At 37.5% G+C, this 48,113-nt stretch carries 52 protein-coding genes and 2 pseudogenes; 29 read left to right on the plus strand and 25 right to left on the minus strand.

The features are described 5' to 3' along the window. The 3 genes from tolA to pal form a co-directional block, all read left to right on the plus strand. Window positions 1–553: cell envelope integrity protein TolA (gene tolA, locus QV04_RS08545; protein WP_065233394.1), on the plus strand; the 553-nt coding region annotated here is incomplete at its 5' end. A 52-nt stretch (window positions 554–605) separates the two neighbouring features. Next, the gene (gene tolB, locus QV04_RS08550; protein ID WP_039174213.1) at window positions 606–1,877 is read left to right on the plus strand and encodes a Tol-Pal system beta propeller repeat protein TolB; all 1,272 of its coding nucleotides are present in this window, start codon (window positions 606–608) and stop codon (window positions 1,875–1,877) included. A 10-nt stretch (window positions 1,878–1,887) separates the two neighbouring features. Continuing rightward, complete coding sequence (gene pal / locus QV04_RS08555) at window positions 1,888–2,340, plus strand: peptidoglycan-associated lipoprotein Pal (RefSeq protein WP_013746819.1); 453 nt, start codon at window positions 1,888–1,890, stop codon at window positions 2,338–2,340. Here the strand turns inward: pal and QV04_RS11670 are convergent. The 6 genes from QV04_RS11670 to serC all read right to left on the minus strand — a co-directional run bounded on the left by QV04_RS11670 (window position 2,337) and on the right by serC (window position 8,230). Continuing rightward, the gene (locus tag QV04_RS11670) at window positions 2,337–2,522 is read right to left on the minus strand and encodes a hypothetical protein (RefSeq protein WP_156539670.1); all 186 of its coding nucleotides are present in this window, start codon (window positions 2,520–2,522) and stop codon (window positions 2,337–2,339) included. The two genes, pal and QV04_RS11670, sit on opposite strands and share 4 nt — an antisense overlap. A gap of 244 nt (window positions 2,523–2,766) precedes the next feature. Beyond that, a complete protein-coding gene (locus QV04_RS08565) occupies window positions 2,767–3,180 on the minus strand; it encodes a VOC family protein (RefSeq protein ID WP_039174207.1) in 414 nt (137 codons plus the stop codon). Beyond that, a complete protein-coding gene (gene hemA, locus QV04_RS08570) occupies window positions 3,180–4,502 on the minus strand; it encodes a glutamyl-tRNA reductase (RefSeq protein WP_039083545.1) in 1,323 nt (440 codons plus the stop codon). The genes QV04_RS08565 and hemA overlap by 1 nt, the downstream gene beginning before the upstream one ends. Window positions 4,503–4,701: 199 nt before the next feature. Next, a complete protein-coding gene (gene aroA / locus QV04_RS08575; protein WP_065230489.1) occupies window positions 4,702–6,000 on the minus strand; it encodes a 3-phosphoshikimate 1-carboxyvinyltransferase in 1,299 nt (432 codons plus the stop codon). 28 nt (window positions 6,001–6,028) lie between these two features. Continuing rightward, the gene (gene hisC, locus QV04_RS08580; protein ID WP_065230488.1) at window positions 6,029–7,126 is read right to left on the minus strand and encodes a histidinol-phosphate transaminase; all 1,098 of its coding nucleotides are present in this window, start codon (window positions 7,124–7,126) and stop codon (window positions 6,029–6,031) included. A gap of 18 nt (window positions 7,127–7,144) precedes the next feature. Continuing rightward, the gene (gene serC, locus QV04_RS08585) at window positions 7,145–8,230 is read right to left on the minus strand and encodes a 3-phosphoserine/phosphohydroxythreonine transaminase (RefSeq protein ID WP_065230487.1); all 1,086 of its coding nucleotides are present in this window, start codon (window positions 8,228–8,230) and stop codon (window positions 7,145–7,147) included. Between the two features lie 212 nt (window positions 8,231–8,442). Here serC and QV04_RS08590 point away from each other — a divergent pair, with 212 nt between their 5' ends. Next, a complete protein-coding gene (locus QV04_RS08590) occupies window positions 8,443–8,793 on the plus strand; it encodes a DUF496 family protein (RefSeq protein ID WP_065230486.1) in 351 nt (116 codons plus the stop codon). 269 nt (window positions 8,794–9,062) lie between these two features. On the opposite strand, the gene rpsI is transcribed toward QV04_RS08590, so the two are convergent. Together rpsI and rplM are read right to left on the minus strand one after the other, a co-directional pair. Then, window positions 9,063–9,452, minus strand: a complete 390-nt coding sequence (rpsI, locus tag QV04_RS08595) for a 30S ribosomal protein S9 (RefSeq protein ID WP_013746828.1) — start codon at window positions 9,450–9,452, stop codon at window positions 9,063–9,065. Window positions 9,453–9,468: 16 nt separating this feature from the next. Further along, the gene (rplM, locus tag QV04_RS08600; RefSeq protein WP_026211022.1) at window positions 9,469–9,897 is read right to left on the minus strand and encodes a 50S ribosomal protein L13; all 429 of its coding nucleotides are present in this window, start codon (window positions 9,895–9,897) and stop codon (window positions 9,469–9,471) included. A gap of 281 nt (window positions 9,898–10,178) precedes the next feature. Between rplM and arsC the strand changes: the two genes are divergently transcribed. From arsC to QV04_RS08625, 5 genes are all read left to right on the plus strand, one after another. Then, a complete protein-coding gene (gene arsC, locus QV04_RS08605; protein ID WP_065230485.1) occupies window positions 10,179–10,541 on the plus strand; it encodes an arsenate reductase (glutaredoxin) in 363 nt (120 codons plus the stop codon). A gap of 75 nt (window positions 10,542–10,616) precedes the next feature. Beyond that, a complete protein-coding gene (locus tag QV04_RS08610) occupies window positions 10,617–10,802 on the plus strand; it encodes an alternative ribosome-rescue factor A (protein WP_230587007.1) in 186 nt (61 codons plus the stop codon). A gap of 172 nt (window positions 10,803–10,974) precedes the next feature. Beyond that, entirely contained in the window at window positions 10,975–12,081 is a 1,107-nt protein-coding gene (locus QV04_RS08615; RefSeq protein ID WP_039096746.1) for a transglutaminase domain-containing protein, read from the plus strand. After that, entirely contained in the window at window positions 12,053–12,415 is a 363-nt protein-coding gene (locus QV04_RS08620; protein ID WP_013746833.1) for a mercuric transporter MerT family protein, read from the plus strand. The genes QV04_RS08615 and QV04_RS08620 overlap by 29 nt, the downstream gene beginning before the upstream one ends. Before the next feature lie 2 nt (window positions 12,416–12,417). Then, window positions 12,418–12,711 (plus strand): heavy-metal-associated domain-containing protein, encoded by a 294-nt coding sequence (locus QV04_RS08625; protein ID WP_065230484.1) that lies wholly within the window; start codon window positions 12,418–12,420, stop codon window positions 12,709–12,711. 36 nt (window positions 12,712–12,747) lie between these two features. Here the strand turns inward: QV04_RS08625 and moeB are convergent, their stop codons facing one another. Together moeB and moeA are read right to left on the minus strand one after the other, a co-directional pair. Next, complete coding sequence (gene moeB, locus QV04_RS08630; protein ID WP_065230483.1) at window positions 12,748–13,476, minus strand: molybdopterin-synthase adenylyltransferase MoeB; 729 nt, start codon at window positions 13,474–13,476, stop codon at window positions 12,748–12,750. A gap of 8 nt (window positions 13,477–13,484) precedes the next feature. Beyond that, on the minus strand, window positions 13,485–14,714 hold the full coding sequence (moeA, locus tag QV04_RS08635) for a molybdopterin molybdotransferase MoeA (protein WP_065230482.1): 1,230 nt from the start codon (window positions 14,712–14,714) through the stop codon (window positions 13,485–13,487). A 187-nt stretch (window positions 14,715–14,901) separates the two neighbouring features. On the opposite strand from moeA, the gene QV04_RS08640 reads away from it, so the two are divergent. After that, window positions 14,902–15,858, plus strand: coding sequence for an SPFH domain-containing protein (locus tag QV04_RS08640; protein WP_018346390.1), 957 nt, complete (start codon window positions 14,902–14,904; stop codon window positions 15,856–15,858). After that, a complete protein-coding gene (locus tag QV04_RS08645) occupies window positions 15,855–16,307 on the plus strand; it encodes an NfeD family protein (protein WP_052119434.1) in 453 nt (150 codons plus the stop codon). The genes QV04_RS08640 and QV04_RS08645 overlap by 4 nt, the downstream gene beginning before the upstream one ends. A 53-nt stretch (window positions 16,308–16,360) precedes the next feature. On the opposite strand, the gene grcA is transcribed toward QV04_RS08645, so the two are convergent. Next, window positions 16,361–16,744, minus strand: coding sequence for an autonomous glycyl radical cofactor GrcA (gene grcA / locus QV04_RS08650; protein WP_039136361.1), 384 nt, complete (start codon window positions 16,742–16,744; stop codon window positions 16,361–16,363). A 298-nt stretch (window positions 16,745–17,042) separates the two neighbouring features. On the opposite strand from grcA, the gene ung reads away from it, so the two are divergent. The 5 genes from ung (at window position 17,043) to pfkA (ending at window position 21,048) form a co-directional block, all read left to right on the plus strand. Next, window positions 17,043–17,711, plus strand: coding sequence for a uracil-DNA glycosylase (ung, locus tag QV04_RS08655; RefSeq protein WP_065230481.1), 669 nt, complete (start codon window positions 17,043–17,045; stop codon window positions 17,709–17,711). A 14-nt stretch (window positions 17,712–17,725) separates the two neighbouring features. Further along, entirely contained in the window at window positions 17,726–18,505 is a 780-nt protein-coding gene (gene yaaA / locus QV04_RS08660; RefSeq protein WP_065230480.1) for a peroxide stress protein YaaA, read from the plus strand. Then, window positions 18,495–19,064, plus strand: coding sequence for a hypothetical protein (locus tag QV04_RS08665; protein ID WP_231924133.1), 570 nt, complete (start codon window positions 18,495–18,497; stop codon window positions 19,062–19,064). The genes yaaA and QV04_RS08665 overlap by 11 nt, the downstream gene beginning before the upstream one ends. Continuing rightward, window positions 19,054–19,953 (plus strand): cation diffusion facilitator family transporter, encoded by a 900-nt coding sequence (locus QV04_RS08670; RefSeq protein ID WP_065230478.1) that lies wholly within the window; start codon window positions 19,054–19,056, stop codon window positions 19,951–19,953. The genes QV04_RS08665 and QV04_RS08670 overlap by 11 nt, the downstream gene beginning before the upstream one ends. A 129-nt stretch (window positions 19,954–20,082) precedes the next feature. After that, entirely contained in the window at window positions 20,083–21,048 is a 966-nt protein-coding gene (gene pfkA / locus QV04_RS08675; RefSeq protein ID WP_039092036.1) for a 6-phosphofructokinase, read from the plus strand. 61 nt (window positions 21,049–21,109) lie between these two features. On the opposite strand, the gene QV04_RS08680 is transcribed toward pfkA, so the two are convergent. The 5 genes from QV04_RS08680 to gpt form a co-directional block, all read right to left on the minus strand. Then, the gene (locus QV04_RS08680; RefSeq protein WP_065230477.1) at window positions 21,110–22,480 is read right to left on the minus strand and encodes a sensor histidine kinase; all 1,371 of its coding nucleotides are present in this window, start codon (window positions 22,478–22,480) and stop codon (window positions 21,110–21,112) included. Then, the gene (locus QV04_RS08685; RefSeq protein WP_039136346.1) at window positions 22,462–23,124 is read right to left on the minus strand and encodes a response regulator transcription factor; all 663 of its coding nucleotides are present in this window, start codon (window positions 23,122–23,124) and stop codon (window positions 22,462–22,464) included. Before QV04_RS08685 ends, QV04_RS08680 begins: the two co-directional genes overlap by 19 nt. Before the next feature lie 83 nt (window positions 23,125–23,207). Further along, window positions 23,208–24,752, minus strand: coding sequence for a phosphoethanolamine transferase (locus tag QV04_RS08690; protein ID WP_065230476.1), 1,545 nt, complete (start codon window positions 24,750–24,752; stop codon window positions 23,208–23,210). Window positions 24,753–24,998: 246 nt separating this feature from the next. Further along, window positions 24,999–25,583 (minus strand): D-sedoheptulose 7-phosphate isomerase, encoded by a 585-nt coding sequence (gene lpcA / locus QV04_RS08695; RefSeq protein WP_013746850.1) that lies wholly within the window; start codon window positions 25,581–25,583, stop codon window positions 24,999–25,001. A gap of 26 nt (window positions 25,584–25,609) precedes the next feature. Continuing rightward, the gene (gpt, locus tag QV04_RS08700) at window positions 25,610–26,068 is read right to left on the minus strand and encodes a xanthine phosphoribosyltransferase (RefSeq protein ID WP_013746851.1); all 459 of its coding nucleotides are present in this window, start codon (window positions 26,066–26,068) and stop codon (window positions 25,610–25,612) included. Window positions 26,069–26,197: 129 nt separating this feature from the next. Between gpt and QV04_RS08705 the strand changes: the two genes are divergently transcribed. The 11 genes from QV04_RS08705 (at window position 26,198) to QV04_RS08755 (ending at window position 36,731) form a co-directional block, all read left to right on the plus strand. Then, window positions 26,198–27,652 carry an aminoacyl-histidine dipeptidase gene (locus QV04_RS08705; protein ID WP_065230475.1) on the plus strand — a complete coding sequence of 485 codons (1,455 nt, stop codon included), beginning with the start codon at window positions 26,198–26,200 and terminating at the stop codon, window positions 27,650–27,652. A 9-nt stretch (window positions 27,653–27,661) separates the two neighbouring features. Then, entirely contained in the window at window positions 27,662–28,435 is a 774-nt protein-coding gene (gene ubiE / locus QV04_RS08710; protein ID WP_013746853.1) for a bifunctional demethylmenaquinone methyltransferase/2-methoxy-6-polyprenyl-1,4-benzoquinol methylase UbiE, read from the plus strand. A 10-nt stretch (window positions 28,436–28,445) separates the two neighbouring features. Next, the gene (locus QV04_RS08715; protein WP_065230474.1) at window positions 28,446–29,075 is read left to right on the plus strand and encodes a ubiquinone biosynthesis accessory factor UbiJ; all 630 of its coding nucleotides are present in this window, start codon (window positions 28,446–28,448) and stop codon (window positions 29,073–29,075) included. Beyond that, the gene (ubiB, locus tag QV04_RS08720; protein ID WP_065230473.1) at window positions 29,072–30,712 is read left to right on the plus strand and encodes a ubiquinone biosynthesis regulatory protein kinase UbiB; all 1,641 of its coding nucleotides are present in this window, start codon (window positions 29,072–29,074) and stop codon (window positions 30,710–30,712) included. The genes QV04_RS08715 and ubiB overlap by 4 nt, the downstream gene beginning before the upstream one ends. 70 nt (window positions 30,713–30,782) lie before the next feature. Next, on the plus strand, window positions 30,783–31,019 hold the full coding sequence (gene tatA, locus QV04_RS08725) for a Sec-independent protein translocase subunit TatA (RefSeq protein WP_021461294.1): 237 nt from the start codon (window positions 30,783–30,785) through the stop codon (window positions 31,017–31,019). Between the two features lie 2 nt (window positions 31,020–31,021). Next, window positions 31,022–31,582, plus strand: coding sequence for a Sec-independent protein translocase protein TatB (tatB, locus tag QV04_RS08730; RefSeq protein ID WP_021461293.1), 561 nt, complete (start codon window positions 31,022–31,024; stop codon window positions 31,580–31,582). A gap of 27 nt (window positions 31,583–31,609) precedes the next feature. Next, on the plus strand, window positions 31,610–32,338 hold the full coding sequence (gene tatC / locus QV04_RS08735; RefSeq protein ID WP_039136331.1) for a twin-arginine translocase subunit TatC: 729 nt from the start codon (window positions 31,610–31,612) through the stop codon (window positions 32,336–32,338). A gap of 295 nt (window positions 32,339–32,633) precedes the next feature. Beyond that, a complete protein-coding gene (locus tag QV04_RS08740) occupies window positions 32,634–33,437 on the plus strand; it encodes a hypothetical protein (RefSeq protein ID WP_065230472.1) in 804 nt (267 codons plus the stop codon). 100 nt (window positions 33,438–33,537) lie between these two features. After that, on the plus strand, window positions 33,538–34,986 hold the full coding sequence (locus QV04_RS08745; RefSeq protein WP_082985593.1) for a porin family protein: 1,449 nt from the start codon (window positions 33,538–33,540) through the stop codon (window positions 34,984–34,986). Window positions 34,987–35,107: 121 nt separating this feature from the next. Next, the gene (hemB, locus tag QV04_RS08750) at window positions 35,108–36,121 is read left to right on the plus strand and encodes a porphobilinogen synthase (protein WP_065230471.1); all 1,014 of its coding nucleotides are present in this window, start codon (window positions 35,108–35,110) and stop codon (window positions 36,119–36,121) included. A 70-nt stretch (window positions 36,122–36,191) separates the two neighbouring features. Continuing rightward, complete coding sequence (locus tag QV04_RS08755; protein WP_013746860.1) at window positions 36,192–36,731, plus strand: uracil-DNA glycosylase; 540 nt, start codon at window positions 36,192–36,194, stop codon at window positions 36,729–36,731. Here the strand turns inward: QV04_RS08755 and aphA are convergent. The 8 genes and pseudogenes from aphA to gloA form a co-directional block, all read right to left on the minus strand. After that, entirely contained in the window at window positions 36,728–37,435 is a 708-nt protein-coding gene (gene aphA / locus QV04_RS08760; RefSeq protein WP_021461291.1) for an acid phosphatase AphA, read from the minus strand. The genes QV04_RS08755 and aphA overlap by 4 nt on opposite strands. Before the next feature lie 13 nt (window positions 37,436–37,448). Next, window positions 37,449–38,507, minus strand: coding sequence for a ferric ABC transporter ATP-binding protein (gene fbpC / locus QV04_RS08765; protein WP_021461290.1), 1,059 nt, complete (start codon window positions 38,505–38,507; stop codon window positions 37,449–37,451). 14 nt (window positions 38,508–38,521) lie between these two features. Further along, the gene (locus tag QV04_RS08770; protein ID WP_065230470.1) at window positions 38,522–40,576 is read right to left on the minus strand and encodes an ABC transporter permease; all 2,055 of its coding nucleotides are present in this window, start codon (window positions 40,574–40,576) and stop codon (window positions 38,522–38,524) included. Window positions 40,577–40,810: 234 nt separating this feature from the next. Next, a pseudogene (locus QV04_RS08775) lies at window positions 40,811–41,844 on the minus strand (ABC transporter substrate-binding protein). A gap of 210 nt (window positions 41,845–42,054) precedes the next feature. Next, a pseudogene (locus QV04_RS11980) lies at window positions 42,055–42,207 on the minus strand (winged helix-turn-helix transcriptional regulator); the annotation flags it as partial. A 310-nt stretch (window positions 42,208–42,517) separates the two neighbouring features. Further along, window positions 42,518–43,876 (minus strand): Na+/H+ antiporter family protein, encoded by a 1,359-nt coding sequence (locus QV04_RS08780; RefSeq protein WP_065230469.1) that lies wholly within the window; start codon window positions 43,874–43,876, stop codon window positions 42,518–42,520. A gap of 79 nt (window positions 43,877–43,955) precedes the next feature. Then, window positions 43,956–44,579: a ribonuclease T gene (gene rnt / locus QV04_RS08785; protein ID WP_419177516.1), complete on the minus strand. Its 624-nt coding sequence runs from the start codon at window positions 44,577–44,579 to the stop codon at window positions 43,956–43,958. A 124-nt stretch (window positions 44,580–44,703) separates the two neighbouring features. Next, window positions 44,704–45,114: a lactoylglutathione lyase gene (gloA, locus tag QV04_RS08790; RefSeq protein WP_065230467.1), complete on the minus strand. Its 411-nt coding sequence runs from the start codon at window positions 45,112–45,114 to the stop codon at window positions 44,704–44,706. 93 nt (window positions 45,115–45,207) lie between these two features. Here gloA and QV04_RS08795 point away from each other — a divergent pair, with 93 nt between their 5' ends. Then, the gene (locus QV04_RS08795) at window positions 45,208–46,011 is read left to right on the plus strand and encodes a hypothetical protein (RefSeq protein ID WP_065230466.1); all 804 of its coding nucleotides are present in this window, start codon (window positions 45,208–45,210) and stop codon (window positions 46,009–46,011) included. Here the strand turns inward: QV04_RS08795 and QV04_RS08800 are convergent. After that, window positions 46,008–46,517, minus strand: a complete 510-nt coding sequence (locus tag QV04_RS08800) for a hypothetical protein (protein ID WP_065233395.1) — start codon at window positions 46,515–46,517, stop codon at window positions 46,008–46,010. The genes QV04_RS08795 and QV04_RS08800 overlap by 4 nt on opposite strands. Before the next feature lie 168 nt (window positions 46,518–46,685). Between QV04_RS08800 and mpl the strand changes: the two genes are divergently transcribed. Further along, window positions 46,686–48,062 carry a UDP-N-acetylmuramate:L-alanyl-gamma-D-glutamyl-meso-diaminopimelate ligase gene (gene mpl, locus QV04_RS08805; RefSeq protein ID WP_065230464.1) on the plus strand — a complete coding sequence of 459 codons (1,377 nt, stop codon included), beginning with the start codon at window positions 46,686–46,688 and terminating at the stop codon, window positions 48,060–48,062. Window positions 48,063–48,113 lie beyond the last annotated feature (51 nt).

Consider the following 48,113-nt stretch of genomic DNA (forward strand, 5'->3'; position numbering starts at 1 on the left):
AAAAGCTGAAAAAGCAGCAGCTGAAGCTAAAGCAAAAGCGGAACAAGCAGCAAAAGCCAAAGCAGCTGCTGAGGCTAAAGCGAAAGCTGTTGCAGAAGCAAAAGCCGCTGCAAAGGCTAAGGCAGATGCGGAAGCAAAAGCACAACGTTTAGCTCAACAGAATGCATTGGATGATTTCCTTAATAATGGTGATATTGGCGGTGGTAGTAGTCGTCAAGGAAGTAACAGTAACCGTAAAGGAGCAGAAGGCTCTAGCGGTGGTAATGGTGCTGGTGAAGGAGATGTTGTTGGAGATCAATATACAGCAATTATTAAGCGTGAAATTCAACGCCGTTGGTTGAAAGATTCAAGTTTTGCCAATAAAGTTTGTACGGTACAAATTGAATTGGCGAGAGATGGAACAATTTTAAATTATCACAAAGTTTCTGGTTCAGATGATATCTGTACATCAGCATTGAGAGCGGTAGCCTTAACGAAGAAAGTGCCGGCGCCACCATCAGATGCCGTGTATAGAAAATATCAAAAGCCGGTAATTGATTTTAAATTGAGATAGGTAATACTTGAGGAAGAGTGGCCTTATGATTAAAAAATTTGTATATAGTTGGATGTTTGCAGTGGTATGCTTGCTAACGCAGTCGACACAGCTATTTGCTGAAGTCAGAATTGTTATTGATGAAGGGGTTGATAGTGCACGCCCAATTGCGGTTGTTCCTTTTAAATGGAATGGTCCCGGTTCAGCACCTGCTGATATTGCAGATATTATCTCTTCAGACTTACGCTTTAGCGGTAAATTCAATCCTATCCCGGTGGACAGAATGCCTCAGCAGCCAACTTCTGCTGGTGAAGTCAATGTTGAAGCTTGGTCAGCATTAGGTATTGATGCTATTGTTGTTGGACAGGTAACACCTGCAGGTGGTGGTTATAATATTTCATACCAGCTTGTTGATACTGTTGGAGCTTCAGGTACACCTGGTGCTGTTCTATCTCAGAATTCTTATACCGTAACCAATCAATGGATTCGTTGGGGAGCACATACTGTCAGTGATCAGGTGTTTGAAAAATTAACCGGTATTAGAGGAGCATTTAGAACGCGCATTGCTTATGTTATCCAAAATAATTCCGGTTCTTACGATTTACAAGTATCTGACTATGACGGTTATAATGCTTTTAATGTATTCCATAGTTCGCAACCTATTATGTCGCCGGCTTGGTCTGCAGATGGTAAAAAATTAGCATATAGCGTATTTGAAAATAAAAAATCTTTATTAGTTTTGCAAGATCTTGCTAGTAAATCCCGTAAAATTATTGCATCATTACCAGGTCATAACGGCGCACCATCATTCTCACCGGATGGCTCTCGTATAGCATTTGCTTCAAATGAGGATGGTGTGTTGAATATTTATGTAATGGGTGTTGGTGGTGGTTCACCTGTAAAATTAACTAGTGGTAGCGGTAATAATACAGAACCAAGCTGGTCTAGTGACGGTTCTTCCATTATCTTTACTTCTGATAGAGGTGGTGCGCCGGCTGTTTATATGATGGGGGCTAATGGTGGTGGTGCATCATTAGTTAGTCCTCCGGGAAATAGCTATAGTGGTGAAATGTCTCCAGATGGTAAAGAAATTGTCATGGTCAATGGTAATAAATTAGTGAAAAAAGATTTAGAAAGTGGAAGTATTATTGCATTAACTTCTACCTTCCTAGATGAAAGCCCAAGCTTTGCACCTAATGGAACTATGGTTATTTATAGTTCTACCCAAGGTGTAAGCAAAGTGCTACAATTAGTGTCCTCAGACGGACGTTTCAAAGCAAGGTTGCCTGGTTCAGGGGGACAAATTAAATTCCCTGCTTGGTCGCCATATTTAACTCAAAATTAAGGAGAATAAAATGAAAAAATTAGCTAAAGTGTTAATGGTTGCAGCACCAGTATTAGCGTTAGCAGCTTGTAGCAGCTCTGATAAAGCAGCTGATCAACAAGGTAAACTTTACGGTAATATGACTGCGCAAGAATTACAACAACGCTACAACACTGTATATTTTGGTTTTGATAAATATGATATCCAACCAGAATATGCTCAATTATTAGATGCTCATGCACAATACTTAACAGATACTTCTTCAAAAGTACAAGTTGAAGGTCATACTGACCCACGTGGTACTCCAGAATATAACATCGCGTTAGGTCAACGTCGTGCTGATGCAGTTAAAAGCTACTTAGAAGGTAAAGGCGTTCAAGGTGGTCAATTATCAACAATCTCTTACGGTGAAGAAAAACCAGCTGTTTTAGGTCATACCGAAGCAGATTATGCTAAAGATCGTCGTGCAGTATTAGCTTACTAATCACGTCTATTAGCAATTCTTTTGGAAAGCCCCTTTTGGGGCTTTCTTTTTGTTTGGAATTTGTAGTGTACCACTACAAGTTTGATGGTAAATGGCGTATTTTGGTAAGGTTTTCCTTCATCATCTAATAGATGAAACTGGATTCGATAGCGTGGTTTTAATTCCCTCGTATTCTCAGGCACTTGCAACTCCTTCTCCTGCATCCCAATATGTACACCATCTAACTAAATCCCTTCTTTATTTATCAAAATAGTGTTTTTGCCAAAATTCAGGAGGATTTTTTCATTGTTCATCGTCAGGTTGGTTTGTTTACCCACTTCACGCTCAATGCGGTCGTGTGCAGCGTTGAAAATCTCTTTAGCTTGGATATCTTTAAGTAAGCTTATGGTTTCAAGATTATTTCACGCCAATACGGTTTTGATGTCATTACCAGTGGTGATTTGAGTGGTTTTCCCACTGATAAAGCTCCAGCGGTAAACCGTCAGGATCTTTAAAAAAAGTGAATTGCTTACCGGTGAGTTCATCAATGCGTACCGGTTCACATTCAACATTGTGTTGATTCAAATATTCAATGGCTTGTTGAAGATCGTCCACTTTAAAAGCAAGATGACGTAACCCACAAGCTTCAGGCGTTGTCGGCCTTGGTGGTGTTATTGGAAAAGAGAATAACTCAATTTGACTGCCATCGCGAAAACGCAAATCCAATTTATAACTCTGTCTTGCTTGGCGATAAGTTTCTGCAATCACTTCAGCACCAAGAATATTGATATAAAAATGTTTGGAAACTTCATAATTGGAAACAATTAAGGCGATATGGTGGAAACCTATTAATGGCGACATTACTCCTCCTGCTGTTCATTGTCACTGAGTCCAAGTGATTTGGAAAACAGCTGTAAACTCTTTGTTTCGCCGGCTTTAACTAATTGCTGCATCACTTGGGTTGGTGTGTGTAATAAACGATTCATTAATTTATAGCTTAATTCTTGCATTACTTTTTCGCTATCAGTGCCTTGTTGTAATGAAGTTAATGCTTTTTCAAGCAGCTCCAAACGAATTTGCTCTGCCTGTTGACGATAATTTTTTATCAGACTTGAAGATTGATGAAGTTTTAGCCAAACAAAGAAATCAGCGCACTCTTCCTGAATAATATTTTCCGCTTCAACGGAAGCTTGTTCCCGTTGTTGCATATTGTGCTGAATAATATTTTGCAGATCGTCAACGCTATAATGATAGACAGATTCAAGCTCACTTACTTTATCTTCAACGTCACGAGGAACAGCAATATCAACAATCAACATTGGATCAAATCGTCGTTGTTTCTGTGCCACTTTGACCATTTCGTGTGTAATGAGGATATTTGGGCTGCCGGTAGAAGTAATCACAATATCAGCAAGATTTAGCCCTTGTTGGAGTTGATCCAGCGATAAAATATCCATTTGCCCGCCAACACGTGCTGCCAATGCTTCTGCGTTAGCAATGGTACGGTTAGCAATCATAATGTGTTTTGCGCCGTGCTGAAACAGATGACGACTGACCAATTCGATAGTTTCACCGGCACCCACTAATAAAATGCGTAAACGTTTAAAAGAATCAAAAATTTGTCGCGCTAAACTACAAGCCGCATAAGCAACAGAAACGGCGCTACCGCCGATTTCGGTTTCAGTTCTCACTCGTTTTGCGGTAGAAAAAGTTTTTTGGAATAGGCGCGAAAGTTCGGTAGAAATGGCAGAATGTTGCTGCTGATAAAAATTCTCGCTGAATTGAAAGGCCTGTTTCACCTGCCCTAAAATTTGCGGCTCGCCAAGGATTAGTGAGTCCAAACCACAGGCAACGCGCATTAAATGTGTGACACATTGTTGGTTTTGTTGGATGTAAATAGAGCGCTGTAATTCTTCTTCAGTGATCCGGTGTAATTGGGCAAACCAGCTTTTGATTTGTCGTAACCATTGTTGATTTTGTTCGTTATCTTCCTGTGGCGAAATATGGCGGTTGTGCAAGTAAATTTCAGTGCGGTTACAGGTGGATACAATAACGGCACTCTCTGCTAATTCGGATTGTAACTGTTGTAATGCAAGTTGACGTTTATCATCATCGAATGAAACTTTTTCACGTAAAGCCACGGTTGCGGTTTTATGGTTAATACCTAATACCAAAATTGCCATAAATCACTCTTTTACTAGCGGAACACCGCTATTCCCACATTTAAAAAAACGAAAAATAAAACAGAAAGATTTTAAATAATCTGCTAACAACTAGCAAATAAAAGCAGGAATTTTTTTGATTTGATAGCAAAAGATACCTAATAGGTATTATCTTGAAAGAGAAGAGATATTGATTAGACGATCAATATCTCCTCTTTTTTTAATGAGCAATTTTTGTGAATTCGTCAAAAAAAGTCGGGAATGTTTTTGCCGTACACTCCGGTTCTAAAATCGTGACCGGTGTGTTAGAAAGTGCGATTAAGGCAAAACACATTGCCATTCGATGATCGTTATAGGTTGCAATTTCTGCGTGTTTAAATTGATCCAAGGCAAGCGGTTGGATACGTAAGAAATCTTCTCCTTCTTCAACTTCAGCACCGACTTTTCTAAGTTCGGTTGCCATTGCGGTTAAACGATCGGTCTCTTTTACACGCCAGTTATAAATGTTACGAATAACGGTTTCACCTTCAGCGAAAAGTGCAGTGGTGGCAATTGTCATCGCTGCATCCGGAATATGATTCATATCCGAATCAATGCCGTGCAATGCATTTTTTTCTATTTCAACATAGTGATCGTGCCAACGTACTTTTGCGCCCATTTTTTCAAGAACATCAATAAATTGAATGTCGCCTTGAATACTCTTTTTACCAATACCATTGACTTTGACCTTGCCTTTTATTGCAGCCGCGGCCAAGAAGTAGGAGGCAGAGGAGGCATCACCTTCAACCATAAAAGAGGATGGTGATTGGTACTGTTGGTTACCCTTCACAAAAAATATCTGGTAGTTATGGTGTTGCACTTGCACCCCGAAAACAGACATCATTTTTAATGTAATATCGATATAAGGTTTGGATACCAGATCGCCTACAATATGAATTTCGCTATCCTGTTTTGCTAGTGGAGCCGCCATTAATAACGCAGTAAGAAATTGAGATGAAATAGCGCCATTGATTTCAACTTTGCCACCGTTTAATCCGTGATTGCGAATAGCAAGCGGCGGATAACCTTCCTGCTCCAAATAGTCTATTTCAGCACCCATTTGTCGCAAAGCATCAACCAAATGTTGAATTGGGCGCTCTTTCATTCTCGGTTCGCCGGTTAAGACAATTTCACTAGGCTTAGCGTTATCAGCGGCTAAACAGAGTGCTGCGGTTAAAGGACGCATTGCTGTGCCGGCATTTCCTAAAAATAAACTCAATCCATTTTGCCATTCAAAAGCACCGGCATTGCCTTGAATTTCACAGACAGTTTTGTCTTCGGATAATTGATATTGAACACCTAATGCTTTTAGTGCATTCAACATATGGCGGACATCATCGCTATCCAAAAGATTAGTGATTGTTGTTGTTCCCTTTGCTAGGGCAGCTAATAATAATGCTCGGTTGGAAAGACTTTTCGAACCGGGTAGTGTAATTTCTCCGTCAATATAAGCGATAGGATTCAATGTAATGGAATTCATAAACAGCAATGTTCCTTTTAATTATCAATTAATTCGCTAAAATCTCAGTTAATGCATCGATAAATGCTTGATTTTCTTCCGGTAAACCAATGCTGATACGCAAGTGATTAGGCATTCCGTAACCGGCAATAGAACGCACAATAATGCCTTTATGTAGCAGCGCATCGTAAATAGGCAAGGCAGGTTGTTTAAAATCAACCGTAATAAAGTTACCTTTGGATGGAATATAATCCAATCCTTGCTTTTCAAAGAAATCCTCGAGCAGTTTCATTCCTTGTCGATTATTTTCAGCCACTTTATTGACGAAATCACCATCATTGATCACGGCAGTAGCTGCGGCTAGAGCAAGACTGTTGCAGTTAAACGGCTGACGAACACGATTAAATAAGCCGGCAATTTCAGGGTTAGAAACAGCATAACCGATACGAAGACCGGCTAAACCGTATGCTTTTGAAAGCGTTCTACACACCACTAAATTGGCATATTTTTTCTGTAATTCGAACGAAGGAACACGTTCGGCAGGATCGGTGAATTCAGTGTAGGCTTCATCGAGTACCACAATAATATGTTCCGGTACTTTTGCTAAAAATTGATCAATTTCCGCCGTTGTAAGGAATGTTCCTGTCGGGTTATTTGGGTTAGCAATATAAATTAATTTAGTTTTGTCAGTAATATGCGCTAAAAATTGAGGCAAATCGTGCCCCCAGTTTTTTGCCGGAATGACGACTGCTTTAGCGTTAAGTGCCTGTGTCACTAAAGGATAAACGATAAAGGCATATTGCGAGAAAATCACCTCGTCCTGTTCACTGACAAAGGTGTGCGCGATTAATTCAATAAGATCGTTTGAACCGTTACCTAATGTAATTTGTGACGGATCAAGACCAAATTTTTTTGCTGCTGCTTGTTTAAAGTAAAAACCGTTGGAATCAGGATAACGTGTAAGTTGGTTGAGCTCATTTAAAATGGCTTGTTTGGCAACATCAGAAAAACCAAAAGGATTTTCGTTGGAAGCCAATTTAATAATATTATGAATGCCTAATTCTCGTTCCAATTCTTCTATTGGTTTTCCTGCTTGATAAGGAGATAACTGTTTAACGCCAGTGTTGGCAACATCTAAGAATTTCATATGATTTCCTGTGATTAATTATTGATTTTCTTTAGCAAATTTTTCCATAAAAGCAATTAAGGCTTCTACGCCGGCAATCGGCATTGCGTTATAAATGGAAGCACGCATACCGCCAAGCACTTTATGACCTTTTAATGCTCTTAAACCGGCAGCATTGGATTCACTGACAAATTTTGCATTTAATTCATCATTATTGGTGGTGAAAGTCACATTCATTAATGAACGATTTTTGGACGCAACTTTATTCTGATAAAAGTTGCTTTGATCAATATAGCGATAGAGCAATTCTGCTTTGGCACGGTTTTTTAACTCAATTTGTTCAATTCCACCATTTGCTAATAAATGTTCAAATACTAATGAACAGAGATACCAAGCAAATGTTGGTGGTGTATTAAACATAGAATCGTGATCGCGCAAAATTTGATAATTCCAAACGGAAGGTGTACTACGACGAGCTTTACCGATAAGATCATCGCGAATAATGATTAATGTGATCCCTGATGGTCCCATATTTTTTTGCGCACCGGCATAGATCATACCGAATTTGCTGATATCAACTTTGCGAGAAAGAATATTTGATGACATATCCGCAATTAATGTGGCATTGCCAACGTTAGGAACATCAAAGATTTCCACTCCACTGATAGTTTCATTCGGGCAGTAATGCACATAATCGTATTGTTCGGCGATATTGCTGAAATCAAGATCAGTCACAGCTGTTTTACCGTTTTCTTCCGTTAAAATATTGATTTCATCTACATTGCCGAATAATTTTGCCTCTTTTGCTGCTGCTGTTGACCAGTGACCACTGGTTAAATAAAGCGCTTTGCCATTTTCAGAAAGTAAATTCATTGGAATCGCCGCAAATTGCCCTCTGGCACCACCTTGAGCAAACAGAATTTGATAATTATCAGGCACATTGAATAGTTTGCGTAAGTCTTCAATAGAACGTTTTGCCAATGCCATAAAATTAGCGCCACGATGGCTAACTTCCATTACTGAAGTGCCGAGAGATTCCCAGTCAAGCAGTTCTGCTTGGGCACATTGTAAAACTTCCTTAGGCATCATTGCCGGACCGGCACTAAAATTAAATACGTCTGTCATATTTATTCACCTTCTTGTTTATTTTATTCATACAAATGTGCTTAGTTTTAACACTAGAAATGTGAATTATCAATCGCTTTCTATCCGGTTTATGAATTATTGAGCAGACGTATTTGATCCAAGTAAGAAAACCATCACATCTTTTTGACGATACCCTAAAAAACCGCTACAGTAGGCACAAAATGTTTTATGTATCAATAAGAGAGTCAACTATGGAAAATGTAAGCAAAAAATGTTTTGAAGATGTGTTGGAGTATGTGCGTATGTATCGTCAAAAGAATAAACTTTTGCGTGATATTGCCGATAATGATCGCAAAATTAGAGATAACCAGAAAAGGGTGTTATTACTTGATAACTTAAATCAATATATCACTGATGATATGTCGGTAGCGGATATCCGTGCCATTATTGCCAATATGCGTGATGATTATGAGTCCCGTGTGGATGACTATATGATTCGTAATGCTGAAGCGTCAAAACAACGCCAAGAAATCAAAAAAGCGATGAAAGAGCAGAGTCGCTTACACGCAGAGATGCTGAAGAAAGATAAAGATAAAGAGTAAGTAGTAAGATAGAAGCTATAGGCTGAAAATACGAAAGAAAAACCTGTCTTGGTTCATCAAAACGCTTTGTTATGCGGAACATAAGACGGGTTTTTTATTTGTTATCTGATAATAGCGTACGTGAAAATAATATTATTGTTAATTAAGAGAAAAGAAGAGAACTTATAGAAATAGGAAAGGTAAAAAGAAAGGGCGTCATAGGCAGATAGGACAAAAGAAAAGGGCTGAAAAAACAGCCCTTTTTTGATCTTGAATTGTACAAAATCGTATTAACGTTTTGAGTATTGTGGACGACGACGTGCTTTGTGAAGACCCACTTTTTTACGTTCAACACGACGAGCATCGCGGGTTACAAATCCTGCAGCACGTAATGCTGGGCGTAATGTTTCATCGTATTCAATTAACGCACGAGTAATACCGTGACGAATTGCACCTGCTTGACCAGAAATACCGCCACCTTTAACAGTGATATAAAGATCGAATTTATCTGCCATATCAACTAATTCTAATGGTTGGCGAACAATCATACGTGATGTTTCACGACCAAAATAAACATCAATTTCACGTTGATTGATAGTAATTTTACCTGTGCCCGGTCTTAAAAATACACGAGCTGAAGAGCTTTTGCGGCGGCCTGTGCCGTAGTTTTGATCTGCCATAGTCTAAACCTCGTGATTAAATATCTAAAACTTGTGGTTGCTGTGCAGCGTGATTATGTTCGCTACCTGCATACACTTTTAATTTACGGTACATATCGCGACCTAAAGGACCTTTAGGTAACATACCTTTAACTGCGATTTCAATCACGCGTTCAGGACGACGAGCAATCATTTCAGCAAAAGTCGCTTGTTTAATACCACCAACATAGCCAGTGTGCCAGTAGTAAAGTTTATCAGTCTTTTTACGACCGGTTACGGCTACTTTTTCTGCATTGATAACGATGATGTAATCACCTGTATCAACGTGTGGAGTATATTCAGCTTTGTGTTTACCACGCAAGCGACGTGCGATTTCTGTAGCTAAACGACCTAAAGTTTTACCTGTCGCATCAACTACATACCAGTCGCGTTTTACTGTTTCTGGTTTTGCTACAAAAGTTTTCATTAATTTCATTACCAAAATAATAATTTAACACCCTGTGCCCAAAAATTTGAACACACCTTTTCGCTTGTCCTCATACCCCTTCGAGTAGATTTTAAGCATAAAAAAATTACACGGCGGGAAAACCAATGTAATTAACAGGGTCGCAAGATTATACAGTAAGCAAAATTAAAAAACTATTTAAATTTTATTTTTTATGGTTTATTTTCGGATTTTCCGCATAATGAAAGCTGACGTGTTAAAGTAATCATCTCTTTGCCATACAAGAAAGGAGTAATAAATAGATGAGTGTTAAAATTTTGCATAACCCACGTTGTTCGAAAAGCAGAGCAACATTGCAATTATTAGAAGAAAAGCAAGTGAAGCCTGAAATAGAGCTTTATTTGCAGCATCATTTTTCATTGCAGGAGCTTGAAGATTTGATGCGTAAATTAGCGATTGATGATCCGAGAAAAATGATGCGTACAAAAGATGAACTGTATAAATCATTAGGTTTGGATCAGCTTGATCCAAATGTGGAAGCGCAACGGCAACAATTATTACAGGCAATTATGGAACATTCCGCTTTGTTGGAACGTCCGATTGTCATAAATGGTAATCAAGCGCGCATCGGTCGTCCACCGGAACAAGTGTTGGAAATTTTATAGTCAACTCGTTAATTTTTTGTCATAATAGCCGCCGCTTTAATCAGCGGCGTTTTTATAATTTTATTATGGAGATATATGATGAATATGAAATATCAGCACCAACGAGGTGAAATTCAAGAGAGTGCAATGAAAGCACTGGTGACGGATAAACTGTTCAGAGCTCGAGTTGAGCGTAACCGTAAAGGCAAAGGCAGTTATCAACGTAAGGCGAAACACGTTAAACGCAATTATGAAAATGCAACGATAAACATTTTATTTTAAAGTCTTTATCGCTGCATTTTTGTTTTGTCTTCCCCTCTTATTTCTTAAAAAAATTTCCATTTTTATAAAAAGAAGCTTTTCTTATACCGATAATGTGAGTATTCTTAGTCGTCCGGCATTTTGTCGGACAAATGAAATATAACAAGTTATGTTTATTTTAAGGTTATACAATATGAAAAAACTTCTTTTAGCTTCTATGCTGATGTCCGGAATGGCATTTGCAGCACCTGTTACTCAAGTTAATCCAAATACAACCACTCACACCTATGAATTTACTAATAGTTACGATCTTGTTGTGCCTAAAGGTGCTCAAGGCGAAACAAATTTGTGGGTTCCATTGCCTTTCGATAGTGATTATCAGACTTTAAAATCCGTTGAATTTGAAGGCAATTATCGCAATGCCTATGTGACGGAAAATAACCAATACGGCGCAAAAACATTGTTTGCAAATTGGGATGAAAAAGCGGATAAACGTCTGCTTAAAGTGAAAATGGTGATCGAAACTAAAGATCGTGAACCGATGGTTACCGGTGCATTGAAAGATTATAAAGTTCCGGAAAAGATTGAATATTCAGTGGATGTTCAACCCTATTTAAAAGCAACATCTCATATCAAAATTGATGGTATTGTTAAAGAATATGCCGATAAAATCGTTGGCAATGAAAAAAATCCATTGAAAAAAGCAGAATTGATTCACGAATGGATCGTTAACAATATGGAACGTGATAATTCTGTTTTAGGCTGTGGTGACGGTGATGTTGAAAAAATCCTAACAACAGGCGTATTAAAAGGTAAATGTACTGATATTAATTCAGTATTTGTTGCGTTGGCTAGAGCTTCCGGTATTCCGGCACGAGAAATTTTCGGTATTCGTTTAGGCGATGCACCGAAAATGTCAAAATATTCTAAAAAAGCTTTTGGCAGTGCTAAAGACGGCGTTGCGAATGAAAATAGCGGTCAACATTGCCGAGCAGAATTTTATTTAGCCGGTTACGGCTGGGTGCCGGTCGATTCTGCTGATGTGGCGAAAATGCGTCTAACTGAGAAAAAATCAGTGCAGGATGCGGATACTCAAGCGGTAGCGAAATATTTATTCGGTAATTGGGAAGCAAACTGGGTCGGCTTTAATCACGCGCGTGATTTTGATCTCTATCCGGCACCTGAATTGAAACCAATTAATAACTTTGGTTATCCGTATGCTGAAGTAGGCGGAGATCCGCTTAACTCTTTTGATGCTAAAGAGTTCGGTTATGAATTTATCTCAAAAGAAATTAAATAATCGTTTCTTTGCAAGTTGTGTCACTGCTGTGGTTGCAGCAGTGACCTCAACGTTATGCTGCATTGCACCCTTGATTTATTTAGTTTTCGGTGTTTCTTCCACGTGGCTAATTGAACTCAATCAATATGATTATTTGCGTATTCCGATGCTGATTATTTCATTGGCAGCATTCGGTTACGGTTTTTGGTTACTGATGTTTTCTAAAAAAATTATCTGTACCAAATATTTATCACGTAAATGGCTAATGATTTTATATTGGTTAGTGTTTGTAATTATTTTATTTTTTCTCACTTATCCGACAGTCTTACCGTGGATTTTAGAAAGGATGGCTTAAAGATGAAAAAATTTTTTGCAGTATGGTTATTTTTAATCTCGTTATGTGGTTACAGTTATGCAGACGAACAGTCGGTAACAAATAATCAAAGAGAACTGACCATGCAAGTTGATGAGATGAATTGTCAGTTGTGTGTCTATTTGGTGAATAAAGAGTTGCGATCAATTGATGGGGTTTTGAAAACTAAAGCAGATATGAATGCACATACGGTGAAAGTGATTACAACGGATAAAGTCAGCAATGAGCAGTTGATTAAAGCAATGGAGAAGTTACGATATCACGCAAAAGTGCTGTAGTTATTGAGAAAAATGGGCAAACAGCCCATTTTTTGCTTAATAAACAGGGAGTTTTAATTCCCTAAACTGCATTGACATTCCATCAATCATCAATAATCTGCCACATAAAATATCTCCAATGTTTAGAAGCACTTTAATTGCTTCTAACGCCTGAATAGAGCCGACAATGCCGACAATCGGTGATAAGACGCCGGCTTCAACACAGCTTAAAACATTCTCACCGAATAATTGACTTAAATTGCGATAGTTCGGTGTGTCGGGTTGATAAGTAAAAACAGTAATTTGCCCTTCCATTCTGATTGCTGCACCGGAAACAAGCGGTTTTTTTAGTTGTTGACAAACCTGATCAAGCTGATTGCGACTTTCGACATTGTCAGTACAATCTAATACGACATCAACAGTAGCAATTAATTTTTCCAACTGTTGCGAGGTCAGTTTCTGATTAATGGTATTAATTTTGATAAGAGGATTAATTTGCGAAAGTGCCACTTTAGCTGACTCAACTTTCGGTATATCAATACGCTGATCGGTATGCAAAATCTGACGCTGTAAATTAGATAACGATACCTTATCAAAATCCAACAATGTTAACTCGCCGACACCAGCAGCAGCAAGATATTGTGCGGCAGCACAACCCAAACCACCCAGCCCGACAATCAGCATTTTACCTGCTTTTAATGTTTCCTGACCGTCTAAATCAATTGCTTTCATCACAATTTGCCGGTTATAACGCAACATTTCGTAATTGGTTAATTCAATTTTCATTTTATCTATTAATTAATTAAAAAATTAAAAGGCTCTATCATTACTGATTCTCCTGTAGCTACATTGCCTCGCTCCTGCTCCAACACAATAAAACAATTGCTTTGGACAAAAGAACTGAACATATGTGAACCTTGGAAACGGACGGGAGAAACTTCAAGTTGTCCCTGTTCATTGATGTGATAGAAACCGCGTTGAAAGTCTAAGCGACCTATACTTTTTTTCAATGGTTGTGCTGCAATTGCTGGTAATTTTTGTGGTGCCTTCCATTGGCTAAACCCACTTAATTTGGCAATTGCCGGTTGCACTAATTGATAAAAGGTGACAAACGCTGAAACTGGATTGCCAGGTAATCCAAAGAACCAAGCATTTTCTAATTTGCCGAAAGCAAAAGGTTTACCCGGTTTAATGGCTAATTTCCAAAAATTAATATTGCCTAAACGTTCAAGCACATTTTTGGTGAAATCTGCTTCTCCAACAGAAACGCCACCGCTGGTAATGATCAGATCAGCCTGATGCTGAGCATCACGGAATGCTTGCTCAAATTGCTGTTCATTGTCAGGTAAAATACCGAAATCCAGTATTTCACAATTTAAACGTTGCAACATTAATTTAACTGCAAAACGGTTGGTATCATAAATTTGCCCGTCTTGTAATGGTTGACCGACTGGAACTAATTCATCACCAGTGGAAATAATAGCCACTTTGATTCGGGGAAAAACCTTTATCTTTTCAATACCTAATGAAGCGAGTAGTGGCAAGGATACTGATGTTAATTTTGCACCTTGAGATAGAACCTCTTCACCCTGTTTGACATCATCACCAATACGGCGAATATTCTCACCCAATTTAGGAAGTTGTAGGAAAGTAACGCTACCGTCAGCATTGACGATAGCTTTTTCTTGCATTATCACCGCATCGGTTCCTTCAGGGATCATTGCACCAGTCATAATTCTTACTGTGCTGCCTTCCACCCATTCTCCATTAAAAGGTTGTCCCGCAAAAGCTTTACCGGCAACCGTTAGTGTCATTGATTTTTCCAAATCAGCTATTCTAACGGCGTAACCGTCCATTGCAGAATTATCGAAAGCCGGCACATTGATTGGTGAAATAACGGCTTCGGCACAAATACGTTGATCTGCCTGATCAAGAGAAATAGTTTCACAGTGTGTTTTATTTGGAGCTGGAAGTTGTTGTAAAAGTGAGTCTAATGCTTGTTCAAAGGTTAATAATTCAGCCATAAATTTATCCTTATAAATAGTGATAGTGCATTGTAGCGTAACTTAGTTTGTTTGTTTAGGTTAAGTTGATAAGCCTTTATGGGTATAATTTGTGGTAAATTATAAATTTGTAAATAGATTCCATTTCTCTATTGCAATCGTTTATTGTTGTGGGATGATGTAGCTTCAATTTGATTTAGGAGGTGTTATGTATTTAGAGAGTATTCCAATTGGAACAATTTTTTTCATTATTTTAGTGATTGTTGTTTTGGTTTCAGCGGTAAAGACCGTGCCACAAGGGTATCATTGGACTATTGAACGATTCGGACGTTATACCAGAACATTAACGCCGGGATTGAATATTATTGTTCCGTTTATTGATCGTATTGGTCGTAAAATTAATATGATGGAACAGGTGTTGGACATTCCATCACAAGAGGTAATTTCCAAAGATAATGCAAATGTATCGATTGATGCAGTCTGTTTTGTGCAGGTGATTGATGCTCGTAATGCTGCTTATGAAGTTAATCATTTGGAACAGGCAATAATTAATTTAACTTTGACTAATATTCGTACTGTGCTGGGATCAATGGAGTTGGATGAAATGTTATCGCAGCGTGATGCAATAAATAGTCGATTATTGGCAATTGTAGATGAAGCAACCAATCCGTGGGGTGTGAAAGTAACAAGAATTGAAATTAGGGATGTTCGTCCACCAAAAGAGTTGATTAATTCAATGAATGCGCAAATGAAAGCGGAGCGTAATAAGCGAGCTGAAATTCTTGAAGCTGAAGGAGTGCGTCAAGCTGCAATTCTTCGTGCGGAAGGTGAAAAACAGGCACAGATCTTGCAATCTGAAGCAGAAAAACAGTCCAGAATTTTGCAAGCAGAGGGAGAACGGCAGGAAGCTTTTTTACGTGCCGAAGCACGTGAACGTGAAGCGGAAGCAGAGGCAAAAGCAACACAAATGGTGTCTGAGGCTATTGCAGCTGGTAATATTCAAGCGGTTAATTATTTTGTTGCTCAAAAGTATACTGAAGCTTTACAACAAATTGGACAAGCGGAGAATAGCAAAGTGGTATTGATGCCGTTGGAAGCGAGCAATTTAATGGGATCAATTGCTGGTATCAATGAATTGTTAAAACAATCGGGAACACAAAAATGATGGAATGGTTAGCGCAATGGGGAGCAATTCATTGGTTGGTACTCGGGTTTGTGCTTTTAATTTTGGAAATTGTTGTCCCTGGAATTTTCTTTTTATGGTGGGGAATCGCGGCATTAGTGTTGGCAATATTGAGTTATTTTTTTCTGCTTTCATTAGTGATTGGGGGAATATTGTTTGCGGCGATAGCAGTGCTTGCTAGTTTGTGTTGGTGGAAAATTCAGAGTAAACGTAATCAGCAGGATATTGCTGCCGAAATGTTGAATCAACGAGGTTTGGCAATGTTGGGGCAACAAGGTGTAATTACCGAAGTTTTTACAGATCATATTGCTCGTGCCAAGTTTGGTGACGGTAGTTGGCGTGTTGAAGGTAATCAATTACATCAAGGTGATGTTGTAGAAGTAGTATCAATAAAGGGGATTACTTTGGTTGTGAAAGTAATAAAAAATTAAGTAAAAAAACGGCGATAGAAATATCGCCGTTAAATTTTTAAAGAGGAAAAAAATTATAAACTTTCAGTGAAAGTACGGGTAATTACATCGCGTTGTTGTTCCGGAGTTAATGAATTAAAACGCACAGCATAACCAGAAACACGAATAGTTAATTGTGGATATTTTTCTGGATGTTTTACTGCATCTTCCAAAGTTTCGCGACGTAAAACGTTAACGTTTAAATGTTGACCACCTTCTACTTTTACAGTTGGCGCAACATCAACTGGCAATTCACGATATTCAATTTTTCCTAAATCATTGATTGCAACGATTTGGTCTTCAACGTAATCGCCTTTTGCACATAGACAGCGTGCTTCACCTTTCTCATTATCTAATAACCAGAAAGAGTTAATTAAATTGTCATTTGCAGCTTGTGTAATTTGAATACCTTTAATCATAATAGCCTCCAAAAGCCTAGGTTTAAAATTAATGAATTGAGTGAATTTTATCAAAATATTTTATATTTTCAAATTAAATTGCAATAAATCATTTTATTGATTAATAAAAAGTTTTTGTCTGATTTTAAATTTGATTTTAATCAACAATTGTTTAACTTGAAGTCTGTATTAAATATTTGTTTTTACCTTTTAATAATGAAGTTGTAACAATTTGTGATGTATTTTTTATTGGCGATTTTGTTATAAGATTTTTATAATTGCCTTTTCAAATGCGATAAGTGATAAAAAGGATAACGAGATGAGAACGTGGAAAGATATGATAGGCAGCGAAAAAGCGCAACCTTATTTCCAACATATTTTGCAACAGGTTCAGCAACAAAGAGATTCAGGGAAAATAATTTATCCACCAAAAAAAGATGTATTTAATGCATTTCGTTACACTGAGTTTGATCAGGTAAAAGTGGTGATTTTAGGGCAAGATCCTTATCACGGTCCTAATCAAGCTCACGGTTTAGCTTTTTCAGTACGTCCAAATGTGCAGATACCGCCTTCATTGCAGAATATTTATAAAGAGTTATCGCAAGATATTACTGGATTCCACATTCCAAACCACGGGTATTTGGTTACTTGGGCACAACAAGGCGTGTTGTTATTAAATACCGTATTAACCGTGGAACAGGGAAAGGCACATTCACACGCTAATTTTGGTTGGGAAACGTTCACAGATCACGTTATTGCTACTTTAAACCAGCATACGCAAGGATTGGTTTTTTTATTATGGGGGAGTCACGCTCAGAAAAAAGGGCAATTTATTGATCGACAAAAACATTGCGTTTTGACGGCTCCACATCCATCGCCACTTTCTGCTCATCGAGGTTTCTTAGGTTGTCACCACTTTTCAAGTACCAACCAGTATTTAATACAACAGGGTAAAACACCGATTGATTGGTCATTACCCAATTTATAATTAAAAGGAAAAATATGTTAGCTATTATTTCACCTGCAAAAACATTGGATTTTTCAACACCGAGTCTGATTTCAAGTTATACACAACCAGATTTAACACAATATAGTCAGCAATTAATTGAAATTTGTCGCCGATTAACACCGGCAGAAATTGCTTCATTAATGAAAATTAGCGATAAATTGGCAGGATTAAATGCTGCTCGTTTTGCTGAGTGGGTGCTACAACATCATACGGAAAATAGTAAAGCAGCAATTTATGCTTTCAAAGGTGATGTTTATACTGGATTAGAGGCGGAAACATTATCAGCAGAGGATATTCAGTTTGCACAATCACATTTAAGAATGTTGTCAGGATTGTATGGATTATTAAAGCCGTTGGATTTAATGCAACCTTATCGTTTAGAAATGGGAACAAAGTTGAAAAATGAAAGAGGAAATGATCTGTATCATTTTTGGGGAAATGTGATCACCGATCAGTTACAGCAAGCATTGGATCAGCAAGGTGATAATATATTAGTGAATTTGGCATCTGATGAATATTTTAAAGTGGTCAATACACAGCGGTTACAGGCAACAATTATAAAGCCTATTTTTATGGATCGTAAAAACGGAACTTATAAAGTGATTAGTTTTTATGCTAAGAAAGCTAGAGGATTAATGAGTCGCTATCTGTTACAACAACGATTAACCGAAATTGAACAGTTAAAAACATTTGATTTAGGCGGATATTGGTTTGATGAAAATCTATCTACAACAACGGAATTAATCTTTAAACGGGAGTTAAATGATGATTAAACGGAGCTATTGGTTGGGTTTATTGCTTTTATCTGGCTGTGTTAGTCAACCGATGATGCAACAGAAAGTGACTGTACCGAATAAAATTGAGTTTGAACAACAGTACTATCAATTGAGTAAAACTGATGATCTTGGTTCAGTGGTGAAATATACCTATGAATTAATAAATAAAGATCAACAGAAACATTTAGAAATTTTTCAAGATTTACAACAGAATTTTGTGAAAACGGATGCGAAATATCAGCAACGTATTCAATTACGCGAAAGAATGTTCCGTAACACAGGTGTTGATGTTTATAACAATAAATTAGAACAAGGAAAATTATATAGCTATGTGGTTTATCCGCCAGATGAGCAGTTTATTGACTATCAAGTGGATGTCGCAAAAGGTGAAAATTTGGCGAAATGTGGTTTTGTTCAATTTCAATATACGCAACAGTTTGCCCCAATTAAGAGTAGCCAAACGGCTATTTTGAAAAATTTGCAACAACAAGTGGCGGAACCAATGGTGCAAAAATTAGCAAAGTTTGCATTCCCTTGGAGTTGTGATGAAAGATAGATATTCGATTTATGTAAAAAGAGCAGCGTGTTTAGCGATTTTTACTGCCTTTTTTTTGGTATCAATTAAAGCTATTGCTTGGTGGAAAACCGGTTCAGTCAGTATTTTAGCGGCAATTACGGATTCACTTTTGGATCTGTTAGCTTCTTTTACGAATATGTTGATTCTTCGCTTTGCATTAATGCCGGCGGATGATAATCACTCATTCGGTCACGGTAAAGCAGAATCACTGGCGTCATTGGCGCAGGGGATGTTTATTTGCGGATCGGTCGTCTTTCTATTTTTGCAAGGCATTCAACGTCTTCATTCGCCTGAAATTACTGATCATAATATTTGGGGGATCGCCGTTACCATTGTTTCAGTAATAATGACAGCCATTTTGGTGAGCTTTCAAAAATATACGATAAAACGCACGGATAGCCCGGCGATTAAGGCGGACAGTTTGCACTATCAGACTGATTTATTTATGAATTTAGGTATTTTGATTGCGTTGGTGATCAGTTATTACGGTTTTGTAATGGCAGATGCGATTTGTGCCTTAATTATCGCTGTTTATATTTTAATTAATGCATTAAAAATGGTATCGGAATCAGTGCAAATGTTATTGGATGTGGCTTTGCCGGAAGAGGAGATCTCAGAGATTAAAAAAATTGCGAAACGAAATCCGAAAGTACTTGGAGTTCACGATATAAAAACACGCCGTGCTGGGGCAGTGCGTTTTATTCAGTTGCATTTAGAGTTGGAGGATAATCTCCCTTTGATGATGGCTCACGCTATTACCGAAGAATTGGAACAGGAATTGCGACAGGCTTTCCCAAATTCCGACATAATGATTCATCAAGAGCCAACCACAGTGGTAAAACAAGAAATAGCTCAAACGACAACATAATGACGAATTAGATCAAAAATTACCGCACTAATCGAAAATTTTGCTAGAGCGAGCTTGTTGAATGGTGTAATCTTAGCGCGGTTTTTGATTTATTTTTTTCGATAAAATATTTCCTAATGAGGACAACATATGATTAAGAAAATTGCCGTATTAACAAGTGGTGGCGATGCGCCTGGAATGAATGCCGCAATTCGTGGCGTAGTTCGTGCGACTCTATACGAAGGATTGGAAGTTTATGGGGTTTATGACGGATACCAAGGATTATATTTTAATAAAATTAAAAAATTGGAACGTTTTAGTGTTTCTGATGTGATTAATCGTGGCGGTACATTCTTGGGTTCAGCACGTTTCCCAGAATTTAAAGATCCTTCAGTACGTGCAAAATGTGTTGAAAATTTGCGTTTTCACGGTATTGATGCTCTTGTTGTTATAGGTGGTGATGGTTCCTATATGGGAGCAAAATTATTAACTGAGGAACACGATTTTCCTTGTATCGGCTTGCCTGGCACAATTGATAATGATGTCGCCGGTACTGATTATACTATCGGTTATCAAACAGCATTAGAAACTGCATTGGATGCGATTGACCGTTTACGTGATACTTCAAGCTCTCACCAACGTATCTCTATCGTGGAAATTATGGGACGTCATTGTGGTGATTTAACTTTGGCAGCAGCGATTGCCGGAGGTTGCGAATTTATCGTGATTCCGGAACGCCCTTTTGAACGTGAAGCATTAATTCGTAAAGTAGAATATGGTATTGAAAAGGGTAAACGCCACGCCATTATTGCGATTACTGAACATATGTGTGACGTTAACGAGTTAGCGAAAGAGATCGAAGAACGTGTCCATCACGAAACTCGTGCGACAGTATTGGGACATATTCAACGTGGTGGGGCGCCTTGTGCCTTTGACCGTATTTTGGCTTCCAGAATGGGAGTTTATGCGGTTGAATTATTATTGCAAGGTGAAAAAGGTCGTTGTGTCGGTATCCAAAATGAACAACTCGTTCATCATGATATTATTGATGCTATTCAAAATATGAAGCGTAGTTTTAAAGAAGATTGGTTCAATACATCAAGAAAACTTTATTAAGTTACCAGCATTCAAGAAAAACGCATATTGACAACAATATGCGTTTTTTGTTCTATGCCGTCTAACTATTTAGAAGTTTTTGATGGATTGGCAAGATAATTTCTACACGCAGACCGTGTGTGTATTGTTGTGCTGCTTTAAGTTTAATCGTGCCACCATAATACTGTACTAAAGTTGATGCAATTGCTAACCCCAATCCGGTACCTTGCTGTTGAGTTCCTAAAATGCGGTAAAATGGTTTTAAAACCTTTTCTCGCTCCTCTTCTACAATCCCGTTGCCATTATCTTCTACAATGATTTTCACTTTATCGTCTTGTAGTTGTTCAACTGATAAATCAACAAAACTTTCTTCCGGAGCATAAACAATAGCATTTTCGAGTAGAATTTTAATAATGGTGAAGAGATCCGTTTCACCGATACAAATTTCAGCATCCTGTTCACTGATCACGCCAATATCAATCTGCTTTTGTTCTGCCAATGGTAGCAAGGTTTCAATAACCTGTTTAAAGGTAGCTTTTGCCGAAATTGGTTTAATATCTGGTTGTTGAGTTTGATGTGCCTGACTACGAGCAAAAGATAGCAGTTGATCCAATAAATGGCGATTACGCTGAATTGCTTGAATAAGCTGTTCAATTTGCTGTTTAGTTTCTATCGGAACAGCGTGAGTTGCTAAACGTTCTGCCTGTAAAGAGAGAACCGTCATTGGAGAACGTAATTCGTGGGCGGCATTGGCAATAAACTGTTGTTGTTCTTTTACCGACTTATCTACTTGTTTCAATAAATGGTTAATGGCTGTAATAAAGTTATGCACTTCATACGGTGTTTTTGCTAAAGGAATAATGCTGAGATCATTTTTTTGCCGTTGTTGAATCGCCACTGAAAGTTTACGCAGTGGAATAAAGGTGAAATTAATCACTAGAATTGATAGTAGAATGACAATTGGCATAAAAATTAAGAATGGCAAAATAGTTTGCCAAGTGGCATCAATCGCTTTTTTTGTTCTGAATTCGGTTTCTTGCATTACTGCAATTTTTTGCATCCTATTTTGTGTTTTTATTTGTCGTACGAAAACACGAAATTCTTTTTTATGAATTTTGACGGTATGAAATCCTTCTCTCATTTGATAGAGAAATGGAATGAAATATTTATTATTAGGTGAAGTAAAAATGCTTTGTACATAAATTTGGTTGTCATCATCGTTTAATGGTAAAGGCATTTGTTCGGAAAAATTGTTACGAAGTGAAGTAAAACGTGCTGTCTGAATTAATAAGTCATCCTGTAACTGATAAGCGGCATAAAACGCATTATAAGCAGTAGAAACTGCCGTAACGGTGGCGGTGAAAAAAGTAACGATTACAAGTGTTAAGGTTAATTTTGCTTGAATGGAATAACGCCAGCGTAATAATCTTTTAGTTATTTTGGAATAGTCCAACCGACACCTCGAATATTTTTAATTGCTTCTTTTCCCAATTTTTTACGCAGTGCGTGAATCAAAAAATCAATAGCGTTACTTTCAACTTCTTCGCCCCAACCATAAATCTTATCTTCAAGATCGCTACGCGAATAGATAACGCCTGGATGTTGTAATAATGTTTGCAAAATAGCAAATTCTTTATTTGTGAGCTGCTGCGTTTCTTGAGTAGTGAGGTTTTGCACTTGATAAGTTTTTAAATTCAATAAAAGATTGCCGTATCGAATCTCTGCAGTATGATGACCGCTCTGTTTACGCAGCGCAACACGAATGCGAGCCAAAAGCTCAGCCATATCAAACGGTTTAATGATGTAATCATCGGCTCCACCATCCAAACCTTGTAAACGGCTTGGTAGATCATCTCGTGCGGTAAGAATAATAATCGGAAAACCAAACTGTTGTTGGCGTAACTGTGCTAAAACTTCCAATCCATCTTTTTTAGGTAGCCCTAAATCTAATAAAACTAAATCATAAGGCTGTGATTTTACTGCACTTAATGCCAGTTCTCCATTTTCCACCCAATCGACTGCGTAACTTGCGTCTTTCAAGTTATCGGATAATACATTTGCGATCATTGGATCATCTTCAACCAGTAGAATTCTCATATTATAAAGTTGATCTAAAAATAAATGAGTGAAATTCTATCATAAAATAGAAACGTAATTTATGTAGATTGATCAATGACTTTTTATTTGTTTCTAATGTCTATTGCTGGATCACGCTTAGTTTTAGGTAGACGTTCTTTTAATCCATAATCATCGTTGTCACTTTTACAGTCGAACAGATTAAATTGTGTTGAAATCTGTTGATTTTGAATATTCATCCAATTTGCAATTGCTTCAGTGAAATTCAAGCCAGATTTGAAACTAGTGCATTTTTGATGCTGTTGGCTGTCAGAAGAGGTCATAAATAGTGGAACATCGTGATGTAACGGACTGCCAGCATTGTTGAAAAATAGTACTTCGTTATCAATAGTTTTATGTGCCAATCCGTGATCAGCAAAGTAGATCATTGAAAATGACTGTTGGTGTAGCTGATATTGTTTTTGTAATGCTTGATAGATTTGTTGTAGTACTTGATCGGTTTTTCTAATAGATGAAACATAACAGCTAAGATATTGATATTTCTTATCTTTTACTGGAGAAATATTTTGATAATCCTTAATACGATCACACGCTTTAGGGTGTGATCCATAAAGATGAACTACAATAAATTTTGTTTGATTGCTAGGTTGTGCAAGAATATTTTTTAATGGCGCAATCAATTGAAAATCACTGGAGTCATTACTAATAGAATCATTTTTAGCGATAAAGTAATGTTCATCATTTAAATCGGCAATGGCGGTGATCGGTGTATCAAATTGACCCAAAAAACCTTGATTGGATAGCCAGTAAGTTTTTATGCCAGCAGATTTAATTAAATCAATTAAATTTAATGAATAATCAGGCGCCCAATTTTGTTTATCAGGTTTTGTTAGCATAAGGCGTAAAGAGGCGATAGTGTTGCTTCCGGCTGATTCTAAACCATCAACGATAATACCGTTGACGTTTTCCATAAAGGGGGTATTTTCAATAGGATAACCATAAGCGTGCATATAATCACGACGCACACTTTCACCGATGACCAACACATAATTTTTATATTCTCCGTTAAACTGAGAAGCTCCCCAACGACTTTCCAGTTGAAATTGGTTTAAACGAACCAGTTCGTCTTTAACTTGAGTTGCAGCAGCGAAAAATTGATGAAAAAAGGAAAACGGGGATTGATTAACTAAGGCGAAAAAGAGAATGAAACAGAGCAACGTTTTATTTTTATAGAATTTTAGTTGGAAACGTTGGCTTAAATAGCGGAATAAAAGCAGTAACGGCACAATAGCGATTGCCATTAAATAATATTGTAACGGAATTTGTTGTAAAAATTCGCTACCTTCGGCTAGATTCGTCGCTAAAACAGAAGCTAAATATTGATAATTCGGCGCTCCGAACATCATTCCTACTGGCGCATATAATGTATAAGCAATGGCAATAGGAAGAATAACGAAATAAAATGCTTTACGGGAAGCGTTAAAAATAAGAATGAGTGCGGAAAGCAGCAAAACATCCTGAATTTCAATCTGTTTACCGCTACCGTTGAGCATAAACAGTGATGAAAAATAGAGAGAAGCTAAGGCAATAATGGCTGCAAAAAATTGTTTTGGTTGGAGTTTTGCGAATGCATTAGTCAGTTTTTTCATCGTGTATTTCCTAAATGGTTAAACTCTCATCGTTTATGATGGTAGGATGTAGCGAATTTAAGAGGCGTAACCTCTTCTAAATCAGGGCAATTCATAGAGCAATGTTTTATGTGTTGTTCTGTGAATTGAAACATCAGAAATGCCTTAATTAATCTGAATAATTAAAAATATAGCGTTATTGAAAAGAAATGTGCATTAGTGTTATTTGAACTAATGCACATCAGTTTGAATCACAAAATAAGGTGATTAATTTTGTTTCGCCATTTCAAATTCAATCAACATCATCAAAATATGGATAACTTTGATGTGAATTTCTTGAATACGATCGGCATAACCAAAATGCGGAACACGAATCTCAACATCCGCCAAGCCTGCCATTTTCCCACCATCTTTGCCGGTTAACGCAATGACTTTCATTCCTTTTGCTTTTGCCGCTTCGATTGCATTCAAGACATTTTTCGAGTTGCCGGAAGTTGACAGCCCGAACAACACATCACCTTTTTGACCGACAGCCTCAACATAACGTGAAAAGACATAATCGTAACCGAAATCGTTACTTACACAGCTTAAATGGCTGACATCCGAAATGGCAATTGCCGGATAGCCCGGACGATTTTCACGATAACGACCGGTCAACTCTTCGGCAAAATGCATCGCATCACAATGCGAACCGCCATTACCGCAACTTAAAACTTTTCCGCCCTGTTTAAAACTGTCGGCAATAATGAGTGCCGCCTGTTGGATTAGCTCAATATTTTTATCATCGGATAAAAATTTGTCTAAAACATCCGCCGCCTGTGTCAGTTCGGCTTTGATTTGTGTTAAATACATCAGCAACTCCAAGAAATTTAATTAAATTATTTACGAGAAAGAGGTGGGACAAAAGTAATACCCATATCCCAAGGTTGTTCAATCCAAGTATTTTGTGGAATATCAACAACATAATCATCAACTAAAGGTGCACCGGCAGGTTTTGCAAATACGGTTACAAATTTTGCTTTCGGATACATCTCACGAATCGCACGAGCAGTGTTACCTGTGTCAACCAAATCATCGACTACGATAAAGCCTTCGCCGTCACCTTCTGCGCGATGCAACACTTTTAATTCATTCTGTTGATCGTGGTCATAACTTGCGATACAAACGGTTTCAACTAAACGAATACCTAATTCGCGTGCAATAACCGCTGCTGGGAATAACCCACCACGACTAACCGCAATAATTCCTTTCCATTGTGAAGCCGGAAGGAGGCGTTCGGATAATTTGCGGGCGTGCATTTGAAACATATCCCAAGTAACAACATATTTTTCGCTCATAATAAATGTACCTTTGTGTTTGAAGTTATAAAAAATTGCGTAAGGATAACGCGAAATTGCTTTCTATGCTATCATTTAACGCAATTTCTTTTTGTTTTCTGCAAAAGTAACTATTTCAAAGGAAAAATTATGTCTTCAATTACAGAATTATCACCAAAATTAGTATGGCAATGGTTTGATAAAATTTGTTCAATCCCTCATCCTTCTCACCACGAACAGGCACTTGCCGATTTCATTATTCAGTGGGCAAAACAGAAACAGTTATGGGTTGAACAGGATGCAGTCGGGAATATTTTGATTCGCAAAGCAGCAACTGCAGGAATGGAAGATCATCAGCCGGTAGCGTTGCAGGCGCATTTAGATATGGTGCCGCAGGCAAATAAAAATACGGCACATAATTTTTTAACTGATCCGATTGTGCCTTATGTCGATGGTGAATGGGTAAAAGCGACAGGTACGACTTTAGGGGCGGATAACGGTATCGGTATGGCGTCCTGTTTAGCGGTGTTGGAGAGTAATGATGTCGCACATCCGCCGTTAGAGGTTTTATTGACTGCTAGTGAGGAAACTGGAATGGTCGGTGCATTGGGATTGCAACCGAATTGGTTGCAAAGTGAGGTGATGATTAATGCTGATACCGAAGATGAAGGTGAAATTTATATCGGTTGTGCTGGCGGTGAAGATGTTGATATTCGTTTCCCAGTGCAATGGCAAGAGTTACGCAAAAATGAAGTGGCAGTACATATTGCGTTAACAGGGCTAAAAGGTGGTCATTCGGGGGCGGAGATTCATTTAAATCGTGGCAATGCGATTAAACTTTTAGCAAAAACGCTCGAAAAAGCATTGGCTAAAGTGAGCTTCCGTTTGGCGGACATTTCCGGCGGTTCGGTGCGTAATGCAATCCCACGCGAGGCGTTTGCTACCGTTTTGCTCTCCAGTGCATCGGTAGAGAAGTTTAAGCAGGTGTGGCAATTATTATCGCAACAACTGATTGAAGCGTTGTCTCACGCAGAAAAACAGATCAATTTTGCGCTCGAAGAGGCAACAGCGGAACAGGGATTAAGCGAGCGTCAGAGCCAAATTTTATTAGATTTAATTAATGCCTTGCCGAATGGCGTTATTCGTTTTAGTGATGTGTTGCCGGATGTGGTGGAAACCTCCATCAGCTTAGGAGTATTGGAAACCAAAGCGGAGCAGATTAAATTAACGTTATTGGCACGTTCATTGAATGATCACGGACAAGATGATGTGGTGAGTTTGGTGCGTTCCGTTTGTCGTTTAGCCGATGCTGAAGTGGTCTTTTCCGGACGTTATCCCGGTTGGGAGCCGCAGGCGGATGCCAATATTGTTAAACGCACGAAAACGTTATATGACCGTATTTTAGGCAAAGAGAGTGTAATCAAAGTGATTCACGCCGGATTGGAGTGCGGGTTAATCAATAAAGTTTATCCAAATATGGAAATGGTTTCGATTGGACCAACCATTTTAGGGGCACATTCTCCGGATGAACGTTGTCATATCCCGGCAGTGGCGGTTTATTGGCAATTATTAACTGAATTATTAGCAACAATGCCGAAAAAATAGGATGAGATAATGGAACAGGAACAACAACCGAACGTAAATAATGAAGAGTTAACTCATTTCGGGTTTAAAACGGTCGCAAAATCAGAGAAACAAAAACTGGTTGCCAATGTTTTTCATTCTGTAGCGGATAAGTATGATTTGATGAATGATCTGCTCTCTTTCGGTATTCATCGGGTCTGGAAGCGCTTTACCATTGATTGCAGCGGCGTGCGTAAAGGGCAAAAAGTGTTGGATCTTGCCGGCGGTACCGGTGATTTTTCGGCAAAATTCTCCAGAATGGTGGGAGAAAGCGGACAAGTTATTTTAGCCGATATTAATGATTCTATGTTGCAGGTTGGGCGCGATAAATTGCGTAATTTAGGCGTAGTCAGCAATGTGGAATATGTGCAAGCAAATGCGGAAATGTTGCCGTTTGCGGATAATACCTTTGATTGCATCGTGATCAGTTTCGGTTTGCGAAATGTAACGGATAAAGATAAAGCATTGCGTTCAATGTATCGCGTGTTGAAACCGGGCGGTCGTCTTTTGGTGTTGGAATTTTCTAAGCCGATTATTGAACCGTTGAGCAAAGTTTATAATTTTTATTCATTTAATATTTTGCCGAAAGTGGGCGAAGTGGTGGTGAATGATGCTGACAGTTATCGCTATTTGGCGGAGTCAATCAGAATGCACCCGGAACAATCCGTGTTGGAACAAATGATGATTGATGCCGGCTTTGAACAGACGCAATATTTCAATTTAACCGCCGGTATTGTGGCATTGCATCGTGGTTATAAATTTTAAGGAGCGATAAATGCTTTCTTCAATTAAACAGCAATTAATGTTGCCGCAGTTAGTAAATGGCTTGCTGGAACAAGCGGTAAATTATCTTATCCAACGCAGTGAAGATATTAACCCACGATTACGTAAGTTGGCAGGCAAAGTGTTGTTGTTGCATCTTAAACAAGGCGGGCATTGTTATTTGCTGTTTTCTCCACAACGTGTCGATCTGTTGGCACAATATGATGGCGAAGTTGATTGCGAAGTGTCGGCAGATGCTTCGTTATTATTGCAACGACCGAAAAAAAGTGAGTTGTCAGCGTTAATTAATCAAAAGCAGGTTGTGTTTCAGGGTGATTTGCAAGTTTTACAGGATACAATGGCGCTATTTGAGCACTTGGAAAAAGATCCGGAAGAACTGTTAGCTCCGTATCTTGGCGATGCTGTTGTATATTCTTTAACCCATACGATGCGACAGATAAAAAATCGTATGACTGAACATTTTGTAACCAGTGAGCGCCATTGGGGAGAACGGCTGACCGAAGAGTGGCAGTTGATTGCCCCCTCTTTGGCGTTGGTACATTTTTATGATCAGGTTGCCGAGTTGCAACAGGATTTGCAGCGTGTAGAAGATAAAATCAACCAACTTGCAGGAAAACTATGAAAATAAAGCACTATTTTCGTTTTTATCATATTGTCCGAGTATTATTGCAATACGGCTTGGATCAAGCATTGCCTAAAATTCCATTAACTCGTCCGCTTCGTTATGGGCGTAAACTCTGTTTTTGGTGGCAAAATCGTTATCCGGATAAATCTCTTGGTTGGCGTTTGCGGATGGCTTTTCAAGAGTTGGGGCCGGTATGGATCAAATTAGGACAAATGCTTTCGACACGACGAGATCTTTTCCCTGAAGAGCTCGCTAATGAGTTGGCACTGTTGCAAGATCAAGTAGAGCCGTTTGATGGAAAATTGGCAAGAGCGGAAATTGAAAAAGCGTTAGGCGATAAGATCGAGCGTTGGTTTGAGGCTTTTGATGAGCAAGCGCTGGCATCGGCATCAATCGCACAAGTTCACACTGCAAGATTTAATGCGACCCAACCGCTGGCAGGGAAAGAGGTAGTATTTAAAGTGATTCGTCCGGATATTGCGCCGGTTATCGCTTTGGATGTGGCTTTAATGTACAAAATTGCGAAATGGATTCCACGTCTAACCAGAGAGGGCTATCGGTTGCGTCCGGTGGAAGTGATTCGTGAATATGAGAAAACATTGTTGGCGGAATTGGATTTACGACAGGAAATGTCAAATGCGCTTCAGTTAAGAGAAAACTTTTTAGACAGCCCAATGTTGTATGTGCCGGAAATGTATAGCGATTTTTGTCATAAGAATGTCATTGTAATGGAACGTATTTACGGCATTCCAATTTCAGATATTCCGGCATTGGAAGCAAACGGTACAGATATGAAACTGTTGGCGGAACGTGGGGTACAGGTCTTTTTTACACAAGTGTTTCGCGACAGTTTTTTCCACGCTGATATGCATCCCGGCAATATTTTTGTCAGCTATCATCACCCGGAATCACCGCAATATATCGGTATTGATTGTGGCATTGTCGGCACGTTGAACAGCGAAGATAAACGCTATTTAGCGGAAAACTTTTTGGCTTTCTTTAATCGCGATTATCGTCGCGTTGCGCAGTTACATATTGATTCCGGTTGGGTGCCGGAAGATACCAATGTAGAAGAGTTCGAACAGGCGTTCAGAATTGTTTGTGAACCGATTTTTTCTAAACCGTTGGCAGAAATTTCATTTGGAAACGTGTTGTTAAATCTATTTAATACTGCGCGTCGTTTTCAAATGCAGGTGCAGCCGCAGTTGGTCTTACTCCAGAAAACATTGCTTTATATCGAAGGATTGGGTAGACAGCTATATCCGCAATTGGATTTATGGCAAACGGCTAAACCGTTTTTGCAGGATTGGCTGAATGAGCAGATTAGCGTCAAGAAAATGTATCGTGATTTTCAATCACATTTGCCTTTTTTGCGTGAGCATTTTGCCTCTTTTCCACAGACATTGCATCAGGCATTGTTGGAACAGAAACAAATTCGTCGGCAATTAACTTTGATTCAGCAGCAGTTAAAGCAGCAACAACGAAAAAATACCCAACGTGTGTATGGTTTTATGAGTGCGAGTTTGCTATTCTTTGCCAGTCTGTTCGGCTTTCAATTTTTACCGCTGAATATTGCTGTCGGGTTGTTGTTATTAGGTGTAGTGCTATTATTGATAACCGCTTTCAAACGATAAAGCAGCATTGTTGCAGCGTAAAAGCAGCAGTATAATTTAATCAACATTTTACTTTTACTAGAGGTACATTATGGGTGGAATCAGTATTTGGCAATTATTAATTATTGTCTTAATCGTTGTATTACTTTTCGGAACAAAAAAATTAAAAACATTAGGTTCGGATCTTGGCGAATCTGTTAAAGGTTTTAAAAAGGCAATGAGTGAAGAGGGGGAAAAAGATGCCGAATTTAAGAAATCTATCGAATCTCAATCCTCAAATTCAAACACACAAACTGACACAAAAACTAAAGATAAAGAGCAGGCATAACTGTGTTTGATATCGGTTTTTCTGAACTTGTTCTGATTTTTGTCATCGGTTTAGTGGTTTTAGGTCCGCAGCGTCTGCCGGTGGCAATTCGTACCGTTGTTAGTTGGATACGCACTTTGCGTAATCTCGCTAACAATGTGCAAAGCGAATTGGCACAGGAGCTTAAATTGCAAGAGTTGCAAGAGAGCATCAAAAAAGCGGAGCATCTCAATTTATCAGCACTTTCTCCTGAATTAAGCAAAACGGTTGAAGAGCTTAAAGCCTCTGCACAAAAAATGCAACAGCAGTTGGATCAACAAACCCAAGCAGCGAACAATGCTGTGAGCGAGTTGAAATCTTCATTGGAACAGCAGACCAAAATGGAAGCGCAGGGTGAAGAACAGTCCATCACCACTGATAAAGCTGAGGAACAGCAACTGCTTGCTGCCGATGAACAAGCAGAATTGGCTGAAGCAGATGAAGAAAAATTAATTCTTGAACAGCATCAGGATGAGTTGGCAAGTTATGATCCGTTAGCGGATGTGCCGGCGGAAAAAATAACCGATCCGGCTAAAAAATCTTAAATTATCGCTATTTAGCAAAGGAAAGTTATGGCTAGCGTAGATGAATCTCAACCGCTGATTACCCATCTTATTGAGTTACGCAATCGCATTTTGAAAAGTTTTATCTGTGTGTTGGTTGTGTTTCTTGCATTGGTTTATTTTGCAAATGATATTTATCATATTATTTCAGCTCCGTTAATTAATGAGCTTCCACAAAATTCAACGATGATTGCAACCAATATTGTTGCACCTTTTTTTACACCAATTAAATTAACTGCTATTACGGCAATATTTTTGTCCGTACCTTATATTTTGTATCAAGTGTGGGCATTTATTGCTCCGGCATTGTATAAACACGAAAAACGGTTAATTTATCCTCTGTTAGTTTCTAGTACATTGCTGTTTTATGTTGGTGTGGCGTTTGCTTATTATGTGGTTTTCCCCTTAGTATTTGCGTTTTTAACTAAAACAGCACCTGAAAGTGTAGCAATAGCAACAGATATCAGTAGTTATCTTGATTTTGTGTTAACTCTGTTTTTAGCTTTTGGCATCTGTTTTGAAGTGCCGGTTGCAATTATTCTTCTCTGCTGGAGTGGTGTGGTCAGCATTGAAGATCTAAAACAGAAGCGACCTTATATTTTGGTAGGTGCATTCGTTATTGGAATGTTACTGACACCGCCTGATATTTTTTCACAAACATTACTTGCTGTTCCAATGTACTTATTATTTGAAATAGGTGTATTATTTGCCCGTTTTTATCAGCCAAAATCAAATTAAATTAATAGAGCGGTTTAAATTTTAAGTATGAAAAATAACCTCATAAAAAATTGAGACAATTATTTAACTTTTAGATCAAATACCAATCAAGCGTTAACGAATACAGCAACTCATATTCAACGTACATATAAATTTGTTATACCGAGCCTCAAAGGTTCGGTTTTTTTATAATAATATTACTATGAATAAAAATTCACTTAACATTAATATTTTGTTAATAATTTAGGTACTTTTATTTTTTGTAAAAGTAGGTATACTATACCACTTTAAAAGTATCAACTTTATGGGGGTTTTTATGAAATTATTAAATAAATCTATTCTGTTTGGTTTATCGTTTATTTTAGCGGCTTGTAACTCTAGTGGGGGGGGGAATTCTTCGCAAAAAGATAATGCTGTTGTAATTAATCCGGTTCAAGATGAGCAACAAGACGGTATTAATTCTTCTACAGAAAATAATACTAGTCATAATAAATCTTCAAAAGAAGATAAACAATCAGTAGAAAATAAACAAGAGAAAAAAGAGCCTTCATTTAAGCCATCGAAAGCTGAAGGGGATGTTTTCACTTTCGTTGGAATGGATGGGGATTTTCGTCAAGAACGTCAAAAGAATACTGTACTCAGTTTTGATAAAACAGCAAATCCCGTAAGTGATATTGGTTATTATGGTTATTTTACTATGCCAGAAATGCCTTACCCTTACAATAATCATAAATATTATTTTTATGAAGTAGATCAGAAATATGTTTTAGAAAATCCTGCTCAAGCTGTTAATGCAATTTATAAAGGTTTGGCAAAAATGACAATTGATGGGCAAGAAAAAGATGGTTCATTAACGTTAGAATTAAAAGATCAGACAGTTTCAGGTAATATTGAGGTACAGGCTAATAATATTAAGCAAATTGAATTGAAAAATGTGACCTTAACAGAGAAGCAATACTACTATGAAGGTAATGCTGTTGCTGCAGAATATGAGGGCAAGTATACAGGGGTGTTTGCAGGAAAAGAAGATAAAGCAGAGAATACACTAGGCGTATTTTATTTGAAGAACAAGGAAGGAGAATCTGTTATTTCTGGGGCATATCAGGCAAAAAAACAATAAACTTATTTTCATTTTTAAACGCCCAGTATGGGCGTTTTTTATTTATCATTAAAAAGACTAACGTAATAGGCAGAGTATTTAAATTTCTTATTGTTTTCTTATGATTTACAAGACATTAATTTTAATTTTCTGTGGCTTATTCACATTTTCTGCGATAGCAACAGCAAGTGATAATATTGCTCTTCAAACTTATAAAACAGAGCTACACTCACCTGTATTCAATGCAACATTAGATCACTTGGACAATAAAATAGCTAAAGTGATACAAGGTAAAATATCTATTTCTTTAAAAGATGTGGAGAAAGATCCTATCTTAGTAAAGAAATTGTTATATCAAGCGGTAATATATCGACATTTTAAAATAATTAAGATGTTATTGCCTATTTATCAGAAATATCAACAACAAGATAAAATACTCATTTTATTTGCTGAAGGTGCTTTAGCTGAATCACAGCAAAATTATTCACAAGCGATTGCAAAGTTTCGACAACTGTTAGCTATAAATCCTAAAATGAATCCTGCAAGAATCGCATTAGCAATAGCATTATTTAATGATAAGCAGCTTAGTTCTGCAAAGCAACAATTTGAAAAAGTGAAATCTGATGAAAATTTACCAATAGCAGTGGCGAAAATGGTAGAACAATATTTACGTTTAATTGATGATAATAGTGCTTGGCAAATTAGTTTCTCTGCAAATTATGAACAAGATAATAATGTAAATGATGCCTCTTCTGATCGTAATATTGAACAAACAGGATTTGTGAAATCTGATTCAATGTTGCCACAATCTGCTCATGGTATTGCTTATTCATTGATATTAGCAAAAGAGAAAAATATTAAAGATTCACACTATTTCTTTTTTGAAACTAATCTGTTTGGTAAGTTTTATTGGGATAATCGTGATTATAATGATACATATAACCGTAGTTATTTAGGTTATGTAAATAAAAATTCAAAGCAGAGTGTGCGTTTATTATCTCTTTATGAAAGGCGTTGGATTGGGAATAAGCGTTATCAACAAGGAACGGGAATACGTGCAGAATATAATCGCTGGTTATCTATAAATTGGCAAATTTCTTCTGCTTTGGAGTATGTTAAGCAACGTTATAATAATTATGATTATTTAAATGGAGCAAATAAATTATTTTCGACAACATTATTTTGGATAAGAAATCCACAACAAACTTTTCATATAGGATTTAATCTAGAGCAAGAAAATACCAGAATCAAACAGTATAGCAATAATAGTTATACTTTACGTTTTGGTTGGGGGCAAGAGTGGGGAAAAGGCATTTCTTCACATATGAATTTTTCTATTAGTAAAAGACAGTATCAAGATCAATTTAAATTAGCTAACCGGTTTCCATTGGGTAAAAATCGAAGAGATCACATATATCATACTTATTTTGCTCTTTGGAAACGTGATTGGCATTTGTTTGGTATTACACCTAAATTACAGCTGATATGGAAGAAACAACAGAGTAATTTTCCATCACTTTATTCTTATCAGGAAAAACAATTTAATATTGTTTTTGAAAAAAATTTTTAAAAGAATAAGATATTCTCAGCCTTTAAAAAGAGGATAACGTATTTTAAGCATATATTCACTAATGTTAATTCATTATAATAGCTATCCTAACAGTATTTTTGATGAGTAAAGGAGCTAATGAATGACTCAACAAATTTTTTCACAATTTCCTGAACGTCGTATGCGCCGTATGCGTAAACAAGATTTCAGTCGTCGTTTAATGGCGGAAAATAAATTAAGTGTCGATGATTTGATTTATCCAGTATTTGTGATTGAAGGTGAAAATCAGCGTGAAGCAGTGCCTTCGATGCCGGGTGTGGAGCGTCTGACTATCGATCAATTATTGATTGAAGCAGCAGAATTAGTGAAATATGGTGTACCGATGGTTGCTTTATTTCCAGTTGTGCCACAAGAGAAAAAATCATTAATGGCGGAAGAGGCTTATAATCCGGATGGCTTAGTTCAACGTACCGTACGTGCATTGAAACAGGCTTATCCTGAGCTGGGGGTAATGACTGATGTGGCACTTGATCCTTTTACTACTCACGGTCAGGATGGAATTATTGATCAAAATGGTTATGTTTTGAATGATATTACTACTGAAGTATTGGTTAAACAGGCGCTTTCCCACGCTGAAGTTGGAGCTGATGTGGTTGCACCTAGTGATATGATGGATGGACGTATTGGAGCAATTCGCCAACAGTTTGAACAGCAAGGTTTTATTAATACTTTGATTATGGCGTATTCTGCTAAATATGCTTCCTGTTTCTATGGACCGTTCCGTGATGCAATCGGTTCATCAAGCAATATTAAAGGCGGCAATAAATTTACTTACCAGCTTGATCCGGCAAACAGCGATGAAGCATTGCAAGAGGTCGGTTTGGATATTCAAGAAGGTGCCGATATGGTGATGGTAAAACCGGGAATGCCTTATCTTGATATACTATGGCGTGTTAAACAGCACTTTAGGGTACCAACTTTCGCTTATCAGGTTTCCGGTGAATATGCGATGCAGATGGCAGCTATTCAAAATGGCTGGTTAAAAGAAAAAGAGAGCATTTTGGAAGGCTTACTCTGCTTTAAACGTGCCGGTGCGGACGGTATTTTGACCTATTTTGCAAAACAAGTGGCAATTTGGCTAGCGGAAGAAAAATAGGATTAATCCTCTTTCATTCTCGATTTCCGGGTTCCGTTTATGGAATCCGGATCTTCTCTGAAAAAGATTTATGACGACAATTCAACAACAGTTTGAACTGCTACAACAACAATTTCCTCAATATCAATTAGTGCCTGCTTGGGGCAATCCTCACGCTGAAATTATGTTTATCGGCGATGCGCCCGGAAAAGATGAGCTGATTAAAGGGCCTTTTGCCGGAACGAGCGGCAAATTTTTTGATCAATTATTAGCTTCAATCGGGTTGCGCCGAGAGAATATTTATCTGACCAATGTGGTGAAATTTAGAGCGGAAAAGCGTGATCCTAATAAGAAAGAAATTATGGCATTTAACGGTTTATTACGTGCGGAAATTGCAAAGATTAAGCCGAAAATTATTGTGCCATGCGGGCGTATTGCGTTGTCGGTATTCTTGCCAGAGTTTAAAATCAGCGAAATTCACGGGCAAGTTTATACATTGATGCAGGAGCAACACTGTTTTCAATTATTGCCGATGTATCATCCGGCAGCGGCAATGCATAATGGAAAAATGCGCCCAATGCTGAAACAGGATTTTCTCACATTGGGCGATGTTTGGAATAATTTGGATTAGTAGCTTGAATTAATCAAAACTTCTTCACCGTAGCCGCCTAAAGTCGGCATTGGCAAGTAAGTGGAGTTCGGGGCACGCATAATACGGATACCACGAATACCGGCTTCTTTCGCTGCTAGAATATCATCATCACTGTCACCGTAGTGAATGCTGATTTTATGCTCTAAAATAGCCGGTGTTTTGTTATATTTGGTATTACGTGGGCGATCTCCCATAAAATCAACCGGATGCATATTTTTAACCCCTAAGGCTTTTTGTAGAATTGGGGTTACACCATCTGTTTTACCGGCAGTTCTTCCGGTAATGAAGTAAACGCTGTCGCCACGTTCCTCGTGCATTTTAATTAATGCTTTGGCAGCTTCTTTCGGAATAGAATATTTATCGCAGCCGGCATTGACTTCATTCCAGAAATCTTGATTTTTTAAATATTCAAAACCATTTGGTGAATATTTTTGTTGTCCGTAATAGAAGCAAGGGCTGGAAAATAATACGGTATCATCAATATCAAAACTGACATTAATTGCCGGTTTACCTTCTAAACTTTTTTTGATCTGCTCAATTGAAACCCAATGAATCGGCGCTTGTTGCAACATTTCACGCGCATTTGTTCCCTCTTGAATATAAGGTTCGGTTTTAGCAGCGAAAACATTTGTTGCGACACCGGCAATAATGGCTACAAGAGCTAATTTTTTCAAATTATACATAATGACATCCTTCTTAATTATTTGATTTATTTAGTAAAAATATTCCTGATGGGGCAAGTTCGATATAGGCTTCTTGGCAATTTGCCTCGAAGTGTTCGGGTGCTAAATTTACTAATAATTCATTATTGCCCCATAGCACCACAATTTCCCAATGGTTTCCCATATAAACTGCTGATTTAATTTGACAACGGGTTTGCGGCGAACCTTGTGTCAATAGATGAATAGCTTCCGGGCGAATACCGACCAAACATTCGCCATTGTCGACATTAAATTCTTGAGCTTGATCCAGCGTTAATTGATAGCCATTAATCTTTAATTGATTATTTTCTAAATAGCCGTCAACGATACTGGCTTCACCCATAAATTTAGCTAAGAACAGAGAATTTGGTCGTTGATAAAGCACTTTTGCCGGTGCTTTCTGCATAATTTTCCCTTTGTTCATTACAATCACTTCATCGGAGACGGCAAAGGCTTCACTCTGATCGTGCGTCACATAGAGCGAAGTGATATTAAATTTTTGCTGTAATTCGCGGATTTTTTCACGCATACTGCGGCGTAAATTGGCATCAAGGTTACTTAACGGCTCATCAAAAAGTAAAACTTTCGGTTTTAATACCAAAGCACGCGCCAAGGCGACCCGTTGTTGTTGTCCGCCGGAAATTTGATCGACATAACGATCACCGAAACCGGCAAGATCGACCAACTCCAATGCCTCTTCAACACGCTGTTTACGCTCTTCAGCATTAACGCCTAACATTTTCAAGCCGTAACCCACATTATCGGCAATCGACATATGTGGAAATAGCGCATAAGATTGGAACACAATACAAATATCGCGACTTTGAATAGAAGATTTGGTCACATCTTCACCATCAATAAAGATTTGTCCGCTGGTCGGGCGTTCCAAACCGGAAACCAAGCGTAGAATGGTGGTTTTGCCGCAACCCGAAGGCCCGAGCAGTGTGGTCATTGTGCCACGTTTAATGGTTAAACTGAGATCATCGATCACAACAGATTTACCAAAGCGTTTTGTCACATTTTTTAAGACAAGAAAGTTATTATCGTTATTCATAAAACAACCTCAATTTAATTCATTTGTTTTGCTTTTGAACGGGAAATTCGAGTATCACCGACCATCCAGTCAAAGAATAAAATAATTGCCATCATCACTACAATCAGCAATGAACCATAAGCGATTGCAATACCGTATTCACCATCTTCTACACGGTTTAAAATATAGGCAGTGGCTACACGAGTATCGGCAGTTACCAAGAATACAATCGCACTTACAGTGGTCATTGCCCGAACGAAACTGGTAATTAATGCGGAAAGTAGTGCAGGTTTAAGCAATGGCAAAGTGACATAAATTAATGTTTTCCACGAATTTCCTTTTAAAGAAAGTGAAGCTTCATCTAATGATTTATCCAACTGCCCTAAACCGGCAATAGCGGCACGCATCCCAATCGGTAAATCCCTCATTACCATTGAGATAATAATGATGACACCGGTACCGGTGATATAGAGCGGAGCATCATTAAAGGCTAAAATGTAAGATACTCCGGCAACGGTTCCCGGTACGGCAAAACAGAGCATAGTTAAAAACTCTAATGTTTTTTTACCGGTGAACTCTTTACGCACCACAATATAGGCGATTAATAAGCCGAATAGTGCAGTAAGTGGAGCAGCAATACCGGCATAAATAATAGTGTTGATTAGAGATGGCCACGCACCGTCACTAAATCCTTGACCGAATAGAGAGGCATAATTTTCAAGGGTTAAAGTGTAATTAACACCCCAATTGACAGTGAAGCTACCGTAAAAAATACTGCCGTAAAGTGTGGCATTAAAAATAATCCAAATTGCTAATAAGATAATAATGGCATTTTTTAAGCCAGTAGGTAAATCTTGTACATCACCACGATAAGATTTACCAGAAACAGTCACATAAGAGCGATTTCCGATCCAAATATATTGCACAATAAAAATACCGAGAGAGAACAACAATAGAATTGTGCCTAATGTACTGGCGGAAGCATAATCAAGTTGTGAACCAGTAATATAGAAATAAATTTGAGTGGCGATAACATCGAAACTGCCTCCCAATACTAATGGGTTACTGAAATCTGCTAAAGATTGGATAAAAACCAACAAAAACGCATTAGCAAGAGCCGGTTTTAATAATGGAAAAATAACTTGAAAGAAGGTTTGATAACGATTAGCTCTTAATGTGTAAGAGGCTTCTTCAATGGATGGATGTACTGACTTTAATGAACCCTCCAAAATCATAAAAGCAAGTGGTGTAAATGCTAAAATCTGTGCTATAGCGATACCGTTGAAGCCATAAAGCCAGTTTGTGTTAGTAAAGCCAAAGTGTTGTGCTAAAAATTCAGTTAAATAACCGGAGCGCCCTAACATCAAAGTTACTCCTAAACCGACAACAAATGGGGGTGTGACAATAGGCAAAATAGAGAAAATTTTGCCGATAAAGGCAGTACGTTTGGCTATTCTGGTAGTATAAAGCGCAAAAGCCAAGCCAAAAACGGTAGAAATAAAGCCGACAAATCCAGATAACCATACCGAATTGAGGATTACACGCAAAATATAAGATTGAGTGATAATTTGGATAAATTGGCTTGGATTAAATTCATTGCCATCATAAAACATTGAAATGAAGATGGCTAAAGTTGGATAAACAATAAAAAAGAAAATTAATAAGATAATGGCAAGCAGCGAAGCAATAATAAATTTATCGCCTTGCATAATTTTGAGCTTAGCTAAGGCATTAGTAGCGATAGCAGTTAGCGTAATAATTTGTACGATAACAGCATAACCTAAGCTCAAGTGATAAATATTGGCGGAAATAAAAGTAAATAAAGCGATAATACAAACCGCAACTAATTCAAATTTTGCTTCCTTTTCTTGAGATAACCCAAGATGAGGGGAGAACCAGAAAATAGCCAAAGAGAAAAACCAAAACCAACTTAGATTAAACGAGTGCCATCCCATTGCGGCTAAAAATTCATCAGTAGTAGATTCTAGCAAGCCATAATCCAAAGCAAATGATGGCAGAATCGCAAATGCAAGAAAGCTAATCAAAATCCAGGTCGTAGTAGTATTTATTGAAAATTTTGTTGAGTCCATCAAAAATTCCTTAGTGGTTGAAACCTCATCATTTTCGGCGGTAGGATACATTTAATTTAGGAGAGGTTTAAGCTCTCATCAGGGCGATTCATAGAGCAATGCTTTATGGTCTTTCTGAGAATTGAAACATACAACCCTACAAAATAAAAATATACTCCCAAAAGATAGGAGAATAAATTATAAAAAGCAAATAGCTATGAGAAATAAATTCCCCATAGCTATTTTTTTGTTTTATTATTTGCTTAATTTGACGTCATTGACCCATTTGTTGATTAAACGTTTTCTTTCATCACTTGAGCCGAATTTTTCAAAATCATAATTGATTAATTTAAGTTTTGTCGGATCAAATGCATTAGGAGATTGTTCTGCGGTAGTGTTAGTTAAAGTCTGTAAAGCCTGACCTTTTTTCCACGCAAGTTCTTGACCTTCTTTAGATAATGCCCAATCAACGAAAAGTTTGGCATTGTCTAGATTTCTTGCACCTTTTAAGATACTTACGCCACCGAGTTCATAACCTGTGCCTTCACAAGGAACGACCAAGGCAAGTGGTGCGCCTTTCTCTTTTTCTAAGGCATAATCGTGTAAGAAGCCGATACCGATAGTGGCTTCACCACGTGCGGCGTTACGTGATGGTGTAATACCAGATTTAGTGTATTGTAAAATATTTTTATCTAAAGACTTAAAATATTCGAATTCTTTCGGTTCACCCCATAATTGTACAAATGTAGCAATAGCAGTATAAGCTGTGCCAGAGCTTTGAGGATCTGCAATTTGAATTTCGCCTTTTAAGCGTGGATCTAACAAATCACTCCAACATTTTGGTGTTTCTTTAATACCTAATTTTGCTAAACGGTCAGTGTTAACACCAAATCCTAAAATTCCCATATAAATGGCAGAGGATAGATTTCCTTTGACTTTGCCTGGATCTCGGAATTTTTCGATAATTTGCGACAAGTTTGCTGATTGATAAGGTTCTAATAAACCTAATTCCCCAGCTTGGGATTGAGGATCGAAAGTACCTCCATACCAAATATCAGCTTGAGGGTTATTTTTTTCCGCTTCAACTTTAGCAAAAGTGCTACCGGAGCCGTTACGAATGAATGAAGTTTTAACATCATATTTTTTGAGAATGCTTGTGTTTCAGTTTCACATAATTCATTGGTTGTACTGCAGTAAATGACTAAACGTCCGGATGCTTGAGCTGTAGAAGCTAATAAAATGGTACTAATGGCTAATGTAGAAAGTTTTAATGAAGTTGATAAATTTATAGCTATAATCCTTCTATAATGAAAAATTTGTTCGTTATTATATGAAAAACTTTTATCTGGAAATGTGAGCGAATTCACAAAAGTAAACTTATTTGATGAAAAATATGAGCGAATAAGTAAGTTTATTTTTCTGATAGATATAATTTTGTTTAGAAAGAAAACAACGATAATGAAGCTTTTGCATTAATCGCCGATGCATTGTTCTTGTGATTATTCTAATTTATCTGTAACAAACTTGTAATAAATACCGAACTGTTCCATAGATTTTAAAACTTGAAGTAACTCTTTGCCTAAAGTAGTTAGCCCATATTCCACTTTTGGTGGATTTGTTTGATAATCTTTTCTAAAGACAATTCCATCATTACATAACTGCCTTTGAAAGTGATTGGTTACGGATTTCGCCGGCTATTAGAAGACAATTTTTTGCAGGAAATGATATACCAATCACTTATGTATCCAAGTAAAAGAACACTTTCTTGATTCATTCACAGCTGATGATGCTGAAATATTAGATTGAAGTTATAAGGATTAGTAGAAATTTACAACTTGTTGTTTAAATGTGTGACTGTATTTGGTCATAAAAAATCTGCACCTTTATATGTTGGATAATAAGTCCAACTTTAGGGGTGCAGATCACAATTCAGCCTTTTTCAATATTTTTTATTGTACGATATTACAAAGTCATTGCCGCAATCCAACCGAAAATTAACAACGGAATGTTGTAGTGAATGAATGTTGGTACGACTGAATCCCAAATATGATCGTGTTTTCCATCCATATTCAAACCGGATGTTGGACCCAATGTTGAATCAGAAGCTGGTGATCCAGCATCGCCTAACGCAGCAGATACACCAACAATTGCAGCGGTAGCTAAGGGCGAAAAACCGAAACTAACACATAATGGCACATAAATTGATGTAATGATTGGAACAGTAGAGAATGATGAGCCGATACCCATTGTGATAAATAGCCCGATCAATAACATTAAGAATACGGCAAACCCTTTGTTATCAGTACCGATAGTGCTGCTGAAAGTTTGCACCAATTCAGTCACACCGCCGGTTTCATTAATCACTTTGGCAAAGCCGGAAGCGGCAATCATCACAAAACCGATCATTGCCATCAAACGTAAACCTTGTTGGAAAACATCATTGCTCTCTTTCAGTTTAAAAATACCGCCTAAAGCGAAGATGATTAAACCGACCAAGCCTCCAACAATAGTGGAATCAGTGAAAAGTTGCAAAGTAAAGGCAACCACAATAGAAATAATACTGATCCAGATATGGAAAGGTTTAATGTTAGCGATACGTTGTTGCAAATCATCAGAAGTCGGTTCACTGCTGTGAACAATATATTCTCTCGGTTTGCGGTAGCTAATAAAAATGGCGGTCAACAATCCTAAAATCATTCCAATAACCGGAATCAACATCGCTAGCGACACTTGCGCAGTAGAAGTTTGCAGTCCGAATTGTGCGCCTGCCTCATTGATATTTTTGACAAGAATATTTTCAATAAAGATTTTTCCGAAGCCGACAGGTAACAACATATAAGTTGCAGTTAAACCGAAAGTCAAAATACAGGCTACGGCTCGGCGATCCAGTTTTAATTTATTAAAAATACTGAGTAATGGTGGTACAACAATAGGAATAAAAGCAATATGTACCGGCAAAAGGTTTTGTGAAGAGACAGAAAATGCCAATAACACGGCAAGTAAAAAGTATTTAAACCAAAATAGTGTTTTATGGCTAGGTGTATGACCTAAACGAACAATCACTTTGTAAGCGAGTAAATCTGTGATTCCTGATTTAGAAATGGCAACAGCAAAGGCACCTAAAATAGCATAATTCATTGCGACTGAAGCGCCCCCACCTAAACCATCAGTAAAAACTGAAACGGTTTTGTTCAGATCCAAACCTCCAACTAATCCTGCAGTAAGTGCAGAAATAATTAGGGCAATTACAACGTTGATACGCATCAAACTCAGTGCAAGCAACACGAGAATGGAGATAACAACTTCATTGCTGAATAACATATGTTGTGTTCCTTAAGTTGATTATGAGAAGTTCCATAATTTACTAAAATTTAACCATTTATCAAGAAATTTTTACATCTCAAAGTTGTGGTGGAAAAATATTAGCTTGTTTTAATTTATTCACCATTAAGCAGAATAATTCTGCTGTTTTTTCAGTATCATAAAGTGCTGAATGGGCTTTGCTTGGTTCAAATGGAATTCCTGCATTGTCACAGGCTGTACGAAGAACAGTCTGCCCAAACATAAATCCTGCCAAGGTGGCGGTGTCAAAGGTTGAAAATGGGTGAAACGGATTGCGCTTGATGCCTGTACGATTAATGGCAGCCATTAAAAAATTGTAATCAAACATTGCATTATGGGCGACCAATATTGAACGTTTGCATTCCGCTGCTTTTTGACCGCGCCTAACCATTTGAAAAAATCCGGTTAATGCGGTGAGTTCATCAACCGCATCTCTTTGTGGATCATCGGGATTAATGCCGTTAATTTTTAATGAGTTCTGATCAACATTTGCGCCATCAAAAAGTTTAATTTGAAAGTGGCATTTTTCATCGGGATGCAATAATCCTTGCTCATCCATTTTTACAGTGATGGCGGCTAATTCAAGTAGTCCATCCGTTTGCGCATTTAAACCGGAGGTTTCAACATCCACAATAACAGGGTAATAACCGCGGAAACGATGTTTTAGTAGCTGATAATTTATACTGTTTTCTGTTGCGTTATTTTCCGAGGTTTGAGAAAGCGTAGTATCCAAATTATGTTACCTTTAAAAATGACTCACTCCTCGAAAAAGAGGAGTGAGCAAAACATAGTGTAATTAAAGAAAATTAATGATTACCTAAACCGTCTTTCGCACTTTTATTTTCAATAAATTCGATTTTGTAACCATCAGGATCTTCAATGAATGCAATTACGGTTGTTCCACCTTTTACCGGACCCGGTTCACGTGTTACTTTACCTCCGGCTGCTTTCACTGATTCACAAGTTGCAGAAATATCATCAACACCGATAGCAATATGACCGAAAGCGGATCCTAAATCGTACTGACTCACGCCCCAATTATAAGTTAATTCGATTACAGCCGTTTTATCTTCATCGTCATAACCGATGAATGCAAGGGAATATTTATATTCAGGGTTTTCACTGCGACGTAAAACGCGCATTCCTAAAACTTCGGTATAGAATTTGATAGAACGTTCAAGATCACCAACGCGAAGCATAGTATGTAATAAACGCATATTTCCTCCGAAAGATTAATTTAAAGAAAAAACCGACTGATTATGCCATAATATGCGATGTAAATCACAAAATTTTGTAAAGGTTATTTAAATATGTCAAATCAAGAAGAGTCAAAAATTAAAGTTATAGGTTTATCGATTTTACCTATCTTTATACTTGCATTAGCTGATTTTTTCTTATTAATGGAAAAACCGGTAGGGGAGTCCATTATTTCTCATCTATTAATTGCGGTGTTAGTAGCTCAAATGATCTCTCAGTTAATTTTTATTAAAGGAGAAATATGCAATGGACAGCGTTCAAGGTTAAGTCGATGGAACCTCTATTTCTTAATCTTTTGGGGAGGATGGCTATTGGTAACTTGTTTCCAAGTGCAGGTTTATTTGCCGATTAGATTGGCTTATTGCTGCGGTCTTGCTTTCACTTTAACTACTTGGCAACAGCCCAAAGAAGAGCAGTTACGACGTGCGATACTATGGTTAGGTGTAGTGATTGGAATCATTGGTTTGATTTTAGCGTTAATTCCACTATTTTTATTTGAATTACAGACCAGTTTAACATTTAATCCATTATTGCAAGTTGTCTTAGGTATAACATTGGCTTATTGGGGGCTGTTAGTTTCTCATAACAGATTAAATGGACTAATTGAAATTTTGCCTTATTTTGTATTAATTGCTTTGGTTGCCAGTAGTATATTTGCTTTAGTTGCAATAGCGATTATTTATATCGATGGTGTAAAGATTGACTGGAATATCCTACATCTTTCTTTTTATTTTATCTGTCATTTACTATTATTAGCTGGTTGGGCTTACCCAATAATACGCAAAGAAAAAGCCTATTATTGGTTGTTGTTAATAATGATTTTATTATCTGCGTTTTCTCCGATCTTATTGTTTTAATTATGTTTTATAGAGGTTGAGCCGTCATCAAAAACAATTGATTTAATAATCGGCTTAACCTTAATATCAGAACTGTCACTGGTAAATAACTCTTTACTGAAAGTAGGCATTTCATCTTCAGGAGTAAATGCGATCAGATAATATTGTTGGTTGGGCTTAAGAATATTGAATTGTTTAAAATTAATATGAGAAAGGCGATTATCAATAATACGATTATTAAAAATAAAAACAGCATACCAAGCCAATTTTTTTATATTTTGTGAAGATTTATTTTTAATAAGATAAGTTGTTGAAAACATTAATTTTCCGTTATCTTGTTTTTGGATATTTTGTGAAATAACCTGTATGTCAACAAGTCGATAAGAATCAAATGGTTTATTAGTAAATGAATTAGGAGGTACTTCGGCAAGTGCTTGAGTACTGAAAATGATGATAAAAATTGCTAGAATAAACGCAAAGATAGGGGTTAGAATACTGATAGAAGTGATTTGAAATTTACTATTCATATCTTGATCCTAAATAGTCGCTTATTTATATATTGCGGAATGATAACAGTTAGCTAAATATTACGCAAATTTAGAGCAAGAGCTGAAATAGAACTTAGATAATATTATTTACAGTTCAATTAAAAGGAATGTTTAATTAAAATAAAAGTAGGTAAAGTAGGATATATAATGAAACAGAAACATATTCATATTTTGGGGATTTGTGGCACCTTTATGGGCGGATTGGCAATGATTGCCCGGGAATTGGGGTACAAAGTTACTGGTTCAGATATCAATGTTTATCCACCAATGAGTGTTTTTTTGCAGAAAAGCGGAATTGAAATTATTCAGAACTATGATATTGAACAACTAAAACCTGCTCCTGATCTTGTAATTATTGGTAATGCAATGAAACGTGGTAATCCTTGTGTGGAATATGTCTTAGACAATAATTTGCCATATACCTCAGGGCCGCAATGGTTGCATGACAATTTGCTTAGAGATCGTTGGGTATTGGCTGTTTCTGGAACACACGGTAAAACTACAACGACAGGAATGTTAGCGTGGATTTTAGATCAAGCCGGATTGCAACCTGGATTTTTAATTGGTGGTATTTCAGGAAATTTCGGTATTTCCGCGCGTTTAGGTAAATCGCCATTTTTTGTGATTGAAGCTGATGAGTACGATACAGCTTTTTTTGATAAGCGTTCTAAATTTATCCACTATAATCCTAAAACATTGATTATTAATAATATTGGATTTGATCACGCTGATATTTTTGATGATCTGAAGGCTATTCAACGTCAATTTCACCATATGATTAGAACTATTCCATCGAAAGGACGTATTTTATCTTTTGCTGATGAGATCAGTGTGAAAGAGACATTGGCGATGGGTTGCTGGAGTGACCGGCAGTTTATAGGCGAAAATAAAGAATGGTTTGCAAAACGTTTGCATAATGACTGCACGAAATTTGAGGTTTATCATCAACAACAAAAAATAGCAGAAGTAGAGTGGAATATTATCGGACAGCATAATATGTTTAATGCTTTAATGGCGATTGCAGCAGCTTACCACGTAGGTGTTAGTATAGAACAATCTTGTAAAGCTCTTGCTACTTTTGTGAATGCTAACCGTCGTTTAGAAGTGAAGGGTGAAGTGAACAGAATTACTGTTTATGATGATTTTGCACATCATCCGGTGGAAATTTCTGCAACATTAACTGCATTAAGGGATAAAGTCGGTGGCGGTGTTCGTATTTTAGCAGTGTTGGAACCTCGTTCTAATACAATGAAAATGGGCGTTCATACAGGAGAACTTGCACCTGCTTTAGTGAGGGCTGATTATGTTTTTCTATTGCAACCCGAAAATTTGCCGTGGCAAGTGGTTGATATTGCTAACCAGTGCATTCAGCCGGCTGTTTGGACGGCAGATATTGATTTATTGGTTGATAAAATTGTCGAAGAAGCCCAGCCTACGGATCATATTTTAGTGATGAGTAATGGCAGCTTTGGTGGAATACATCAAAAAATATTGCAGAAATTGAGAGAAAAGGCAGAACAGTAGTCGCTCAAAAAGGTTGAAAATAAGATTTGTATTCAAAAGTTGGATTAAAGG

This window comes from Gallibacterium genomosp. 1 (assembly GCF_001678575.1).
In the GTDB taxonomy this organism is placed as follows: Bacteria; Pseudomonadota; Gammaproteobacteria; order Enterobacterales; family Pasteurellaceae; genus Gallibacterium.

Coding starts and splice junctions, on each gene's coding strand:
- arsC (WP_065230485.1), top strand. CDS start 10,179: ATGAGTGTTAAAATTTTGCATAACCCACGTTGTTCGAAAAGCAGAGCA.
- gpt (WP_013746851.1), bottom strand. CDS start 26,068: ATGAGCGAAAAATATGTTGTTACTTGGGATATGTTTCAAATGCACGCC.
- QV04_RS08625 (WP_065230484.1), top strand. CDS start 12,418: ATGAAAAAATTTTTTGCAGTATGGTTATTTTTAATCTCGTTATGTGGT.
- tatA (WP_021461294.1), top strand. CDS start 30,783: ATGGGTGGAATCAGTATTTGGCAATTATTAATTATTGTCTTAATCGTT.
- QV04_RS08755 (WP_013746860.1), top strand. CDS start 36,192: ATGACGACAATTCAACAACAGTTTGAACTGCTACAACAACAATTTCCT.
- QV04_RS08705 (WP_065230475.1), top strand. CDS start 26,198: ATGTCTTCAATTACAGAATTATCACCAAAATTAGTATGGCAATGGTTT.
- QV04_RS08780 (WP_065230469.1), bottom strand. CDS start 43,876: ATGTTATTCAGCAATGAAGTTGTTATCTCCATTCTCGTGTTGCTTGCA.
- QV04_RS08615 (WP_039096746.1), top strand. CDS start 10,975: ATGAAAAAACTTCTTTTAGCTTCTATGCTGATGTCCGGAATGGCATTT.
- moeA (WP_065230482.1), bottom strand. CDS start 14,714: ATGGCTGAATTATTAACCTTTGAACAAGCATTAGACTCACTTTTACAA.
- hemB (WP_065230471.1), top strand. CDS start 35,108: ATGACTCAACAAATTTTTTCACAATTTCCTGAACGTCGTATGCGCCGT.
- gloA (WP_065230467.1), bottom strand. CDS start 45,114: ATGCGTTTATTACATACTATGCTTCGCGTTGGTGATCTTGAACGTTCT.
- ung (WP_065230481.1), top strand. CDS start 17,043: ATGAGAACGTGGAAAGATATGATAGGCAGCGAAAAAGCGCAACCTTAT.
- aroA (WP_065230489.1), bottom strand. CDS start 6,000: ATGAATTCCATTACATTGAATCCTATCGCTTATATTGACGGAGAAATT.
- mpl (WP_065230464.1), top strand. CDS start 46,686: ATGAAACAGAAACATATTCATATTTTGGGGATTTGTGGCACCTTTATG.
- QV04_RS08620 (WP_013746833.1), top strand. CDS start 12,053: ATGAATTTATCTCAAAAGAAATTAAATAATCGTTTCTTTGCAAGTTGT.
- tolB (WP_039174213.1), top strand. CDS start 606: ATGTTTGCAGTGGTATGCTTGCTAACGCAGTCGACACAGCTATTTGCT.
- QV04_RS08645 (WP_052119434.1), top strand. CDS start 15,855: ATGATGGAATGGTTAGCGCAATGGGGAGCAATTCATTGGTTGGTACTC.
- fbpC (WP_021461290.1), bottom strand. CDS start 38,507: ATGAATAACGATAATAACTTTCTTGTCTTAAAAAATGTGACAAAACGC.
- moeB (WP_065230483.1), bottom strand. CDS start 13,476: ATGAAAATTGAATTAACCAATTACGAAATGTTGCGTTATAACCGGCAA.
- QV04_RS08610 (WP_230587007.1), top strand. CDS start 10,617: ATGATGAATATGAAATATCAGCACCAACGAGGTGAAATTCAAGAGAGT.
- QV04_RS08665 (WP_231924133.1), top strand. CDS start 18,495: ATGATGATTAAACGGAGCTATTGGTTGGGTTTATTGCTTTTATCTGGC.
- pfkA (WP_039092036.1), top strand. CDS start 20,083: ATGATTAAGAAAATTGCCGTATTAACAAGTGGTGGCGATGCGCCTGGA.
- QV04_RS08745 (WP_082985593.1), top strand. CDS start 33,538: ATGATTTACAAGACATTAATTTTAATTTTCTGTGGCTTATTCACATTT.
- QV04_RS08670 (WP_065230478.1), top strand. CDS start 19,054: ATGAAAGATAGATATTCGATTTATGTAAAAAGAGCAGCGTGTTTAGCG.
- rplM (WP_026211022.1), bottom strand. CDS start 9,897: ATGAAAACTTTTGTAGCAAAACCAGAAACAGTAAAACGCGACTGGTAT.
- hemA (WP_039083545.1), bottom strand. CDS start 4,502: ATGGCAATTTTGGTATTAGGTATTAACCATAAAACCGCAACCGTGGCT.
- QV04_RS08640 (WP_018346390.1), top strand. CDS start 14,902: ATGTATTTAGAGAGTATTCCAATTGGAACAATTTTTTTCATTATTTTA.
- grcA (WP_039136361.1), bottom strand. CDS start 16,744: ATGATTAAAGGTATTCAAATTACACAAGCTGCAAATGACAATTTAATT.
- QV04_RS08565 (WP_039174207.1), bottom strand. CDS start 3,180: ATGTCGCCATTAATAGGTTTCCACCATATCGCCTTAATTGTTTCCAAT.
- QV04_RS08715 (WP_065230474.1), top strand. CDS start 28,446: ATGCTTTCTTCAATTAAACAGCAATTAATGTTGCCGCAGTTAGTAAAT.
- ubiE (WP_013746853.1), top strand. CDS start 27,662: ATGGAACAGGAACAACAACCGAACGTAAATAATGAAGAGTTAACTCAT.
- serC (WP_065230487.1), bottom strand. CDS start 8,230: ATGACAGACGTATTTAATTTTAGTGCCGGTCCGGCAATGATGCCTAAG.
- lpcA (WP_013746850.1), bottom strand. CDS start 25,583: ATGTATTTAACACAAATCAAAGCCGAACTGACACAGGCGGCGGATGTT.
- QV04_RS08800 (WP_065233395.1), bottom strand. CDS start 46,517: ATGAATAGTAAATTTCAAATCACTTCTATCAGTATTCTAACCCCTATC.
- QV04_RS08590 (WP_065230486.1), top strand. CDS start 8,443: ATGGAAAATGTAAGCAAAAAATGTTTTGAAGATGTGTTGGAGTATGTG.
- ubiB (WP_065230473.1), top strand. CDS start 29,072: ATGAAAATAAAGCACTATTTTCGTTTTTATCATATTGTCCGAGTATTA.
- aphA (WP_021461291.1), bottom strand. CDS start 37,435: ATGTATAATTTGAAAAAATTAGCTCTTGTAGCCATTATTGCCGGTGTC.
- tatC (WP_039136331.1), top strand. CDS start 31,610: ATGGCTAGCGTAGATGAATCTCAACCGCTGATTACCCATCTTATTGAG.
- QV04_RS08740 (WP_065230472.1), top strand. CDS start 32,634: ATGAAATTATTAAATAAATCTATTCTGTTTGGTTTATCGTTTATTTTA.
- QV04_RS08770 (WP_065230470.1), bottom strand. CDS start 40,576: ATGGACTCAACAAAATTTTCAATAAATACTACTACGACCTGGATTTTG.
- QV04_RS08690 (WP_065230476.1), bottom strand. CDS start 24,752: ATGAAAAAACTGACTAATGCATTCGCAAAACTCCAACCAAAACAATTT.
- QV04_RS08795 (WP_065230466.1), top strand. CDS start 45,208: ATGTCAAATCAAGAAGAGTCAAAAATTAAAGTTATAGGTTTATCGATT.
- QV04_RS08685 (WP_039136346.1), bottom strand. CDS start 23,124: ATGAGAATTCTACTGGTTGAAGATGATCCAATGATCGCAAATGTATTA.
- yaaA (WP_065230480.1), top strand. CDS start 17,726: ATGTTAGCTATTATTTCACCTGCAAAAACATTGGATTTTTCAACACCG.
- hisC (WP_065230488.1), bottom strand. CDS start 7,126: ATGAAATTCTTAGATGTTGCCAACACTGGCGTTAAACAGTTATCTCCT.
- rpsI (WP_013746828.1), bottom strand. CDS start 9,452: ATGGCAGATCAAAACTACGGCACAGGCCGCCGCAAAAGCTCTTCAGCT.
- pal (WP_013746819.1), top strand. CDS start 1,888: ATGAAAAAATTAGCTAAAGTGTTAATGGTTGCAGCACCAGTATTAGCG.